At 74.8% G+C, this 54339-nt stretch carries 56 protein-coding genes and 2 pseudogenes (2 of these 58 cut by a window edge); 24 read left to right on the forward strand and 34 right to left on the reverse strand.

The window, feature by feature from the left end; genetic code table 11:
• The 3 genes from AB0E62_RS00615 to AB0E62_RS00625 form a co-directional block, all read right to left on the reverse strand.
• Positions 1-1759 carry the 5' portion of an excinuclease ABC subunit UvrA gene (locus AB0E62_RS00615; protein WP_362185879.1) on the reverse strand. Its footprint begins 572 nt before the window's first position, so only the first 1759 of its 2331 coding nucleotides appear in the window; its start codon is at positions 1757-1759; the stop codon falls past the left edge of the window.
• Positions 1760-1789: 30 nt separating this feature from the next.
• Positions 1790-1984 carry an antitoxin gene (locus tag AB0E62_RS00620; protein ID WP_362185882.1) on the reverse strand — a complete coding sequence of 65 codons (195 nt, stop codon included), beginning with the start codon at positions 1982-1984 and terminating at the stop codon, positions 1790-1792.
• A gap of 79 nt (positions 1985-2063) precedes the next feature.
• Complete coding sequence (locus AB0E62_RS00625; protein ID WP_362185885.1) at positions 2064-3071, reverse strand: LLM class flavin-dependent oxidoreductase; 1008 nt, start codon at positions 3069-3071, stop codon at positions 2064-2066.
• A 92-nt stretch (positions 3072-3163) separates the two neighbouring features.
• Here AB0E62_RS00625 and AB0E62_RS00630 point away from each other — a divergent pair, with 92 nt between their 5' ends.
• Positions 3164-3655, forward strand: coding sequence for a hypothetical protein (locus AB0E62_RS00630; protein ID WP_362185888.1), 492 nt, complete (start codon positions 3164-3166; stop codon positions 3653-3655).
• 16 nt (positions 3656-3671) lie between these two features.
• Here the strand turns inward: AB0E62_RS00630 and AB0E62_RS00635 are convergent, their stop codons facing one another.
• The gene (locus tag AB0E62_RS00635) at positions 3672-3887 is read right to left on the reverse strand and encodes a dodecin (RefSeq protein ID WP_362185891.1); all 216 of its coding nucleotides are present in this window, start codon (positions 3885-3887) and stop codon (positions 3672-3674) included.
• A gap of 283 nt (positions 3888-4170) precedes the next feature.
• Here AB0E62_RS00635 and AB0E62_RS00640 point away from each other — a divergent pair, with 283 nt between their 5' ends.
• A complete protein-coding gene (locus AB0E62_RS00640; RefSeq protein ID WP_362186904.1) occupies positions 4171-5370 on the forward strand; it encodes an extracellular solute-binding protein in 1200 nt (399 codons plus the stop codon).
• A 25-nt stretch (positions 5371-5395) separates the two neighbouring features.
• Here the strand turns inward: AB0E62_RS00640 and egtD are convergent, their stop codons facing one another.
• Genes egtD through egtA form a run of 4 tightly spaced genes read right to left on the reverse strand, consistent with a single transcriptional unit; the run spans position 5396 to position 9781 of the window.
• Positions 5396-6358 (reverse strand): L-histidine N(alpha)-methyltransferase, encoded by a 963-nt coding sequence (gene egtD, locus AB0E62_RS00645; RefSeq protein ID WP_362185894.1) that lies wholly within the window; start codon positions 6356-6358, stop codon positions 5396-5398.
• Entirely contained in the window at positions 6355-7134 is a 780-nt protein-coding gene (gene egtC, locus AB0E62_RS00650) for an ergothioneine biosynthesis protein EgtC (protein WP_362185897.1), read from the reverse strand. The genes egtD and egtC overlap by 4 nt, the downstream gene beginning before the upstream one ends.
• Positions 7134-8471, reverse strand: coding sequence for an ergothioneine biosynthesis protein EgtB (gene egtB / locus AB0E62_RS00655; RefSeq protein ID WP_362185900.1), 1338 nt, complete (start codon positions 8469-8471; stop codon positions 7134-7136). Before egtB ends, egtC begins: the two co-directional genes overlap by 1 nt.
• Positions 8468-9781 carry an ergothioneine biosynthesis glutamate--cysteine ligase EgtA gene (gene egtA / locus AB0E62_RS00660; protein ID WP_362185903.1) on the reverse strand — a complete coding sequence of 438 codons (1314 nt, stop codon included), beginning with the start codon at positions 9779-9781 and terminating at the stop codon, positions 8468-8470. Before egtA ends, egtB begins: the two co-directional genes overlap by 4 nt.
• 231 nt (positions 9782-10012) lie before the next feature.
• Between egtA and AB0E62_RS00665 the strand changes: the two genes are divergently transcribed.
• Complete coding sequence (locus AB0E62_RS00665) at positions 10013-10912, forward strand: TIGR02452 family protein (protein WP_362185905.1); 900 nt, start codon at positions 10013-10015, stop codon at positions 10910-10912.
• Between the two features lie 32 nt (positions 10913-10944).
• Here AB0E62_RS00665 and AB0E62_RS00670 read toward each other — a convergent pair whose 3' ends face one another.
• Positions 10945-11367 (reverse strand): hypothetical protein, encoded by a 423-nt coding sequence (locus AB0E62_RS00670; RefSeq protein WP_362185908.1) that lies wholly within the window; start codon positions 11365-11367, stop codon positions 10945-10947.
• 127 nt (positions 11368-11494) lie between these two features.
• On the opposite strand from AB0E62_RS00670, the gene AB0E62_RS00675 reads away from it, so the two are divergent.
• Together AB0E62_RS00675 and AB0E62_RS00680 are read left to right on the forward strand one after the other, a co-directional pair.
• Positions 11495-12163: a helix-turn-helix domain-containing protein gene (locus AB0E62_RS00675; RefSeq protein WP_362185911.1), complete on the forward strand. Its 669-nt coding sequence runs from the start codon at positions 11495-11497 to the stop codon at positions 12161-12163.
• A 99-nt stretch (positions 12164-12262) separates the two neighbouring features.
• The gene (locus AB0E62_RS00680) at positions 12263-12691 is read left to right on the forward strand and encodes a hypothetical protein (protein ID WP_362185914.1); all 429 of its coding nucleotides are present in this window, start codon (positions 12263-12265) and stop codon (positions 12689-12691) included.
• A gap of 53 nt (positions 12692-12744) precedes the next feature.
• Here AB0E62_RS00680 and AB0E62_RS00685 read toward each other — a convergent pair whose 3' ends face one another.
• Both AB0E62_RS00685 and AB0E62_RS00690 read right to left on the reverse strand, forming a co-directional pair.
• Positions 12745-13506: a cache domain-containing protein gene (locus AB0E62_RS00685; protein ID WP_362185917.1), complete on the reverse strand. Its 762-nt coding sequence runs from the start codon at positions 13504-13506 to the stop codon at positions 12745-12747.
• 37 nt (positions 13507-13543) lie between these two features.
• Entirely contained in the window at positions 13544-14284 is a 741-nt protein-coding gene (locus AB0E62_RS00690; RefSeq protein ID WP_362185921.1) for a GntR family transcriptional regulator, read from the reverse strand.
• 110 nt (positions 14285-14394) lie between these two features.
• Here AB0E62_RS00690 and AB0E62_RS00695 point away from each other — a divergent pair, with 110 nt between their 5' ends.
• From AB0E62_RS00695 to AB0E62_RS00710, 4 genes are read left to right on the forward strand one after another with little or no spacing between them, the layout of a single operon-like run.
• Complete coding sequence (locus tag AB0E62_RS00695) at positions 14395-15426, forward strand: ABC transporter ATP-binding protein (protein WP_362185924.1); 1032 nt, start codon at positions 14395-14397, stop codon at positions 15424-15426.
• A gap of 23 nt (positions 15427-15449) precedes the next feature.
• Complete coding sequence (locus AB0E62_RS00700; RefSeq protein ID WP_362185927.1) at positions 15450-16649, forward strand: ABC transporter substrate-binding protein; 1200 nt, start codon at positions 15450-15452, stop codon at positions 16647-16649.
• Positions 16650-16652: 3 nt separating this feature from the next.
• Positions 16653-17534: an ABC transporter permease gene (locus AB0E62_RS00705; protein WP_362185930.1), complete on the forward strand. Its 882-nt coding sequence runs from the start codon at positions 16653-16655 to the stop codon at positions 17532-17534.
• Positions 17535-17545: 11 nt separating this feature from the next.
• Positions 17546-18361, forward strand: coding sequence for an ABC transporter permease (locus AB0E62_RS00710; RefSeq protein WP_362185933.1), 816 nt, complete (start codon positions 17546-17548; stop codon positions 18359-18361).
• Positions 18362-18422: 61 nt separating this feature from the next.
• Here AB0E62_RS00710 and AB0E62_RS00715 read toward each other — a convergent pair whose 3' ends face one another.
• Positions 18423-18980 carry an NAD(P)H-dependent oxidoreductase gene (locus AB0E62_RS00715; RefSeq protein ID WP_362185936.1) on the reverse strand — a complete coding sequence of 186 codons (558 nt, stop codon included), beginning with the start codon at positions 18978-18980 and terminating at the stop codon, positions 18423-18425.
• Positions 18981-19079: 99 nt separating this feature from the next.
• Between AB0E62_RS00715 and AB0E62_RS00720 the strand changes: the two genes are divergently transcribed.
• Positions 19080-19760 (forward strand): helix-turn-helix domain-containing protein, encoded by a 681-nt coding sequence (locus AB0E62_RS00720; RefSeq protein WP_362185939.1) that lies wholly within the window; start codon positions 19080-19082, stop codon positions 19758-19760.
• 234 nt (positions 19761-19994) lie between these two features.
• On the opposite strand, the gene trxA is transcribed toward AB0E62_RS00720, so the two are convergent.
• Entirely contained in the window at positions 19995-20372 is a 378-nt protein-coding gene (gene trxA / locus AB0E62_RS00725; protein ID WP_362185941.1) for a thioredoxin, read from the reverse strand.
• 140 nt (positions 20373-20512) lie between these two features.
• Here trxA and AB0E62_RS00730 point away from each other — a divergent pair, with 140 nt between their 5' ends.
• Complete coding sequence (locus tag AB0E62_RS00730; protein WP_362185944.1) at positions 20513-21943, forward strand: NAD(P)/FAD-dependent oxidoreductase; 1431 nt, start codon at positions 20513-20515, stop codon at positions 21941-21943.
• A gap of 8 nt (positions 21944-21951) precedes the next feature.
• Here the strand turns inward: AB0E62_RS00730 and AB0E62_RS00735 are convergent, their stop codons facing one another.
• Positions 21952-22593: a peptide deformylase gene (locus AB0E62_RS00735; protein WP_362185946.1), complete on the reverse strand. Its 642-nt coding sequence runs from the start codon at positions 22591-22593 to the stop codon at positions 21952-21954.
• A gap of 139 nt (positions 22594-22732) precedes the next feature.
• Here AB0E62_RS00735 and AB0E62_RS00740 point away from each other — a divergent pair, with 139 nt between their 5' ends.
• Both AB0E62_RS00740 and AB0E62_RS00745 read left to right on the forward strand, forming a co-directional pair.
• Positions 22733-23131: a BlaI/MecI/CopY family transcriptional regulator gene (locus tag AB0E62_RS00740; protein ID WP_362185949.1), complete on the forward strand. Its 399-nt coding sequence runs from the start codon at positions 22733-22735 to the stop codon at positions 23129-23131.
• Positions 23132-23137: 6 nt separating this feature from the next.
• Complete coding sequence (locus AB0E62_RS00745) at positions 23138-24067, forward strand: M56 family metallopeptidase (protein WP_362185952.1); 930 nt, start codon at positions 23138-23140, stop codon at positions 24065-24067.
• A 305-nt stretch (positions 24068-24372) separates the two neighbouring features.
• Here the strand turns inward: AB0E62_RS00745 and AB0E62_RS00750 are convergent, their stop codons facing one another.
• Both AB0E62_RS00750 and AB0E62_RS00755 read right to left on the reverse strand, forming a co-directional pair.
• Entirely contained in the window at positions 24373-25191 is an 819-nt protein-coding gene (locus tag AB0E62_RS00750) for a cytochrome c oxidase assembly protein (protein WP_362185955.1), read from the reverse strand.
• Complete coding sequence (locus tag AB0E62_RS00755; protein WP_362185958.1) at positions 25191-25751, reverse strand: DUF2243 domain-containing protein; 561 nt, start codon at positions 25749-25751, stop codon at positions 25191-25193. The genes AB0E62_RS00750 and AB0E62_RS00755 overlap by 1 nt, the downstream gene beginning before the upstream one ends.
• Positions 25752-26028: 277 nt before the next feature.
• Between AB0E62_RS00755 and AB0E62_RS00760 the strand changes: the two genes are divergently transcribed.
• Positions 26029-26748, forward strand: a complete 720-nt coding sequence (locus AB0E62_RS00760; RefSeq protein WP_362185961.1) for a chaplin — start codon at positions 26029-26031, stop codon at positions 26746-26748.
• A gap of 67 nt (positions 26749-26815) precedes the next feature.
• Here AB0E62_RS00760 and AB0E62_RS00765 read toward each other — a convergent pair whose 3' ends face one another.
• The 3 genes from AB0E62_RS00765 to AB0E62_RS00775 all read right to left on the reverse strand — a co-directional run bounded on the left by AB0E62_RS00765 (position 26816) and on the right by AB0E62_RS00775 (position 30713).
• Entirely contained in the window at positions 26816-27733 is a 918-nt protein-coding gene (locus tag AB0E62_RS00765) for an RNA polymerase sigma-70 factor (RefSeq protein ID WP_362185963.1), read from the reverse strand.
• 109 nt (positions 27734-27842) lie between these two features.
• Entirely contained in the window at positions 27843-29057 is a 1215-nt protein-coding gene (locus AB0E62_RS00770; protein ID WP_362185966.1) for a cytochrome P450, read from the reverse strand.
• Between the two features lie 165 nt (positions 29058-29222).
• A complete protein-coding gene (locus tag AB0E62_RS00775) occupies positions 29223-30713 on the reverse strand; it encodes a DHA2 family efflux MFS transporter permease subunit (protein WP_362185969.1) in 1491 nt (496 codons plus the stop codon).
• A gap of 139 nt (positions 30714-30852) precedes the next feature.
• Between AB0E62_RS00775 and AB0E62_RS00780 the strand changes: the two genes are divergently transcribed.
• Entirely contained in the window at positions 30853-31284 is a 432-nt protein-coding gene (locus AB0E62_RS00780; RefSeq protein ID WP_362185972.1) for a MarR family transcriptional regulator, read from the forward strand.
• Between the two features lie 72 nt (positions 31285-31356).
• Here AB0E62_RS00780 and AB0E62_RS00785 read toward each other — a convergent pair whose 3' ends face one another.
• Positions 31357-32196, reverse strand: coding sequence for an NAD(P)H-binding protein (locus AB0E62_RS00785; RefSeq protein ID WP_362185975.1), 840 nt, complete (start codon positions 32194-32196; stop codon positions 31357-31359).
• An 80-nt stretch (positions 32197-32276) separates the two neighbouring features.
• Here AB0E62_RS00785 and AB0E62_RS00790 point away from each other — a divergent pair, with 80 nt between their 5' ends.
• A complete protein-coding gene (locus tag AB0E62_RS00790) occupies positions 32277-33236 on the forward strand; it encodes an AraC family transcriptional regulator (protein ID WP_362185978.1) in 960 nt (319 codons plus the stop codon).
• 30 nt (positions 33237-33266) lie between these two features.
• On the opposite strand, the gene AB0E62_RS00795 is transcribed toward AB0E62_RS00790, so the two are convergent.
• From AB0E62_RS00795 to AB0E62_RS00810, 4 genes are all read right to left on the reverse strand, one after another.
• Positions 33267-33776, reverse strand: coding sequence for a hypothetical protein (locus tag AB0E62_RS00795; protein ID WP_362185981.1), 510 nt, complete (start codon positions 33774-33776; stop codon positions 33267-33269).
• Positions 33777-33808: 32 nt separating this feature from the next.
• The gene (locus AB0E62_RS00800; protein WP_362185984.1) at positions 33809-34240 is read right to left on the reverse strand and encodes a hypothetical protein; all 432 of its coding nucleotides are present in this window, start codon (positions 34238-34240) and stop codon (positions 33809-33811) included.
• Complete coding sequence (locus tag AB0E62_RS00805) at positions 34237-34914, reverse strand: SigE family RNA polymerase sigma factor (protein ID WP_362185987.1); 678 nt, start codon at positions 34912-34914, stop codon at positions 34237-34239. The genes AB0E62_RS00800 and AB0E62_RS00805 overlap by 4 nt, the downstream gene beginning before the upstream one ends.
• A gap of 67 nt (positions 34915-34981) precedes the next feature.
• Positions 34982-35425, reverse strand: a complete 444-nt coding sequence (locus AB0E62_RS00810; RefSeq protein WP_362185990.1) for a hypothetical protein — start codon at positions 35423-35425, stop codon at positions 34982-34984.
• Between the two features lie 283 nt (positions 35426-35708).
• Between AB0E62_RS00810 and AB0E62_RS00815 the strand changes: the two genes are divergently transcribed.
• Entirely contained in the window at positions 35709-36083 is a 375-nt protein-coding gene (locus AB0E62_RS00815) for a cupin domain-containing protein (protein WP_362185993.1), read from the forward strand.
• A 15-nt stretch (positions 36084-36098) separates the two neighbouring features.
• Here the strand turns inward: AB0E62_RS00815 and AB0E62_RS00820 are convergent, their stop codons facing one another.
• From AB0E62_RS00820 to AB0E62_RS00830, 3 genes are all read right to left on the reverse strand, one after another.
• Positions 36099-37076 (reverse strand): pyridoxal-phosphate dependent enzyme, encoded by a 978-nt coding sequence (locus AB0E62_RS00820; RefSeq protein ID WP_362185996.1) that lies wholly within the window; start codon positions 37074-37076, stop codon positions 36099-36101.
• Between the two features lie 108 nt (positions 37077-37184).
• On the reverse strand, positions 37185-38549 hold the full coding sequence (locus tag AB0E62_RS00825; RefSeq protein ID WP_362185999.1) for a VWA domain-containing protein: 1365 nt from the start codon (positions 38547-38549) through the stop codon (positions 37185-37187).
• Positions 38546-39403 (reverse strand): MoxR family ATPase, encoded by an 858-nt coding sequence (locus tag AB0E62_RS00830; protein ID WP_362186002.1) that lies wholly within the window; start codon positions 39401-39403, stop codon positions 38546-38548. The genes AB0E62_RS00825 and AB0E62_RS00830 overlap by 4 nt, the downstream gene beginning before the upstream one ends.
• Before the next feature lie 223 nt (positions 39404-39626).
• On the opposite strand from AB0E62_RS00830, the gene AB0E62_RS00835 reads away from it, so the two are divergent.
• The 3 genes and pseudogenes from AB0E62_RS00835 to AB0E62_RS00845 form a co-directional block, all read left to right on the forward strand.
• Positions 39627-40307 carry an ABC transporter permease gene (locus AB0E62_RS00835; RefSeq protein WP_362186005.1) on the forward strand — a complete coding sequence of 227 codons (681 nt, stop codon included), beginning with the start codon at positions 39627-39629 and terminating at the stop codon, positions 40305-40307.
• Complete coding sequence (locus tag AB0E62_RS00840) at positions 40304-40978, forward strand: ABC transporter permease subunit (RefSeq protein WP_362186007.1); 675 nt, start codon at positions 40304-40306, stop codon at positions 40976-40978. The genes AB0E62_RS00835 and AB0E62_RS00840 overlap by 4 nt, the downstream gene beginning before the upstream one ends.
• 29 nt (positions 40979-41007) lie before the next feature.
• A pseudogene (locus AB0E62_RS00845) lies at positions 41008-41934 on the forward strand (ABC transporter substrate-binding protein); the annotation flags it as partial.
• Between the two features lie 11 nt (positions 41935-41945).
• On the opposite strand, the gene AB0E62_RS00850 reads toward AB0E62_RS00845, so the two are convergent.
• The 7 genes from AB0E62_RS00850 to rhaI all read right to left on the reverse strand — a co-directional run bounded on the left by AB0E62_RS00850 (position 41946) and on the right by rhaI (position 50909).
• Positions 41946-43100: a betaine/proline/choline family ABC transporter ATP-binding protein gene (locus AB0E62_RS00850; protein ID WP_362186010.1), complete on the reverse strand. Its 1155-nt coding sequence runs from the start codon at positions 43098-43100 to the stop codon at positions 41946-41948.
• Positions 43101-43177: 77 nt separating this feature from the next.
• On the reverse strand, positions 43178-43819 hold the full coding sequence (locus AB0E62_RS00855; RefSeq protein WP_362186013.1) for a lactate utilization protein C: 642 nt from the start codon (positions 43817-43819) through the stop codon (positions 43178-43180).
• Positions 43816-45294 (reverse strand): LutB/LldF family L-lactate oxidation iron-sulfur protein, encoded by a 1479-nt coding sequence (locus AB0E62_RS00860; RefSeq protein WP_362186015.1) that lies wholly within the window; start codon positions 45292-45294, stop codon positions 43816-43818. The genes AB0E62_RS00855 and AB0E62_RS00860 overlap by 4 nt, the downstream gene beginning before the upstream one ends.
• Positions 45291-46046, reverse strand: a complete 756-nt coding sequence (locus AB0E62_RS00865) for a (Fe-S)-binding protein (protein WP_362186018.1) — start codon at positions 46044-46046, stop codon at positions 45291-45293. The genes AB0E62_RS00860 and AB0E62_RS00865 overlap by 4 nt, the downstream gene beginning before the upstream one ends.
• 93 nt (positions 46047-46139) lie before the next feature.
• Complete coding sequence (locus AB0E62_RS00870) at positions 46140-47603, reverse strand: rhamnulokinase family protein (protein WP_362186021.1); 1464 nt, start codon at positions 47601-47603, stop codon at positions 46140-46142.
• Positions 47600-49639, reverse strand: a complete 2040-nt coding sequence (locus AB0E62_RS00875) for a bifunctional aldolase/short-chain dehydrogenase (RefSeq protein ID WP_362186024.1) — start codon at positions 49637-49639, stop codon at positions 47600-47602. Before AB0E62_RS00875 ends, AB0E62_RS00870 begins: the two co-directional genes overlap by 4 nt.
• A gap of 109 nt (positions 49640-49748) precedes the next feature.
• On the reverse strand, positions 49749-50909 hold the full coding sequence (gene rhaI / locus AB0E62_RS00880; protein WP_362186027.1) for an L-rhamnose isomerase: 1161 nt from the start codon (positions 50907-50909) through the stop codon (positions 49749-49751).
• A 278-nt stretch (positions 50910-51187) separates the two neighbouring features.
• Between rhaI and AB0E62_RS00885 the strand changes: the two genes are divergently transcribed.
• The 4 genes and pseudogenes from AB0E62_RS00885 to AB0E62_RS00900 all read left to right on the forward strand — a co-directional run.
• Positions 51188-51508 carry an L-rhamnose mutarotase gene (locus tag AB0E62_RS00885; protein WP_362186030.1) on the forward strand — a complete coding sequence of 107 codons (321 nt, stop codon included), beginning with the start codon at positions 51188-51190 and terminating at the stop codon, positions 51506-51508.
• Between the two features lie 13 nt (positions 51509-51521).
• Positions 51522-52837, forward strand: a pseudogene (locus AB0E62_RS00890) (BNR repeat-containing protein).
• Between the two features lie 54 nt (positions 52838-52891).
• Positions 52892-53911, forward strand: coding sequence for a LacI family DNA-binding transcriptional regulator (locus tag AB0E62_RS00895; RefSeq protein WP_362186033.1), 1020 nt, complete (start codon positions 52892-52894; stop codon positions 53909-53911).
• A 98-nt stretch (positions 53912-54009) separates the two neighbouring features.
• Positions 54010-54339: the start of an alpha/beta fold hydrolase gene (locus tag AB0E62_RS00900; RefSeq protein ID WP_362186036.1), read on the forward strand. 969 nt of this gene lie beyond the right edge of the window; only the first 330 of its 1299 coding nucleotides appear in the window; its start codon is at positions 54010-54012; its stop codon lies beyond the right edge, outside the window.

The following is a 54339-nucleotide window of genomic DNA, read 5'->3' on the forward strand; positions in this document are numbered from 1 at the left end:
CCACGCTGACGAACCCCTCGCCCTGGCAGGTCTCGCAGCGCCCGCCCGGAACGTTGAAGGAGAACCGGCCGACCCCGTACCCGCGCGCCCGTGCCTCCTCGGTGCCCGCGAACACCTTCCGTACCACGTCGAACAGGCCCGTGTAGGTGGCGAGGTTGGAGCGCGGGGTGCGTCCGATGGGCTTCTGGTCGACCCGGACCAGCCGCCCCACTCCCGGCAGCTCCGCCGTCAGCTCCCCGGCCAGCGTGGACTTCCCGGACCCGGAGACCCCGGTGACCGCGGTGAACGCGCCGAGCGGGACGCGGACCGTGACCGCGCGCAGGTTGTGCCGGGTCACCGGGCCCACCGTCAGCCAGCCGCGCGGCTCGCGGACCTCGCGCGCCGGGCCGGGCGACTCGTCGAAGAGATAGGCGGCCGTCGCCGACCCGGCCACCGACGCCAGTTCGGCCGGCGGCCCGCTGTAGAGCACCCGCCCGCCGTGCTCGCCCGCGCCGGGACCCACGTCCACCACCCAGTCGGCGCCGCGCACCACGTCCAGGTGGTGCTCCACCACGAACACCGAGTTCCCGGCCGCCTTGAGCCGCTCCAGGACGGTGAGCAGCGCCTCGGCGTCCGCCGGGTGCAGTCCGGCGGACGGCTCGTCCAGCACGTACACCACGCCGAACAGTCCGGAGCGCAACTGGGTGGCCAGGCGCAGGCGTTGCAGCTCGCCCGCGGAGAGCGTGGGCGCGGCCCGGTCCAGGCTGAGGTAGCCGAGGCCCAGTTCGACCACCGGCGCGATCCGGGACTTCAGGTCGGCCGTGAGGACCCGCGCCGTCTCGTCGCCGCCGTCGGGCAGTTCGGCGAGGCCGGTCAGCGGCAGTGCGGCGAGTTCGGCGATGGTCCGGCCGGCGTAGGTCACCGCGAGTGCCTCGGGCCGCAGCCGGCTCCCGCCGCAGGCGGCGCACGGGGTGCTGGTCAGGAACCGTTCCGCCTTGGCCCGCAGGGTGGCCGACTTGGTGTCGGAGAACGTCTTGAGCACATACCGCCGCGCGCTCATGTAGGTGCCCTGGTAGGGCCGTTGGATGCGGTCGGCGTCCCGCACCGGGTGGACGGTGACGACCGGCTGCTCGTCGGTGAACAGGATCCACTCGCGCTGCGCGGCGGGCAGTTCCCGCCAGGGCCGGTCCACGTCGTAGCCGAGCGTGTCCAGGATGTCCCGCAGGTTCTTGCCCTGCCAGGCGCCCGGCCAGGCCGCGATCGCCCCCTCGCGGACGGACAGCGAGGGGTCCGGGACCAGCAGCTCCTCGGTGGTGTCGTGCACCTGGCCGAGGCCGTGGCAGCGGGGGCAGGCGCCGGCAGCCGTGTTCGGGGAGAACGCGTCCGAGTCGAGGCGCTCGGCGCCCGGCGGATAGCTGCCGGCCCGCGAGAACAGCATCCGCAGCGAGTTGGAGAGGTTGGTGACCGTGCCCACCGAGGAGCGCGAGGTGGGCGTCGAGCGGCGCTGCTGGAGCGAGACCGCGGGCGGCAGCCCGGTGATCCCGCTCACCTTCGGGGCGCCGACCTGGTGGATCAGCCGGCGCGCGTACGGGGCGACCGACTCGAAGTACCGCCGCTGGGCCTCGGCGTAGACGGTGCCGAACGCCAGGGAGGACTTGCCCGAGCCGGAGACCCCGGTGAACACGGCCAGCACGTCCCGGGGGATGTCCACGTCCACGCCCTTGAGGTTGTGCTCGCGGGCGCCGCGGACGCGGACGTACGGGTCGTGAGGGGTGTGCATCGGGGGAACTCTATCCGCCCCCGCACCCCGCTACCGCGGCGGGTTGCCCGGGTCCTGCGGCCGGGTGCCGAACTCGTCCCTCAGCTTGTCCTGCCCGGTGTCGACCTGCGACTGGTACTTGCCGCCGGTGCGCTGGTCGATGTAGTCGCCGCCCTTGCCGATGCCCTTGTCGGCCTGGCTCTCGTGGCCCTTGATCATCTGCTTGATCTTGTCCAGCATGGACATGGCAGCCCTCCTCGTCGCTGACAGGCTTGCCCTCCCAGGGTCACCGGCCCGCGCCGGGATCGCATCTCGGGACGGGGGATCACCGGCCCGGCGCGAACAGCGCCGCCAGCCGCCGGTAGGAGTCCAGCAGGGCCGTACGGTCGTAGGTGCTGGTCGTGACGAGCACCTCCTCGGCGTCCGTCTCCTTCAGCACCGTCTCCAGCTCGTGCGCGACCTGCTCCGGCGTGCCCGCGATGTGCCCGGCGAGCGCGGACTCGTAGATGTCCCGCTGCTTGGCCGTCATCGTGCGGGCCTCCACCGACTCGGCGGGGGCGAGCGGCGGAAAGGTGCCGTGGGTGCGGGAGTACGCCAGCGACCAGGCCTCGGGGACCAGCAGCCGGCGCGCCTCGGCCTCGGTGCTGGCGACGGCGACCGTGCCGGAGATCACCACGTACGGCTCGGCCGCCCAGCGGGAGGGCCGGAACAGGGAGCGGTACCGGTCGATGCCGCGCAGCAGCTTCTCCCGGCCCCGCAGATCGCCGATGACCATGGGCAGGCCCGCGCGGGCGGCGATGCGCGCGCCCTCGCCCAGGGCCAGCACGAACGGCGGCACGGACAGCCCCTCCGCGGGGCGGGCCCGCACCCCGGTCGGCGAGCCGCCCGTGAACCAGTCCAGCAGCTCCCCGAGCTGGGCCGCGAAGTCCTCGGCGTCCTCCTTGTCCCGGCCGAGCGCCTTGCGCACCCCGTCCGTGAAGCCCACGGAGCGGCCGAGCCCCATGTCCACACGGCCCGGGAACAGCGACTCCAGCACCCCGAACTGCTCGGCGACGACCAGGGGCCGGTGGTTGGGCAGCATCACCCCGCCGGTGCCGACCCGGATGGTACGGGTGGCCGCGGCGACGGCGGCGGCGAGCACGGTCGGCGCGGACCCGGCGACCCCGGGCACGCCGTGGTGCTCGGACACCCAGAACCGGTGGTAGCCGAGCGCCTCCGCCTCCCGGGCCAGCGCCACGGTGTCCCGCAGCGCCTCGCCGGGCGGACGCCCCTCGCGGGTGCGGGAGCGGTCGAGGACGGAGAACCGGGTGCGGCTGATCACTGTGCTGCTCACACAGGGTTCAACGCCCGGACGCGCGCAGGATTCCCCGGGCCGCTCGCGGCGCGGGGGTCGCCGGGGACCGGCGGCTGGCCAGGGTGACCGGTGTGACCGACCGCGACAGGCCCCCGATCGCCGTGTTCGACCTCGACAACACGCTGGCCGGCACCGCCCACCGCCAGCACTTCCTGGAACGCCGGCCGCGTGACTGGGAGGGGTTCTTCGCCGCCGCGCCCGCGGACCCGCCGCTTCCCGAGGGCGTGGCGCTGGCCGTTCAGAGCGCCCGCGCCTGCGAGGTCGTCTATCTCACCGGCCGTCCCGAGCGGTACCGCCGGGACACGCTGGACTGGCTCGCCGCGCACGGACTGCCCGAGGGCCGGGTGTTCATGCGGGGCGGCGCCGACCGCAGACCGGCCCGCCGCACCAAACTGGAGATCCTGCGCCGGCTCGCCAGGGACCATGAGGTCCAAGTCCTCGTGGACGACGACGAGCTGGTCTGCGACGACGCCGAACGCGCCGGGTTCACCGTCGTACGGGCGCGCTGGGCGCAGAAGTCGGCCGCGGTCGAGGAGGCACAGGAGCGGGAAGGCCGAGCCTGACGCGTGCCGGGACGGCTCAGGCGGTGTCCTCGATGCGGAAGCCGACCTTCAGGCCCACCTGGTAGTGCTCGATCCGCCCGTTCTCGATCTGGCCGCGGACCTGGGTCACCTCGAACCAGTCCAGGTTGCGCAGCGTCTGGTCGGCGCGGGCGATGCCGTTGCGGATGGCCTGGTCGACACCCTCGTGCGAGGTGCCGACGATCTCGGTGACCCGGTAGGTGTGGTTCGTCATGCGGGTGCTCCTTACGTGTCACGGCGTACTCCACCGTGCACTATCCGCGCCCGCTCCGCACGGCGTCGCGCGGCGTACCGCCCGGTAGCGCTTGACCTGAGCATTGGTACATACCAAAATCCAGCACACCCCGTACGAGCCCCCTGCGCTCGGCCCCCCCACGTCGGGCCCCCACCCCTGTCCCAGCACCCTGCGGCACCCCGTGCCAGACAGAACAGGACCCTTCGTGAGACGTCTGCTCGCCCTCGTCTGTGTCACCGGCTCCCTCGTCAGCGGCTGCGGGATGCTCCCCGGCGACGACCAGGAGCGCACGACCGTCACCGTGTGGCTGATGAAGGACAGCGCCTCCAAGGAGTTCCTGCGCCGGTTCACCGAGGACTTCGAGCGCACCCACGACGATCTGCGCCTCGACATCCGCATCCAGGAATGGACCGGCATCGTGGAGAAGGTCCGCGGCGCGCTCAAGGAGCCCTCCGGGGACGGCCCGGACGTCATCGAGGTCGGCAACACCCAGGTGCCGCTGTACGCCGACGGCGGCCGGCTGGCCGACCTCACGCTGGAGTCGATGCGGGACTGGGGCAAGGAGACCTGGCTGCCCGGCCTCGCCCAGCCCGGCAAGGACGGCAACAAGCAGTACGGCATCCCCTGGTACGCGGCCAACCGGGTCGTCATCTACCGCAAGGACCTGTTCCGGCAGGCCGGTGTCGACGGTCCGCCCAAGACCCGCGACGAGTGGCTCGCCGCCACCGAGAAGCTCGACACCGGCGGGAACCAGGGCATTTACCTCGCGGGCCAGGACTGGTACACCCTCTCCGGGTTCATCTGGGACGAGGGCGGCGAACTCGCCGAGGAGAAGGACCACACCTGGCGGGGGACCCTGGACAGCCCGGCCGCGCTGCGCGGCATGGACTTCTACCGACGGCTCCAGGCACTGGGCGAAGGACCCGTGGACGCGGACGAGGAACACCCGCCCCAGGCCGGGGTGTTCGCCGGCGGCAAGGTGGCGCAGATCATCGCCGTGCCCGGACTCGTCCAGTCCATCGTCCGGCAGAACCCGGAACTGAAGGACAAGATCGGCTTCTTCCCCGTGCCCGGCCGCACCGCCGGCCGGCCCGGCACCGTCTTCACCGGCGGCTCCGACCTGGTCGTCCCGCGCAACACCGACGACCAGTTCGCCGCGACCACCGTCGTCGGCGCGCTCACCGGCGCCAAGTGGGACACCGAGCTGGCCCGCACCATGAACTACGTGCCCAACAAGACCACGCTGGCCGGCGCGGTCGCCGGCGCGGAGGGGGTCGCCGCCATGGCCGCGGGCGCGGCGCACGGCCGGGCGACCCCCACCACCCCTCAGTGGGCCGACGTCGAGGCCGACAACCCGATCAAGGAGTACATGACCCGGGTGCTCCAGGGCGGGGACCCGGCGACCGAGGCCCGCCGCGCCTCCCGGAAGATCACCGAGGCGCTCGCCCCCGACGTGGGCTGAGCCGCCGCGCCCCGCCCGCCGGGCCTCACCGGACCACGCTCAGCGACAGCGCGAAGCGGCCCGGGACGTCCGTCCACCAGTGCGTCAGCTCCAGCCCGGCGGCGGCGAGTTCGGCGGTGACGCCCTCCTTGCGGAACTTGGCCGACACCTCGGTGCGCAGCTCCTCGCCCGCCGCGAAGTCCACGGCGAGGTTCAGCGCGGGCACCTTCACGGTCTGGGCGGTGCGGGAGCGCAGCCGCATCTCGATCCACTCCCGCTCCGCGTCCCACAGGGCGACGTGGTCGAACGCCTCGGGATCGAAGTCGGCGCCCAGCTCACGGTCGATCACGGCCAGCACGTTCCGGTTGAACGCGGCCGTCACCCCGGCCGCGTCGTCGTACGCCCGGACCAGCACCCGCTCGTCCTTGACCAGGTCTGTGCCGAGCAGCAGCCCGTCGCCCGGGGCGAGCAGCGCGCGCACCGAGGCCAGGAACCGGGCGCGTTCGGCGGGCAGCAGATTGCCGACCGTGCCGCCGAGGAAGGCCACCAGCCGGGGTCCGGGCGTGGCGGGCAGGGCCAGCGGCGCGGTGAAGTCGGCGATCAGCGCGTGCACGTCGAGACCGGGACGCTCCTCGACGAGCGCCCGCCCGGCCTGGGTGAGCGCGCTCTCGCTGACGTCGACCGGGACGTACGCGGCGAGCCCGGGCAGCGCGTCGATGAGATGGCGGGTCTTCTCCGAGGAGCCCGAGCCCAGTTCGACCAGGGTGCGGGCACCGCTCGCGGCCGCGATCTCCCCGGACCGGGTGGCGAGGATCTCCCGCTCGGCCCGTGTCGGGTAGTACTCGGGCAGCTCGGTGATCCGCTCGAACAGCTCGCTGCCGCGGGCGTCGTAGAACCACTTCGGCGGCAGCCACTTCGGGGTCGCGGTGAGGCCGCGCAGGACGTCGGCGCGCAGCGCGGCCTCCGTCGCGTCCTCGGGGAGTGTGCGGGTGATGTGCAGGGGGCTCAACGGCAGGGCTCCTTCGGGGGTACGGCCGCCGGATCCTCCAGCGGGGCGAGCCGCACGGCGGTGCGGCTCGCGGTGAGCAGGGTGCGGTCGGGAACCTCCCGCCAGAGCGGATCGTCGTCGTACGGCTCGGAGGCGACGACCGTGCCGCAGCCGGGCTCCGTGCGGTACCACAGCGAGTCGCCCCAGGCGGTGGCGGTGATCGTGTCCCCGTCGGTCAGCAGCAGGTTCAGCCGGGAGGCCGGGGCCGCCCGGGCCAGGTCGCGCACCGGTTCGCCCAGCGCGCGTCCCGGTGGCTGTCCGGCCCGCAGCCGGTGCAGGACCAGCGCCCAGACGAACGCCGAGTCGGTGCGGGCCTGGAGCGACAGCAGCTCGACCGGCGGCAGCGCGGACACCAGCGGGGCCGCCGCGTCCGGCCAGCCCGCGATCAGGCCGTTGTGGCTGAACAGCCACCGGCCGGCCGCGAACGGCGCCGCCGCGGCCTCGGCGTCCGCTCCCGCGAGCGTCGCGTCCCGGACGGCGGCGAGCACGGCGCCCGAGCGCACCACCCGGGCCAGGTCGGCGAACGACAGGTCGGCCCAGACCGGCCCGGACCGCCGGTAGCGGGCCGGCGCCGGGTCACCCGGCGCGTACCAGCCGACCCCGAACCCGTCGGCGTTGACCGTCCCGTACCGCTGCCGGCGCGGCGCCCACGACTGCCGGTACAGCCCGTGCGGGGGCTCCACGATCAGCCGCCCGAGCGACTCCTCCGGCCCCAGGTAGGCGAGGTGACGGCACATCAGACGGCCTCCGGGCGGGCGGTGCGGAACCCGGCGAAGATCTGCCGGCGGACGGGATAGTCCCAGTTGCGGAACGTGCCCCGGCAGGCCACCGGGTCCACGGCGAACGAGCCGCCGCGCAGCACCTTGTACTCCGGGCCGAAGAAGACCTCCGAGTACTCCTTGTACGGGAACGCCCGGAACCCCGGGTACGGCAGGAAGTCGCTCGCCGTCCACTCCCACACGTCACCGATCAACTGCCGCACGCCCAGCGGCGACGCACCGGCCGGATAGCTTCCCGCCGGGGCGGGCCGCAGATGCCGCTGGCCGAGGTTGGCGTGCTCGGGCCCCGGGTCGGCGTCGCCCCACGGATAGCGCCGGGAGCGGCCGGTGACCGGGTCGTGGCGGGCGGCCTTCTCCCACTCCGCCTCGGTGGGCAGCCGGCGTCCGGCCCAGCGGGCGTAGGCGTCCGCCTCGTACCAGCACACGTGCAGCACCGGCTCGTCCGGCGGCACCGGTTCCGTGACCCCGAACCGGTGCCGCAGCCAGCGGTCGCCGTCCCGCCGCCAGAACAGCGGGGCGGTGATGCCGTGCCGCCTGATGTGCGCCCAGCCCTTCGGTGCCCACCAGCGCTCGGTGGTGTAGCCGCCGTCCGCGATGAACGCCTGGTAGGCCGCGTTCGTCACGGGGAGCGTGTCGATCCAGAACGGCGCCACCTCCCGGGGGTGCGCCGGGCGTTCGTTGTCCAGCGCCCAGGGCTCGCCGGAGGTGCCCATGGTGAACGGGCCGCCGGGCACGAGGACTTCGGCCGGCCCGGTGAACGGCGGTGCCGGTTCCGGGTCGGGCGCGGTCAGCGCCTGGGGGCCCGACCTGAGCTGATGGGTGATCAGCATGGTTTCGTCGTGCTGCTGTTCGTGCTGGGCGATCATCCCGAAGGCGAAGCCGGCCTCGGTCAGCCGGGTGCCGTGGAAGTCCGCCGACGCCAGCAGGTCGAGTGCCCGGCCGCGCACCTCGGCCGCGTACCGGCGGGCCTCGGCGGGCGGCAGCAACGGCAGCGAGGGGCGCTCGGCGCGCGGGTGCTCGAAGGCGTCGTAGAGGCTGTCTATCTCCGGCCGCATCGCCTCCCGTCCGCCGACCGCGCGCAGCAGCCACAGCTCCTCCTGGTTGCCGATGTGGGCGAGGTCCCACACCAGCGGGGACATCAGCGGGGAGTGCTGGGCGGTGAGGTCGGCTTCGTCGACACAGGTGGTCAGCAGCGTGGTGCGGTCCCGGGCGGTGGTGAGGCAGGCCAGCGCCCGCTCGCGCAGCGCCTCGGTGTCCGTCTCGGTGGTCGTGGTTGCGGTCTCCGGGGCGGTCATGTGCGGATGTCCTTCCTCCCGTGGGCGCGGGGGCCTCCGGGCGGTCCTTCGTCGAGCAGGTCGTCGGCCGGGCAGCGGCCCCGGGCGACATGGCGGTCGCGGAAAGCGGCCACGGCGTCGGTGACCCGGGTCGTGGCGCCGAGCCGGGGCAGCGCCTCCAGGGCCGCCGCGAAGCAGCCGTCGGCGGCCTCGCGCAGCTCCGGGTCGGCCAGGGCGTGCCGGGCCGCGTCGGCCCACAGCGGATTGTGCGGGGCGGGCCGGTCCAGGGCCCGCTCGGCGAGCGGCTTCACGGCCCGGTAGGCGGTCTCGGCGGCCTGCGGGTCGTCGAACAGCGCGGCCGTCACCGCCAGCGGCACGAGCCAGCCGTCCGCGCCGGGCTGCGCGTCGATCATCCGCAGCTCCAGATGGCCGCGCGGCCGGACCGGCGGGAACAGGGTGGTCAGGTGGTAGTCCAGGTCCGCCCGGGTGGGCGGCCGGGGCGACCGGGCGCGGATCCAGTCCCGGAACGTCAGGTTCTCGGGGACCTCCCAGGGGCCGTCGTCCCGGCGGACGCACATCACCGGCGCGTCCAGCGCGTGCCGGGCCCAGGCGGTCCGCGGCGCGCCGTCCAGCGGGGGAGCGCCGGCCCGGCCGGGCCCTATCCCCATCCACATCAGCTGGCGGGCGGACCGCCAGCCGGTGCGACGCAGGCCGACCAGCGGGGAGTTGGCGAACGCGGCCACCAGGACCGCGCCCAACTGGTGCGCCAGCCACCAGCGCCGGGCGTGCCCCAGCGGCCCCGGCTCCTCGTGCCCCGCGTCCACACACACCTGGACGGAGGCGGAGGAACACATCATGTGCCGGCCGGCCGGACCGGTGCGGTCCAGGCAGGTCTCCATGACGTCGTAGCGGGGCGCGCGCAGGAATCTGCGGGGCGGGTGCCAGGGGTCGTGACCGAGGCCGGTGAGCCCGAGACCGTCCTCGGCCAGTGCGGCCCGTACGGCGTCCAGGTCGGCGGAGACGGTGTCGACGCACTCCATCAGGGAGGCGGCGGGCGGCGAGCTCAGCTCCAGCTGGCCGCCGGGTTCCACGGTGAGCGCCGAGGCCAGGGGCAGGGTGCGCACCGTGGCGTGGGCCGCTTCGAGTCGTTCGGGTGTGACCGGGAGCTGGGGCAGCTCCAGCGAGTGGACGAGCCACTCGAGCTCGACACCGAGTGCGCGGGGCGGTCCGGTCTTGAAACAGATGCCCCGGACCAGGGCCTCCGCCTCGTCCTCGGTGACGGCGGTGCGCTGCTCCGTACAGTCGCCGCCGTCGCTCTGTATGTCGGACATGTCGGGATCCTCCTGAGGTTCCAGCATGCCATCGGCCCGTGGCGCGGGCCGGGCGGGCACTCGTCCCAGCCAAGACCCTTCGGCGGACGCGCACAAGAGGGCGTACCCGGATGTACCGGGCGCGTCGTCAATTCCGTTGCGCCGCATCACCAGCATCGCCCAGGATGCGTGCATGAGCACGACGGGGGAGACCGCGCGGGGCGCGGCCGCGGCGCCCACGGGGGTGGCGCCGTGAGCACGCGCCTGCGCGGGATCGCCGCGGAGACGGAACGGATCGTGGCCGAGGGCCGGTACCGGGCACCGGACGGCCGAGAGGTTCTGGTCGCGGCGGCGGTCGAGGCCGCGCGGGCGGGTACCCGGATGTTCGGTCCCGCGCCGGTGCCGGTGCCCGCGGCACCGGCACCGGGGAGCGGCACCCGGTTCGAGGTCACCGGGGAGAGCAGCCTGGAGGCGGCCCGCCGGCTGGCCGGCGCCCCCGTCGCCGTACTGAACTTCGCCTCGGCCCGCAACCCGGGCGGCGGTTACCTCAACGGCGCGCAGGCCCAGGAGGAGGCCTTGTGCCGCGCCTCCGCGCTGCACACCTGCCTGCTGACGGCCCGCGGCTTCTACGACCACCACAGCGCCGACCGCGACCCGTTCTACACCGACCGGGTGATCCACTCGCCGGGCGTCCCCGTCTTCCGTGACGACCGGGGCCGGCTGCTCACCGAGCCGTATCTCGCGGGCTTCCTGACGGCCGCCGCGCCCAACGCGGGCGTGATCCGGCGTACGGCGCCGGAGCGGGCCGCCGGACTGCCGGGCGCGCTGGCGGTACGGGCGGAGCGCGTGCTGGAGACGGCCGCGGCCCATGGCTACCGGCGGCTGGTGCTCGGCGCCTGGGGGTGCGGTGTGTTCCAGAACGATCCCGCGCAGGTCGCGGGGGCGTTCCGGGCGGCGTTGGGGCCCGGCGGCCGGTTCGCGCGCACGTTCGACCAGGTGGTGTTCGGCGTGCTGGACCGGACCCCGGGGGCGGTGGTCCGGGAAGCGTTCGCACGGACGTTCCCGGAGGCCCGGAGGAGCGAAGAGGGCATCCGGACGCGGCCGGACCCGGCGCCGGACGGCGCGGTGGACGCGCTCACGCCGGCCCCCTGACGGTCCTCCTCCCGTCGGCCTCCCCCTGCGTGTCAGGCGGTGGCCGCGTCGGGGCGCGGGCCGATCCGCATGCCGGGGCGGCGGTTGTGCACGGTCAGGTACGTCAGTCCGGCCGGGCCGGCGGTGATGCTGCGCGCGGCGCCGTGCGGCAGCCACAGCAGGGCGCCCTCGGCGAGCGGCTGCCCCGGGTCCGAGGAGCCGTCGCCGAGCAGACCGTCCCCGGCGACGACCATGACCAGCACGTCCAACTGCGCCTCGGTGTGGGCCGGCACCCGGCCGCCCGGGGCCAGCCGGACCACGTTCGCGTCGAGTTGGCGCCCGTCCTCGGCCAGCTTCCACAGCACCCCGGCGGGCACCGGCGGCGCCTCGGCCAGTGCGCGGGCCTCGCACAGGACGCGCGGCCGCGTCGCCGCGTGGGCGGCCGGTCCGGTGTCGGTCGCGGACGGCGATGTCATCTGCTGTTTCCCCTCGGCTCTCGCGTTCCCCCGCTCAGGCACTCCGGTCACTCTACAATTAATACATGTAGGATTCGTGAAAACCGGTCGCAGGTGAAACGCCGCAGGTGGAAAGGGGTGTCCGGACGTGAGTACGCGGGAGAACCCGCGCCGCAGAGCGCTGCTGGACGTGCTGCGCGCGGCGCCCGCGCCGCTCGGGGTCGCGCAGGCCGCCGAGCGGATGAGCCTCCACCCCAACACCGTGCGGTTCCATCTGGAGGCCCTGGTGGCCGACGGCCTGGTGGAGCGCCGGACCGAGGAACCCGCGGGACCCGGCCGGCCCCGTACCGTCTACACCGCGCGCCCCGGCATGGACCGCGGCGGCCCGCGCGACTACCGGCTGCTGGCCCGCATGCTGCTCAGCCGGTGGAGCGCCGCCGACCCGGCCGAGGCACGGGCGGAGGCCCGGGAGACGGGCCGGACCTGGGGCCGTTATCTCGCGGACCCGCCCGCGCCGGACGAGACGCCGACGCCCGAACGGTCGACGGCCGGGCTGCTCGCCCTGCTGGACGGCCTGGGTTTCGCGCCCCGGCCGGACGGCGACGGCGGGCCCGGCCGGTCCCCGGAACGGATCCGGCTGCGGCACTGCCCCTTCCTGGAACTCGCCGAGGAACAGGGCGGGCTGGTGTGCTCGCTCCATCTGGGCCTGATCCAGGGAGCGCTGGCCCGGATGGACGCGCCGCTGACGGCCACCGCGCTGGAGCCGTTCGCCGAACCGGACGCGTGTGTCGCGCACTTGACCGCCGCCGCGCCCTGACGCCTCCCGGCTCACCCGGGCGGCCAAGACCTCGCCCGCCCGCGTGCGCCGGCCCCCGGCAGCACCCACCGCCCCGTCGGAGAAAGGCCCGTACCCCCCATGAACGCCACCTCGGCCGCCACCGCCGGCGCGGTCACCTTCGTCTGGCTCGGGATGGTGCTGGCGATCTCCTTCCTGGAGGCGCCGCTGAAGTTCCGCGCCCCGGGCGTGACGATCCCCCTCGGGCTGGGCATCGGCCGGCTGGTGTTCCGGGCGCTGAACACGGTGGAGGCCGTCCTGGCGGCCGTCGTGATCGTCGCGGTCGCCGTGGGCGCCGCCCCGGCCCGAACCATCGCGCTGACCGCGACGGTGACGGCCCTCCTCGCCGTCCAGCTCGCCGCCGTCCGCCCCGCCCTCAACCGCAGATCGGACCGGGTGCTCGCGGGCGAGGACCTGCCCCGCTCCCGCGGCCACCTGTGGTACGTGGCGCTGGAGATCCTGAAGACCGCGACCCTGATCGCCCTGGGCATCACCCTGTCGGCGTCCTGATCCGTGCACCGGCCGCCGGTACCCGTGTGCTGCGGCCCGTCGGGCGGGTGGTGTCAGGTCAGGACCAGGACCAGGGGCACGCCCCGGCACGGAAGCAGGCGCAGGCCGTCGTGGGTGCCGGGGCGGGCGGTGGCGAGCAGTTCACCGAAGTCCGGGCCCCTGGTGAGGGAACCGGCCAGGTGGGCCGTGTCGGTGGACGCGGCGACCCGCCCGCGGGCGTTCACCAGGTGGGCCGGGCGGGCCAGGCCGCGCAGCAGCGGGAGCACGGCCGCCTCGAAGTGCCGCAGATACACGTCGGCCGCCGCCACACCGGCGAACCTCCCCTGGAGGCAGACCGGTTCGGACACGGTGAGGCTGTACTCGGCGGAGCAGAGGTAGTCCACGTACGGCCCGGCCACGGCCCGGCGCCCGGTGTCGCGGGGCAGCGCGAACCAGTCCCAGTGCGTGTAGTCGGAGTAGGCCGACCGGCCGGGGTCGAGATCGAGCAGCAGCGGCCGTACCGCACCGTCGGCGCCCGACTGCCACCACTCCAGCCAGGCCGGCGCGTCGGCCAGCAGCCCCGGGGCCGCGACGAACCCGGCACCGGAGACGATCGCCTCCCGGGCCAGCCGCGGGTGCAGCCCGGGGCGCAGCGCGGCGAGGTCGCGGCTGACGGGCCGGCGCCCCTCGGCGGCCACCCGGCGCAGCAGGGCCGTGGCGTCGGCGCGGGTGGCGGCGACCGTCTCGAAGACGGCCTCCAGCGCACCGCCCACCTGAGCGGCGACCCGTCTCTCCGGTTCCGTGGCGACGGCGGCGAGCCGGGACCTGACGCCCATGTGTCCTCCAGCGGACGGGAACCGTCGCGCGGCGCGGTCAGAGGGTGAGGCGCACGGCGACGAGCCGCGCCGTCGACTCCCTGACGCACCGCTCGGCCAGCGTGCCGGCCGTTTCGTCGGCCCCATCCTGCACGGCGGCGACGATCCGGCGGTGCCGGTCCGCAACTTCTTCACGATACGTGTCCGCGGCGAGGACGAGACAGGGCAGCGCGCCCACCTCGCTCTGCAGCGCGATCTGTTCGCGGGTGAGCCGGGCCGACTGGGCGGCCGCGGCGAGTTCCACGTGGAAGCGGCCGTACAGCCGGCCGCGCCCCGCCGCGTCCCCGGCCCCCGCCAGCTCCCGCGCCGTACGGCGCAGCGGCTCCAGGTCGGCGGGTCCGGTGCGCTCGGCGGCGAGCCGGGCGGCGGCGCCGGACAGGGCGGCCCAGTGGTCGCCGAGGTCGCGCAGTTCCTCGGTGCTCCAGGCGCGCAGCCGGTCCTTGAGCCGGTCGTCGGCGGGGACCTCGGGCAGCGCGACGAAACTGCCGCCGCCCCGGCCGCGCCGGGTGGTGACCAGCCCCCGCTGCCGCAGGGCCATGAGCGCCTCGCGCAGGGTGACCGTGGACACCCCGAGCAGCCCGGCCAGTTCGCTCTCGCCGGGAAGCTGCTCGCCCTCGGCGAGGAGGCCCAGCTCTATGGCGTCGCCGATGCGGCGGACGACCGCGTCGACGCGGGGCCGGGTGTCCACCGGGCTGAAGACGGCCCGGTGGGCGCGGCCGGCTGTCCCGGACCGGTTCACGGCCACCCCCTCGCTCGTTGACTGAAGATTTACCCTAAGGCCCTCTTGAGCCTTGACCTATGAGTTCATAGGTTTGCGGTCAACGATGAAGGCGGCAGAAAGGTTCCCGTATGGAGGGAAGGGCGATCCGGCTGCACGGTCTGCGGAAGTCGTTCGGGGAGACGGCCGCCGTGGCCGGTGTCGACCTGGAGATACGGGACGGCGAGTTCTTCTCGCTGCTCGGCCCGTCCGGCTCCGGGAAGACGACGCTCCTGAGGCTGATCGCCGGGTTCGAGACACCCGACCGGGGCCGGATCGAACTCGCGGGACAGGAGGTCACCGGCCTGGCCCCGTACGAGCGGGACGTGCACACCGTCTTCCAGGACTACGCCCTCTTCCCGCACATGACGGTCGAGCAGAACGTCGCCTACGGGCTGCGGGTGCGCGGGGTGCCGAAGGCCGAACGGCTGGCCCGCGCCCGCCGGGCGCTCGCCGAGGTCCGCCTCGAAGGCTACGGCCGGCGGCGGCCCGGCCGGCTCTCCGGCGGGCAGCGGCAGCGCGTCGCCCTGGCCCGCGCGCTCGTCGGCCGCCCCCGGGTGCTGCTGCTGGACGAGCCGCTCGGCGCCCTCGACCTGAAGCTGCGCGAGCAGATGCGGGACGAACTCAAGGCGCTCCAGCGGGAGGTGGGCATCACCTTCGTCCTCGTCACCCACGACCAGGAGGAGGCCCTGACCCTGAGCGACCGGATCGCCGTCGTCGACCGGGGCCGGATCGTCCAGACCGGCACGCCCGCGGAGATCTACGAGCGTCCGGCGACCGCGTTCGTCGCCTCCTTCGTGGGTGTCTCCAACCTCATCGACGGCGAGACGGCCCACCGGATCGCCGGGTCTCCGGGCACCTACAGCATCCGCCCCGAGAAGATCCGCGTCCTCGGCGGGTCAGCCGGACCGGACGAGCCGGAACACACCACCGCCACCGGCACCGTGGCCGAGGTCGTCTACCTCGGGGACGCCACCCGCTTCGTGGTCGACCTGGACGGCGGCGGCCGGCTCACCGCGCTCCAGCAGAACCTGGAGACCACCTCGGCGGACGTCGCCGCCTACCGCGGCACCCGGGTCCGCCTCCGCTGGCACCGCCGGCACACCGTCCGGCTCCCTTCCTGACCCCCCGGCCCCTGGAGGACGCCGTGCGTCTCATCCGTACCCCGCGCGCCGCGGCCCTGTGCGCCGCCGCGCTGCTGCTCACCGCCGCCTGCGGCTCCTCCGGCTCCGGCGGTCCGTCCGCCGCGGGCCTCCACCCGCCCGCCCTGAAGGCCCCGGAGAAACTGGGCCGCGGTGAGGGGCAGGTCGACCTGATCGCCTGGGCCGGCTATGTGGAGGACGGTTCCAATGATCCGCACGCCGACTGGGTCAGCGGCTTCGAGAAGCGGACGGGTTGCCAGGTCAGGTCGAAGGTCGCCGCCAGCTCGGACGAGATGGTCAAGCTGATGAAGACCGGTGCCTACGACGCCGTCTCCGCCTCCGGTGACGCCTCCCTGCGCCTGATCGCCTCCGGGGACGCGGCCCCCGTCAACACCGCCCTGGTCCCGAACTACAAGGACGTCTTCGACGGGCTGAAGAACGGCGCCTGGAACTCCGTGGGGGGCCGGATGTACGGCATCCCGCACGGCCGGGGCGCCAATCTGCTGATGTACAACACCGCGAAGGTGACACCGGCACCCACCTCCTGGTCGGCCGTCTTCGACGACGCCTCCCGCTACAAGGGGCACGTCACCGCCTACGACTCGCCGATCTACATCGCGGACGCGGCCCTGTATCTCAAGGCGCACCGCCCCGAGTTGGGAATCCAGAACCCGTACGCGCTCGACCGTGAGCAGTTCGACGCGGCCGTGGCCCTGCTGAAGCGGCAGAACGGCTACGTCGGCGAGTACTGGAACGACTACCTGAAGGAGGTCTCGGCCTTCAAGAGCGGGGACTCGGTGGTCGGCACGACCTGGCAGGTGATCGCCAACCTCGCCGCCTCCGAGGGCGCGAAGGTCAAGGCGCTGGTGCCGAAGGAGGGTTCGACCGGCTGGTCGGACACCTGGATGGTCTCCAGCAAGGCCGAGCACCCCAACTGCGCCTACAAATGGCTCGACTGGATCGTCTCACCGAAGGTCAACGCGCAGGTCGCCGAGTACTTCGGCGAGGCACCGGCCAACTCCCGGGCCTGCGCCGAGACCACCGACAAGAACTTCTGCGCGGCCTACCACGCCGCCGACGAGGACTACTGGAAGAAGATCGCCTTCTGGAACACGCCCATCGAGCAGTGCCTGGACGGCCGCCGGGACGTGACCTGCGTACCGTACGCCGAGTGGGTCCGCGCCTGGACCGGGATCAAGGGCTGAGCCGTGCCCACCGACGCCGGGCGGCGCCCGAGCCGGCGGCCCGCCGCGGTCCCGCGCCGCCGGCCCCGGCTCCGGCCGGCCCTGCTGCTCACCGCCCCGCTGCTCTGGCTGACCGTCCTCTACCTCGGCTCGCTGGCGGTCCTGTTCGTCTCCGCCTTCTGGACGACCGACTCCTTCACCTCCGAGGTGGTGAAGGTCTGGTCGACGGACAACTTCCACGCGCTGCTGACCACCCCCGTCTACCGCCAAGTGGCCCTGCGCAGCGTCGCGGTGGCCCTCGCGGTGACCGTGCTGTGCGCGGTGCTCGCCTTCCCCGTCGCCTTCTGCACCGCCCGGGTGGCCCCACCGCGCCGGCGCCCGCTGCTGGTGGCGGCGATCCTCACGCCGCTGTGGGCGAGTTACCTCGTCAAGGTGTACGCCTGGCGGCTGATCCTGTCCGAGGGCGGGCTCGCCGACTGGATGCTCGCCCCGTTCGGACTGCACGGCCCCGGCTACGGCCTGCCCGCCACGGTGCTCACCCTGACCTACCTGTGGCTGCCGTACATGATCCTGCCGCTGCACACCGCGCTCGAACAGGTCCCGGCCGGGCTGCTCGACGCGTCCGCCGACCTCGGGGCGCGGCCCGGCCGCACCTTCCGCTCGGTCGTACTGCCCCTGGTGCTGCCGTCCGCCGCCGCCGGTTCCGTCTTCACCTTCTCGCTCAGCCTCGGCGACTACATCACCGTGCAGATCGTGGGCGGCAGGACCCAGCTCATCGGCAACCTCGTGTACGCCCACATCGACCTCGACCTGCCCATGGCCGCCGCGCTCGGCACCGTGCCCGTGGCCGTGATCGTCCTGTACCTGCTGGCGATCCGCCGTACCGGTGCCCTCGACAACCTGTAGGAAGGAGTGCCATGCGTCTCGGCCGCACCGCGCGGTGGGCCCTGCGGGCCGGGGCCGGGATCGGCTTCGCGGTGATCTACGTCCCGCTGGTGCTGGTCCTGCTCAACTCCCTGAACCCCGACCGCAGCGCGGGCTGGCCACCCCCGGGACTGACCGGGCGCTGGTGGTCGGTGGCGGCGCACAACCCCGGTGTGCGGCAGGCGCTGTGGGTCTCGGTGAAGGCGGGGCTCGGGGCCACCGCCGTCGCGCTGGTGCTCGGCACGCTCCTGGCCTTCGCGGTGGCCCGGTACCGCTTCTTCGGCCGGGACACGGTGTCGTTCCTGGTGGTCCTGCCGATCGCGCTGCCCGGCATCGTCACGGGCATCGCGCTGAACTCCGCCTTCGGCACGGTGCTGGAGCCGCTCGGGGTGGGGCTCGGACTGTTCACCGTGATCGTCGGGCATGCCACGTTCTGTGTCGTCGTGGTCTTCAACAACGTGGTGGCCCGGCTGCGCCGTACGTCCTCCTCGTACGAGGAGGCGGCCATGGACCTCGGCGCGAGCGGCTTCCGGGCCTTCGTGGACGTCACGTTCCCGCTCGTGCGCTCCGCGCTGCTGGCGGGCGCCCTGCTCGCCTTCGCGCTGTCCTTCGACGAGATCGTGGTCACCACGTTCACGGCGGGCCCGGGGGTCCAGACCCTCCCGCTGTGGATCTACGACAACATGGCCCGGCCACGGCAGGCACCGGTGGTGAACGTCGTGGCCGCGGTCCTCGTCCTGCTGTCGGTGATCCCGGTCTACCTCGCCCAGCGCCTGTCCGCGGACACGGCGGCCTCCAGCCGCGTCTAGCCCGGGCCACGGCGCGGGGGCCGGAGCCGCGCGGGCTCCGGCCCCCAGGGGCGGGTACGGCTCAGGCGGCGGAGCCCACGGTGCCGTGCAGGCGGGCCACGACCTCGGTCAGCTGGGCGGCGACCTCGGCGTCGTCGGCCGGGTGGGTCTCGGCGAAGCGGGTGACGGAACCCGGGATGGACAGCTTGATCTCCTCGATCACCTTGCCGCCGGCGATGCCCGCGGCCTTGCGGGTGTCGTCCTGGGCCCACACGCCGCCGTACTGGCCGAAGGCGGTGCCGATCACGGCGACGGGCTTGCCGCCGAAGGCGCCGGCGCCGTACGGGCGGGACAGCCAGTCGATGGCGTTCTTCAGCACGGCCGGCATGGTGCCGTTGTACTCGGGGGAGAACAGCAGGAAGGCGTCGGCGGCCAGGGCGGCCTCCCGCAGCTTGACGGCGGCGGCCGGAACGCTGCCCTCCACGTCGATGTCCTCGTTGTAGAACGGGACCTCGGCCAGGCCCTCGAAGAGCTCGACCTCGGCGCCCTCCGGCGCGAGCTTCACGGCCGCCTCGGCGAGCTGGCGGTTGTGCGAACCGGCGCGCAGGCTGCCGACGAGCGCGAGGATGCGAACAGACATGGGAACTCCAAGGGGCTGAAAACCGCTGCAAACGATCCGGACCGAAGTCCGTTTAAAGGTGTACCACCTCAAACGGACCGCGGTCCAGTTCTGTTCCCGATGCTTTACGCTGTCGTCATGTCCAGCGCTCCGCCGCCCTTCCAGAAGCCTCGAGAGCCCGCCGAGACCCCTGCCCTGCTGGAGGTCGGCACGGCACCCGCCGAGCAGGGCCTGCGCGCCGACGCGGCCCGCAACCGGGCCCGGCTGCTGGAAGCCGCCGCCCGGCTGATCGCGGAGCACGGGGTGGCCGGGGTCACCATGGAGGCGGTCGCCGCGGCGGCCGACGTGGGCAAGGGCACCGTCTTCCGCCGCTTCGGCGACCGCACCGGGCTGCTGACGGCCCTCCTCGACCACTCGGCCCGCCGGCTCCAGGCCGACTTCCTGAGCGGGCCCCCGCCGCTCGGACCCGGCGCGCCACCCCTGGAGCGGCTGCGGGCCTTCGGCGTGGCGGTGCTGTACCGCACGGCCGAGCAGCTGGATCTGCAACTGGCCGCCCAGCCGGAGCCGACCCGACGGTTCGCCCACCCGGTGGCCGGGGCGCTGCGCGCGCACCTCACGATGCTGCTGCGGCAGACCGTGTCGGACGGCGACTGCGAGCTGCTCGCCCACACCCTGCTGGCCTCCCTGGACCCCGCGCTGATCCATCACCTCAACCGGCAGCGCGGGGTGCCCATGGAGCGCCTGGAGAACGCCTGGCTCGACCTGGTCGCCCGCGTGACCCGCACGGACCCGCCGGACTGACCCGAGGCGTCCCGCGTGGCCCGCCGGGACCGTCGTGACGACGGGAGACCGGGCCGCCCGGTCTCCCGGTTCAGTCACCCCGGCCGGTGAAGAACATCTCCACCAGCCCCCGCGGGCGTCGGCGGCGAACAGCAGCTCCTGACCGCGCGCGGACTCCGCCGCCGACGCCTCGGCGCGGGCAACCGTGCGGCGCGGGTCCGCCCGATCCGCGCCGCACCCGGAACCCGGAGGGCCCTACTGCCGGGCCTGGCCCTGCTGGTCGGCGATGCTCTTGCGGACCTCGTCCATGTCCAGCGCGCGGGCCTGCTTGATCAGGTCCTCGAGGGCCGGCGCGGGCAGGGCGCCCGGCTGGGCGTAGACCGCGACCTGATCGCGGACGATCATCAGCGTCGGGATCGACTGGATCTCGAAGGCCGCGGCCAGCTCCGGCTGGGCCTCGGTGTCCACCTTGCCGAACACCAGGTCGGGGTTCTCCTCGGCCGCCTTCTCGTACACGGGCGCGAACTGCCGGCACGGTCCGCACCAGGACGCCCAGAAGTCGATGAGAACGAACCCGTTCCCGGAGACCGTCTCGTCGAAGTTCTCCTTGGTCAGTTCCACGGTGCTGGTCATGGCGTGATTCCCTCTTCCTGGTGTGGGGTGTGCCGACGGCGCCAACACGGCCGCCGGGCCGCCTATTCCACGCGCGCACGCCGGTGTTCCGCGCGCGTACCCATGTGGCCGCGGCGCACACCACCCACCAGACTGACCCCATGACGGAAACGGAATCGAACACGTACGACGTCGTGGTGATCGGGGCGGGCCCGGTGGGCGAGAACGTCGCCGACCGGACCCGGGCGGCCGGCCTGAGCACCGCCGTCGTGGAGAGCGAACTGCTCGGCGGCGAGTGCTCGTACTGGGCCTGCATGCCCAGCAAGGCCCTGCTCAGGCCGGTCATCGCCCAGGCCGACGCCCGCCGCCTGCCCGGCCTCGCCCAGGCCGTGCGCGGCCCGCTCGACACCCCGGCCGTGCTGGCCCGCCGGGACGAGTACACCTCCCACTGGCGCGACGACGGCCAGGTGTCCTGGCTCACGGGCACCGGCGCCGTCCTGTACCGCGGTCACGGCCGCCTCGCCGGTCCGCGCACGGTCACCGTCACCGGCCCCGACGGCACCGGGACCACGCTCACCGCCCGGCACGCCGTCGCCGTCGCCACCGGCACCCGCGCCCAACTGCCCGACCTGCCCGGGCTCGCCGGCGTCGGGCCCTGGACCAGCCGCGAGGCCACCAGCGCCAAGGCGGCCCCCGGGCGGCTGATCGTGGTCGGCGGCGGGGTCGTCGCCACCGAGATGGCCACCGCCTGGCAGGCCCTCGGCTCCCGGGTCACCCTGCTGGTGCGCGGCAAGGGACTGCTGAACCGGATGGAGCCGTTCGCCGGGGAACTGGTCGCCGAGGCCCTCACCGAGGCGGGCGCCGACATCCGCACCGGCACCTCCGTGGAGTCCGTCCGCCGCGAGAACGGCACCGTCGTGGCGGTCACCTCCGCCGGCGACCGGATCGAGGCCGACGAGATCCTCTTCGCCACCGGACGCGCCCCGCGCACCGACGACCTCGGCCTGGAGACCGTCGGCCTGGAACCCGGCTCCTGGCTCGACACCGACGACAGCCTCCGCGTCACCGGCACCGACTGGCTGTACGCGGTCGGCGACGTCAACCACCGTGCCCTCCTCACCCACCAGGGCAAGTACCAGGCCCGGATCGCCGGCGCCGCGATCGCCGCCCGCGCCGCCGGCGACACCCTCCTGGAGGAGCCCTGGGGCGCCCACGCGGCGACGGCCGACCACCACGCCGTACCCCAGGTCGTCTTCACCGACCCCGAGGCCGCCGCCGTCGGCCTCTCCCTCGCCGAGGCCGAACAGGCGGGTCACCGGGTGCGCGCCGTGGACGTCGAGTTCTCCTCCGTGGCGGGCGCCGGACTGTACGGCGAGGGGTACAAGGGCCGCGCCCGCATGATCGTCGACCTGGAGGACGAGATCGTGCGCGGAGTCACCTTCGTCGGCCCCGGCGTCGGCGAACTGATCCACTCGGCCACCGTCGCGATCACCGGCCGCGTCCCGGTCGGCCGCCTGTGGCACGCGGTCCCGTCCTACCCGACCCTCAGCGAGGTGTGGCTGCGGCTGCTGGAGGCGTACCGGGACAACTGACCTACGCGCTACGGCAGCCGGAACCCCAGCGCCTCCGCCGCCGGGTGCGGGGTCGGGTGGGACCACAGGGACGCCACCGCCTCGTTGGTCGACAGCGAGCGGGGCTCCGCCCGGTCCAGGTACAGGGTGCCGTCGAGGTGGTCCGTCTCGTGCTGGACGATCCGGGCCGGCCAGCCGGTGAACACCTCGTCCAGCGGGCGGCCCCGCTCGTCCGCGCCGCGCAGCCGCACCTCGGCGTACCGGGCCACCACCGCCTGCCAGCCCGGCACGCTCAGACAGCCCTCGAAGAACGCGGCCCGGGCGGTGCCCACCGGCTCGTACACCGGGTTGACCAGCACCCGGAACGGCTGCGGGACCCGGCCCCGGGCCGCCGCCACCTCCGGCGGCACCGGCGCCGGGTCCTCGATGACCGCGATCCGCAGCGGGATGCCGACCTGCGGGGCGGCCAGGCCCACACCGGGCGCCGCGTGCATAGTGGCGCGCAGGGCCTCGACGAACCGGGCCAGCAGCGCCGGGCCGAGCTGACCGTCGTACGGCTCGGTGCCGCGCCGCAGCACCGGCCGGCCGGCCGCGACGATGGGCAAGGGACCGCCGGCGGCGAGGAGTTCCTCGACCCGCTCGGCGAGCGGTGTGTCATCACGGGGTGCCATCGCGTCAGCATGCCACGCCCCGCCCCGCACCCGGCCGCACCCCGGGGCGGCACCGCGGCGGCGTCGCGCTGTCAGTGGCGTCGAGTAGCGTGGGACGGGTCGGTGACAGGCGCGGTGGGAGACGGGGAGGGGACCGGAGATGACAGGGCGGGACGGCCGGGCCCGGCGGCGCGGCCAGGGCGAACTCGAGGGCCAGGTGCTCGGCGCGCTCCGCGAGGCGGACGGGCCGGTCAGCGCCGCCTGGGTGCAGCAGCGGCTCGGCGGCGACCTCGCCTACACCACCGTGGTGACCATCCTGACCCGGCTGCTCGCCAAGGACGTCGTCTCCCGGGAGCGGCACGGCCGGTCCTTCCTGTGGACGCCCACGGCCGACGTCGCCCGGCTGGCCGCCCTGCGGATGCGCCGCCTGCTGGACGGCGAACGGGACCGCGAGGCGGTCCTGGCCAGCTTCGTCACCGCCCTGCCGCCCGGCGACGAACAGGTGCTGCGGGCCCTGCTCGACATCCCGGCCCCGGAGGCCGGCGGCCCGGAGGACTGAGCGCCGATGGGAGTCTTCGTCTTCCTGCCGCTGGTGCTGCCGCTGTCCGCCTGGCCGGTCGCCCGGCTCGCCGAGACCCGGCTGCACCCGCGCACCGCCACCCGGCTGCTGACCGCGGTCGCCGTCGTCATGGCCGTGTGCAGCACGCTGTGCCTGGCCCTGCTCATGGTGGTCGGCACCGCGCAGCTGCCCGGCAACCCGCTGCCCGACGGCTGGTCCGACCCCGAGGTGCGGGCCGCCGTCCCGCACGACGAGGTGGCCGGCCGGGCCGCGATACCGGCGCTCGCCGCGGTCGCCGCCGCCTGCGCCCGCACCCTGTGGCGGCACCGCCGGGTCACCCGCCGCGCCCGCCGGGCCCTGGCCCAGGTGCCGGGCCCCACGGTGGCCGTCCTGCCCGACAGCACGCCGTACGCGTACGCGCTGCCCGGCGGCCGGGGCCGGATCGTCGTCAGCACCGCCCTGCTGGCCGGACTCGCCCCGGCCGAGCGGCGCGCCCTGTTCGCCCATGAACGCGCCCACCTGACCGCCCGCCACCACCGGCATCTGCTCGCCGCGCACCTGGCCGCCCGCGCCAACCCGTTCCTGCGTCCGCTGCGCACCGCCGTCGTCTACACGGCCGAGCGGTGGGCGGACGAGGAGGCGGCCCGCGCGGTCGGCGACCGGCGCACCGTCGCCCGCGCCATCGGCAAGGCGGCCCTGCTGTCCCCGCGCACTCCGGCGCCCACCCTGGCCGCGCTCGCCGCGACCGGGCCCGTGCCCCGCCGGGTGGCCGCGCTGCTGGCGCCCGCACCGGCGGTCCGCACCTGGCCGTCGGCGTTCACCGCGGTCGGCCTGGCCGCCTGGGGCGCCGCCGCCGGGGCGCTGGCCTCCGCGATGTCCTCGGCGAACTCGGCCGTCACCCTGGTGCTGATCCTGCGCGCGGCCACCCCTTTGTGAACCGGAGGCACCCAGGGCGTCCACGGCACGGGGAGAAGGAACGCCGGGTGCGCGAGGACAGGGCGCACGCGGCGCCGGTGCACGGGGCCCGGACCGCGCCGGCTGGTGCCGGTCCGGCTCGCCCGCCGAACTGCCCCGGATCGAGCACCGCCGCGCCCGCGAGACCGCCGCCCCGGCCCTGCCGGACCGGCGGATCACCTGCTTCTCGTCCACCGCGCCCACCGGCGTGACCGGCGCAGCGCTCGACGGCGCCCTGCAGCCGGGGCTTCCGGCGTACCCGGAGGCTGGACACGGACCACTGGGTGTCACCCGGACGGTCGCGCCCGCGGCCTGAGGGAGACGGGCCGGGCGAACGGGCGGCGGCCGGGGCGCCAGGTGGCGACCAGGGCCCCCGCCAGCAGCAGTTCGGCGATGTCACCGCCGTAGTACATGATCTCCGCGCCGCCCCGGACCTCGGAGGCGGGCGCGTGGACGGCCACCAGGAAGCCGCCGTACATCAGTTGCGCGGCGACCGCGTGCACGGCGATCGCGCAGCCCAGCCAGGCCAGCCGCGCGGGCACCCCGGGACGGGCCGGGGCGGGGTCGGGCCCGGCCAGGGCGTGCGCGAACAGGCAGCCCGACAGCAGGAAGTGCGCGTGCACCGCCCAGTGCCCGGCCGGGTGCGCCATGGCGGTGTCGTACAGCGGGGTGAAGTACAGCGCCGGCAGGCTGCCGGCGGACAGCAGCAGGGCGGCCGGCGGACGGGTCAGCAGGCGCGCCGCACCGCTGTGCAGCACCGCGGTGAGCCGGCGTGCGCGCGGCGCGGAAACGGCGCGCAGCACCAGCGTGACCGGAGCGCCCAGGACCAGGGCGAGCGGGGCGTACATCCCGATGAGCAGGTGCTGGACCATGTGGCCGCGGAAGTCCCGGTGCGCGAGGGGCGGCAGCAGCGCCACCGCCAGCAGCACCACCCCGGAGCAGAACGCGGCGGTCCGCCAGGCGCTCCAGCCCCGCACCGGATTGCGCCGGCGCGCCCGGGAGGCCAGCAGCAGATAGCCGCCTGCGCACACCAGCAGGGCCACGACCGGCAGGACGACGTCCAGCGCGTCACCGCTCGCCGACCGGGAGGTGTGGTGGTGGTCCATCAGGCGGGGCGCCCCTCACGAACCGCGCCGGGAGCCGCCGGGCCGAGGGGCCGGCCGCCCCGCCGCAGCAGCAGTCCGCCGGCCACCAGCAGCGCCCCGAGGACCAGGAACGCCACGTCCCACCACACCTGGTGGGTTCCGCCGCGCACATGGTGGATCCCGAGGACCTGGTGGTCCAGCAGGCCCTCCACCAGGTTGAACAGGCCCCAGCCGACCAGGACCCAGCCCCACAGCACCCGCGAGGTCCACACCCGCCGCCGGCCGCTGGTCACCCGGGCGTACAGCACGGCGAGCCCGGACAGGACGGCCAGCCAGCACACCGTGTGGAAGACGCCGTCCCACACGGTGTTCATCTCCAGCCCGGAGACGCTGTCCGGGTCGTAGTACTTCACACCGATGCGGTCGTGGTCGGTGCTGGTCAGCATGTGGTGCCACTGGAGGAGCTGGTGCAGCAGGATCCCGTCGACGAACCCGCCGAGCCCCACCCCCAGCAGGATGCCGGGCAGGCGCAGACTGGCGGGCGCGGTCTCGTTCCTGGTGTCTCGTGCGGTCGTCGCCATCGCTCCTCGTCTCGGTCGGTTCCCGGGTGGATCGCATCCGGCTGAGGTGCTCCCACGACAGCTATCAGTTCCCGGGCGCCCGCGCTGCGGCAGGCTCGGCCATCTGCGGGCCCGGCGGAACGGCCGGCTTGTGACGGCCCGGGGACGCCCGCCGGGCGCACGCACGCGTCCCTGGTACCCGGCGAAAGATGGACAAGCCATAACTTGCGTGCTTTCACCTGCGTTTCACCGGGTGCGGGCGAGTGCCCGCGACCGTATCTGGAAGGACAGGGAACCGATGAAACGGGTTACCCGAAACAGTGTCATCGCCGTCGCCGCCGCCTCGGGCGCGATGGCAGTGGCCGGGCCGGCGCACGCCGACTCCGCCGCGGCCGGTCACGCGGGCGGTTCGCCCGGGCTGATCTCCGGCAACGGCATCCAGTTGCCGGTACACGTCCCGGTGAACGCGTGCGGGAACACCGTGAACGTGGTCGGGCTGCTCAACCCCGCCATGGGCAACCGCTGCGCCAACCAGGGTGACCGGACCGGGGGCAAGGAGGGGGCGGCGACGTCGGGCGGCGCCACGGCCGTGGGCAAGGAGCAGGGCTCGCCCGGGGTGATCTCCGGCAACGGCGTCCAGCTCCCGGTCGATCTGCCGGTGAACGTCAGCGGCAACACCGTCGACGTGGTCGGGATCGGCAATCCCGTCTTCGGCAACACGTCCGTGAACACCTCGGGCACCCGCCCCCACACGCCCGGCCGGTCCACCCCGCCCGCGCCGCGGCCGCCCGTGCGGACCACCCCGCCGGCGCACCACCGGCCGGACACCCCGCCGCACCACCCGGCCACCACCCGCCCGGAGCCGAAGCCGTCCTCCAGCGTCGTACGGCAGCGCACGCCCGGCACCCTCGCCCGCACCGGAGCGGACGGCACCTGGACGGCCGCCGCCGCGGGCCTGGCCTCGCTGATGGGCGGGACGGTGCTGTACCGCCGCTTCCGGCCGCGGACCGAGCGCTGATCCCGGCCGCCCCCTCCGGTGCCGGGAGGGGGCGGCCGCCTCGTTCGCCGGCCGCGCCGGGGCGGGGTCAGCGGCGCAGCTCGACCTCGTGCTCCATGCGGGACAGCTTCCCGGGGTTGCGCACGGCGTACAGGCCGGCGATCCGGCCGTCGGCGATGTGCAGGGCGAGGACGGTGTCGACCCTGCCGTCGAGCCGCAGGACCAGCGCCGGGCAGCCGTTGACCTGGGCCGGCCGCAGCGCCGCCGCGCCGAACCTGCGCAGCCCGGCGGCCAGCGGGGCGACCCGCTCGGCCCCCACGACCGGCTCCGGCGCGGCCCGCGCGACCCCGCCGCCGTCGCCCAGGAGGACGACGTCCGGCGCCAGGATGTCGAGCAGGCCGCGCAGGTCACCCGTGTCGACGGCCCGCCGGAACGCCTCCAGCGCGGCCCGGGTCTCGGCGGCGGAGACCGCTCCGCGTGGCCGGCGCGCGGCGACATGGGCGCGGGCCCGGTGGGTGATCTGACGGACCGCGGCCAGGCTCTTGCCGACGGTCTCGGCTATCTCGCCGTACTCCACCCCGAACACCTCGCGCAGCACGAACACCGCCCGCTCGGTGGGGGTGAGCGTCTCCAGCACCAGCAGCATCGCCATCGAGACGCTGTCGGCCAGCTCGACGTCCTCCGCCACGTCCGGCGCGGTCAGCAGCGGTTCGGGCAGCCAGGGGCCGACGTAGGACTCCCGGCGCCGGGCGAGCGTCCGCAGCCGGGCCAGTGCCTGGCGGGTGGTGATCCGGACCAGGTACGCCCGCGGGTTGCGCACGGTCCCCGGATCGACGTCCGCCCAGCGCAGCCAGGTCTCCTGGAGGACGTCCTCGGCGTCGGCGGCCGAGCCCAGCATCTCGTAGGCGACGGTGAACAACAGGCCCCGGTGGGCGACGAACGTCCCGGTGGCGTCCTCCGCCCGCGCCCCCCGGGGTCGCGCCGTGTCCGTGCCCCGCTCGTCCATGTCCGCTCCCGCCTGTCCGCCCGCCGGCCCTGTCATCCACGAGAGGCCGGCGGGCGGCGCCGTGTGACCTCCACGGCGGGTGACGTGTGTCACGCGGGGGCGGGCGGCCTCACCAGGTGACGGGCAGCCGCACCGGGAAGCGGCGGATGGTGCCGGTGTCCCACTCGATGTCCTCGGGGGCCACGGCCAGCCGCAGCGAGGGGAAGCGGGTCAGCAGCCCGGTGAGCGCGCTGTCCAGCTCCGCCCGCGCGAGCGGCGCCGCCAGGCAGTGGTGTCCGCCCCAGCCGAACGTCATGTGCGGGCGCACCGGCCGCTGAAGGTCCAGCCGGTGCGGGTCGGGGAAGACGGCCGGGTCCCGGTTGGCCGCCAGGTACGACACGTGGACGTAGTCTCCGGCGCTGATCAGGGTGCCCTCGATCTCCGCGTCCTCCAGGGCGATCCGGGGGATGCCCACGCCCTTGCGGAACGGGATGAACCGCAGCAGTTCCTCCAGCGCGCCGGGGAACCGGCCGGGGTCGCGGGCGAGCGCCTCCCGCTGCTCGGGGTGGGTCAGCAGCACATAGGCGATGTCGCTGATCTGGCAGGTCGCGGTGTCGTTGCCGCTGAGGATGAGCGTCACGGCCAGCACCGCCAGCTCGTCGTCGCTCAGCGGCTCCTCGCCCTCCGGCACCGGGGCCGTGGCCAGCGTGCTGAGCAGGTCCTCGCCCGGCGCCCGCCGCCGCTGGGGGACCAGCCCGGCGAAGTACGCCCGCAGGGACGCCTTGGCCTCGGCCGCGGTCTGCCGGGCGTCGGCGGAGGTGGCCAGCAGCCGCATGGTGCGGTCCCGCAGCTCGTCGCGGTCGGCCTCGGGCACGGCGAGCAGCTCGCAGATCGTCAGGTGCGGCAGCGGCACCGACAGATGGGTCACCAGGTCGGCGGGCGGTCCCGTCTCGGCCATCGCCGTGAGCAGCCCGGCCACCACCCGGTCCACGGCCGGCCGCATCGCCGCCACCCGGTCGCGGGTGAACGCCTGGGCCGCCACGTGCCGCAGCCGGGTGGCGTGCGGAGGGTCCGTCACGTTGATGGATTCCGGCGACACGATGGGCTCGGGCGTCATCCTCGGGTAGTCGCGCCCGACGATCGCCGCCCGGCTGAACCGCGGATCGCACGTCACCTGACGCACGCCGGCGAAGCTGGTCACGAGCCACGCCTCGGCCTCGCCGTAGGGCAGCCGGATCCGGCTCACCGGGCCGCGTCGTGCCAGCGCGTCCAGCTCCGGGTCGAACTCCAGCGCCTCAGCGAAGTCGAAGGGGCATTCCAGCACTGCCGGTTCCTGGAAGGACATCACAGCCTCCTTTGCGCGCCGCCGGGCGCGCTCGTCGGTGCCCGGCCGGGCACCTCCGCCCGTGCGGGCGCCGGGGTGCCCGGGCCGGGCCCCAAGAGTCACTTCCCCAATATGCGGGAGCTCGACGGGGTTCGCACGACAGGGGCGAGCGCGGCCCGGCGGGGCTCAGGCGCCGACCCGGTCCCGCCGGCGCCGGAGGAAGGAGGACCGGCCGGACGCCTCGGCACCGCCGCGGGCACCGCCGTGGGCGGCGGCGCGGGCGGCGCCGTCGGGCATCGTGAAGGCGAAGACGGCCGTGGCCGCCGCGAGCGCGGCGAGGGCGAGGAAGGCGTGCTGGTACGCGGCGACCGGCGGGGCGCCGGCGGCGCCCGCCGGGGTGCCGAGGACGAGGGCCGTGGTCACGGCCGCCGGCGCGAGCGCGCCACCCGTCTGGCGTACGACGGTGTTCAGCATCGTGGCCTGGGCGAGGTCGGCCCGGTCGACGGTGGCCAGCGAGGCGACCGTCGTCGGGATGAAGAAGCAGCCGATGGCGGCGCCGAACAGGAACATGTAGCAGCGGACGGTCCACAGGCCGGTGTGCGCGTCGCAGCCGGCGAGCAGCAGCAGGGTCACCGTGACCCCGGCCAGCCCGCAGCCGACGATCAGGCGCGGACCGACCCGGGCGTAGAGAACGCCGGTGAGCTGGACGGTCAGCAGGACGCCGAACGCCTCGGGGAAGGTGGTCAGGCCGGACTCCAGCGCCGTGCGGCCCTGGGCCTGCTGGAGGAAGAGGGGCCCCAGGTACAGGGCGCCCATGATGGGTATCAGGCCGACCAGATTGATCAGGTTGGTGTCCCGGAAGAGGCGGTCGGTGAACAGGCGCAGCCGCAGGAGGGGGTGGGCCGTGCGCAGTTCGACGGCGACGGCGGCGGCCAGCAGCACCGCGCCGAGGACCAGGCAGCCGAGGACGGCGGGGGAGGACCAGCCGCGGTTGGGTCCCTCGCAGACGCCGAACATGACGGTGCCCAGGGCCCCCGCGCTCAGCAGCAGTCCGGGCAGGTCGAACCGGCCGGGCCGGCCGCCGCGGCCGCCGGCCAGGAACAGGGCGCCGAACAGCACGGCCGGCAGCCCCACCGGCAGGTTGACGTAGAACACCCACCGCCAGGACAGCTGGTCCACCAGCAGTCCGCCCAGGACGGGGGCCGCGGCCGGGGCGATCTGCTGCGGAATGATCATGTAGCGGGAGATGCGGACCTGTTCGGCGGGGGTGAAGGTGCCGAACAGCAGCGCGGCGGAGGCCGGGAAGAGAACGCCGGCCGACAGCCCCTGCACGGCTCGGTAGGCGACCAGCTGACCGAGCCCGGCCGCCGCCCCGCACAGCAGGGACGAGCCGAGGAAGCCGGCCAGGGCGGTCAGCAGGACGCGTTTGCCGCCGAACCGCTCGACCAGCCAGGCGGAGGCCGGGATGGCCATGGCGAGACAGACCGGGTAGGCGACGACCGCGCCGTCCAGCGCGGCGGTCGTCACCTGGAACTGACGGGCGATCGAGGGCAGGGCCACGGTGGTGATCGCCCCGTCGACGATCGCGATGAACGTCACGCTGACGCAGATGACGGGGACGACCAGACGCTGGCTGAGGGACGGCAGGGCGAACGGCGCGGAGGGACGAGGACGCATATGCTGAGCATACGCACTATGTTGTTGCTCAGGACATGGTTTTTGGCGCGCACGGCACGGGACAGGTCCTGACGGGCCGTCATGGGGCGGGCCGGGGCTCGATGGCCCCGGCCGCGCGGAACAGGAGAGACTGGGCGCCATGGCAGTGCACGGCAGCAGCGACATCCTCATCGACGAACTGTTCGAGACGACCAACCGGCTACGGCAGTTCGTGGAGGCCCGGTTGCGGGAGAAGGGGGCGTCGGTGGCCCGGCTGCGCGCCCTGCGCATGCTGGCCCGGGCACCGGAACCGCTGCGGATGCGGGACCTCGGCGAACTGGCCGGGATCGCGGCCCGCACCACCACCACGATCGTGGACAGCCTGGAACGCGACGGCCTGGTGGAGCGGGTACGGCACCCCACGGACCGGCGCGCGTTCCTGCTGCGCCTCACCGAGGACGGGCTGCGCTGTCACCGCGAGGCGGAGGAGACCGACCGCCTCGCCCTCGCCGAGGCCACGGCGACGCTGGACGCGGCCGAGCGCGCGCAGTTGCGGGCGCTGCTGGCCCGCATCCGGCAGAACACGGGGTGAGGGGCCCGCCGGGCGCCGGGCGGCGCGCCCGTGCGCGGGGGCGGACCTCCCCGCGCCCCTCCAGGGCCCCGCTCAGGCGCGCCACGCGCTGACGGACGCCCGTACGTAGTCGGTGAAGTCGCGCGGCCGGCGGCCGAGGGCCCGCCGGACCCCGTCGGAGAGGTGCTCGTCCAGGCCGCGCCGGATCGGGCTCACCGCCTCCGCGTAGTCCTCCGCCGCGGCGGCCGGCCAGCCCCGCGCGGTGAGTCCGGCCACGAACTCCCCGGGGGGCACCGGGACGTAGCGCACGGCACGGCCGGTCGCCGCGGCGATCTCGGCGACGGCCTCGGTGAGGGTCAGCGCCCGGGGCCCGGAGAGCTCGTAGGTCCGCCCCGCGTGGCCGTCCTCGGTGAGGGCCGCCACCGCGACCGCGGCGATGTCCTCGGCGTCGACGAAGGACACGGCGCCGTCCCCCGCCGGCAGCCTCAGCTCACCGGCGAGGACGGCGTCCCGGAAGACGCCCTCGCTGAAGTTCTGCGCGAACCAGGCGGGCCGCAGGATCGTCCACGCGACACCGCTGTCCCGCACGGCGCTCTCCCCGTCCACGTGGGTGGCGCCCGCGCTGTTGGCCTCGCCGGAGTATCCCGGCACGTCCACGCCGCGCCCCGACAGCAGCACGACGCGTTCCACCCCGAGCCGGACGGCACGCTCGACGAAGGGGCGGGTGAGGAGGTGCCCGTCGAGGGGGACGAGGTACACCGCCCGCACGCCGTCCAGCGCGCGGTCCCAGGTGGTGCGGTCCAGCCAGTCGAACCGCGGTTCGCCGTGGCGCGACGCCACCCGCACCGGGGCCCCCTGCGCGCGCAGCAGGGACACGACCCGGCCGCCGGTCGTGCCCGTGCCGCCGGTGACCAGAAAAGGATGCTCAGTCATACGAGCAGTCAATCCCCCGCGCGGAAGACGGCCCATGGCCGAGAGGCTCGCTCCGATGTCCGCGCGTCTACGCTGCGGGGATGGATGTGCTCTCCGAACTGCTGGACGGTGTGCGGGCCCGGGGCGCCCTGGTCCGGCGCACCGCCATCGGCCGGCCGTGGTCCCTGCGCTTCGCCGCCGGCGCGCCGCTGACGCTGGCGACCATGGTGCGGGGCCGCGCCTGGATCGTCCCCGCCGACGGCGAACCGGTGCCGGTCCGGACGGGAGACATCGCGGTCATCCGGGGCCGGGCGCCGTACACGGTCGCGGACGATCCGGCCACGCCGCCCCCGCGGACCGTGATCGACAGCGCCGACTACTGCCTGCGGGGCGGCTGCGCGGGGGAGACCGGCGAGGACGGGGCCGGCGACGTCAGCGGTACGGGCGGCGGCGGGGCCGACGACTCGGCCGTCCTCCTCAGCGGGGCGTACACCGGCCGCGGCGAGATCAGCGAGCGGCTGCTGCACGCGCTGCCCGAGGTGCTGGTGGTCCCCGACGCCGCATGCCACCGTGAACTGCGGGACCTGGTGGCCGAGGAGGCCGGCGGGGACAGACCCGGGCAGCGGGTGATGCGCGACCGGCTGCTGGACCTGCTGCTCCTGTCCACGCTGCGGAGCTGGTTCGACCGGTCCGCCGCGCACGCGCCGCCCTGGTACCGCGCCCTGGACGACCCGGCGGTGGGCCGCGCGCTGGAACTGCTCCACGAGGAACCCGCCCGCCCCTGGACCGTGGCGGCCCTGGCGGCGGAGACGGGACTGTCCCGGGCCGCCCTCGCCCGCCGCTTCACCGCGCGGGTCGGCGTGCCGCCGATGGCCTACCTCGCCTCCTGGCGCGTCGACCTGGCGGCCGACCTGCTGCGCGAGACGGACGCCACGGTCGGCTCGATCGCCCGGAAGGTCGGTTACGCCGACACCTTCGCGCTCAGCACCGCCTTCAAACGCCTGCGCGGTGTCACTCCGACCGGACACCGCGCCAAAGCACTCACGGACGACGCCGGATGAAGGGAACGCGGCCGGGCCGTCCGCCGGGCGTCACCGTCCGGCGTCGATCCGCCAGGCGATCATCCCGCTCGCCCGGCTGCCGGCCCGGACGTCGATGCGCAGGGCCTCGTCGCCCGAGAAGCGCTCGGAGACCACGGAACGGTCGCAGGGGACGGCCCGCTTCGCCGCCGCCCCGCCCGGGGAGAAGACGATCTCCGCCGTTCCCTCGCCGGCACAGGCCACCGCCAACCGGTAAGGGCGCCCGGTGGACAGCAGCGGCTGGGTGTGCACCCCGTCCACGACGCGTTCCACTCCCGACTCCACCAGGGAACCGTCCTGTCCGGCGACGGCGTCGAGCGCCGCCCGCGCCTGCGCGGTGAGCTTGCGCTCATGAACGGCGTCCACGCCCGCGGGGCGAGATGCCGCCGCCGTGCGCTCCGGCGCGGTGCCCCGGCCGGACGTGCATGCCGTCAGGCCCAGGCACACCACCGATGCCAGCGCGGCCCCGAGCAGCCCTCCGAAGACCGGTCCCGGGACGGCCCGGCGCACCACGAGACGCATACGAATTCCCCCTGTCGGATTCCCCGTCCCGGTCACCCTAGGGGATGCCTGGGCTCGGGGTGCGTCGTCCCCGGGACGGGCGTGACAGGGGACGGGTTCGACGGGGTCGCGCTCGGGGGCGAGGACGGAGGTGAGGACGGGGACGGAGTCGGGGACGGGGTGCCGGTCGGCGGGTGCGGGGAGTGCGCCGGAGGGACCGGGGCCGGGTGCTCGTCGCGTGCCGTGAGGAACGCCGGGGTGAGGAAGACCAGCGCCGCCACGGCGGCCAGGACCAGCGCGCCCACCACCGCCCGGCGCACCGGCGTGCGCCGCGACCGCACCGGGCCGGCGGGCGGGGCCAGCGGCCGCAGGTCGGCCGGGCCGACGGCGTGCGCCCGCGCGGCCAGCGCGGCCCGCAGGCGCTCCTCCACCGGCGTCGCCCCGCCCTCGTGCCGGACGTACCCGGATGTACCGGACTCGTTCATCGCAACCCCTCCAGCCGACGCCCCAGAGCGTCCAGGGCCCTGCTGGCCGTGGACTTGACGGCACCGCGCGACAGGCCGAGCGTCGCCGCGATCTCGGCCTCGGTCAGATGCGACCAGTAGCGCAGCACCAGTACCTCCCGCTGCCGCCGGGTCAGCGTGCGCAGCGCCGCCAGCACCTCCCGGTGGTCCTCGTGCAGCAGCACGTCCTCCTCCGGGGCGGGCGCGTGCCCCTCGGGCGCGGGAACGTGCGCCCGTACGGTCCTGCGGCGGCGCAGCACGGAGCGGGCCGCGTTGACGACGCTGGTCCGCAGATACGCCTCCGGGTCGTCCAGCGCGGACAGCCGGTGGCCGTGCCGCCGGAACAGCGCGGTGAACGCGTCCTGCACGACGTCCTCGGCGGTGGGCACATCGTCCACCAGCAGCACCGCGAGGCGCACCAGGGACAGCCGGCGGTGGTGGTACAACTCCTCGATCCCCGGCGGGGACCCGGCCGCGACGGCGCGGGCCGGGGCGGCGCCGGCACGGGCCGCGGCCGGTGCCGTACCCGTGCGGACCCGGGCGAGGACGCGGGCCCGTACCGCGTGGGCGAACCGCCGCGGCCAGGACGCGGAGGGCTTCGGGGTGCCGGCGCGTTCCCAGGGCAGGACCGTGGCCGGTGGTGTCGCTGTCGTCATGGATCTCCCGGTGCGGGATTCCGGTGCGGGGAGCCGCCGCGCGACGGCTCCCCGCACCGGACCCGCCTCAGTGCTGCTGCGGAACCGGCGCCGGAGTGGCCGGGCGGTGGTGGGGGCGCGGTGCGGGTGCCGGACGGGCCGACCCCGGAGCCGGGGAGGGGGTCGCCGTCGGCGGCACGGGGGCGGGCGAGGGGGTCGCCGTGGCCGGCACGGGCGAGGGAACTGCCGTGGGCGGCAGGGACGGGACGGCCGTGGGCGGCAGGGAGGGAACGGCCGTGGGCGGCACGGACGGGACGGGCGTGGGCGGTACGGGGGAGGGGGTCGCGGTGGGGGACGACGGCACCGGGGACGGAGTGGCCGACCGGTGGGGTGCCGGGGCGGGGTCGCCGTCCTGGGCCGCCTGCGCGGTCATGGTGCCGGCGACGGTCAGGGCCGCGCCTGCGGCGGAGAGCCCCAGGACGGCGCGCAGCCGGTGCGTACGGTTCGGGCGCGGGGCACGGTGTGCGGACATGTGTTCCTTCGGTCGCTCGGGTCGGACATGTGGTCGAAGTGGAGGCCTCCACCCCGACAGACGTCCGACCCCGGGCGGGGTTGCAGGTCGTGGCCGACGAATTTTCCGCGGCGGGCACGGCTCGGTGCCGCCGTCCCCCCGCCTGGTTGGCGGGACGGGGGCGCGGGGCCGACGATGGTCCCATGGGGTACGGCCGCCGCCGCAGCGCCGGTGCCGTCCGAGGCCGCCGGGGGACGGAGGCCGGCCCCGGCCGCGGTGAGCGGCCGGAAGGGAGGACACCGTCATGCTGGAAGTGAGGACGGTCGGCGAGCCGGACGAACGGCGCGACTTCCCCCGCGGCCACCTCGAAGCGCTCCACCTGACCGGACTGGACTTCGCGGTGGGCACCTTCGAACCGGGCTGGCGCTGGTCGGAGTCCGTGGCACCGATCGCGGAGACCGGAAGCTGCATGGTCCACCACAACGGCTACGTGGTGCGCGGGCGGCTGCGCATCCGGATGGACGACGGCGCGGAGGGCGAGGTCGGCCCGGGCGACGTCTTCGTGTGCACACCCGGCCACGACGCCTGGGTGGTCGGTGACGAGCCGGTCGTGGTCCTCGACTTCGCGGGCACCATGGCCAACGAGTACGCGAAGGAGCGGCGGAACGAGCCGGCATAGACCGACGCCCGGGCGTCACGCGCCGAAAGGTGCCGCCCCTTCCTCCGCGAAGGCCACCGCGGCCGGATGGCCGAACAGGCCCGGCAGGCCGCCGGTGTGGAGGAAGACGGTCCGCTCGCCCGGGCGGATGTCACCGTCCCGGACGGCCGCGCGCAGGCCGGCCAGGGCCCGGCCCGTGTAGACCGGGTCCAGGACCAGGCCCTCGGTGCGTGCGGCGAGCCGGAGCGCCTCGGACGCCGGGCCGGTCAGGGCCGCGTACCCGGCGCCCACCTGGTCCCGGCGCACCCGCAGCGCTTCGGGCGTGACCTCCTCGTCGGTGAGCGGCGCCGCGCACTCGGCGACCGCGGCGGCCGGGTCGGGCAGCGCGCCCACGTCGACACCGAGCACCGAGCCGCTGCCCAGGGCCGCGACCAGCCCCGCCATCGTGCCGCCCGAGCCGAGCGCGACCACCGTCGTGCGCAGGTGGGGGACCTGCTCGCGCAGTTCCGCGCCGCAGACCGCGTACCCCCTCGCCGCCAGGGCGCTGGAACCGCCGAACGGGATCGGCGCCGGACGGGCGCCGGCGGCCCGCAGCCGCGCGCGCACCTCGGCGGCCGCCGCGTCCAGCCCGGCCCGGTCCGCCTCGCCGGCCCAGACGAGCCGCGCCCCGAACAGTCCGTCCAGGGCGAGGTTGCCGGAGCGCGAGCCGCCCGGGGAGCCGCGCAGCACGAGGACGACGTCCAGCCCCAGCCGGGCGCCCGCGGCGGCGGTCAGCCGGGCGTGGTTGCTCTGCGGGGCACCGGTCGTCACGAGGGTGTCCGCCCCCTCGGCGAGCGCCGCGCCCACCGTCCACTCCAGTTTGCGGACCTTGTTGCCGCCGCCGCCCAGGCCGGTCAGGTCGTCCCGCTTCACCCACAGGTCGTCCGGGTCCAGCCCGAGCGCGGCGGCCAGCCGGGGCGCCGGTTCGACGGGGGTGGGGAAGGTGCCCAGCGGCACGGGCGGGTGCTGGTTCATCGCGCTGTCCTCGGGTCGGTGACCGGCGGGCGGGGGCGCCGCCGCGACCAGTCGATCATGCTGGGCGGCCCGCCGTCACCCCGTCGGCGGGCGCGCCCCCGACTCGCCTCACACCGGCAGCAACCGGGAGACCAGCGCGCCGAGTTGCCGGGCCGTGCGGCACTCGTGCATGTCCACCAGGCCGGCGTAGGCGGGCGCCGCCGAGTCGCCGGTGCCCCAGCGGTCGCGGGGCTCGGGGTTCAGCCAGTGCACGCGCCGGGCCCGCCGGGCGATGTCCCGCACGGCCGGGAGGTTCGGGTCGCTCATGTTCGTCCGGGCGTCACCGAGGACGAACACCGTCGTGCGCGGGCCGACCGCGCCGCCGTACCGCTCGGCGAACTCGCCCAGCGCCATGCCGTAGTCGCTGCTGCCGTGCCAGCCGGTGAGCGTGGCCTCGGCGCGGATGCGGGCGCCGAGTCCGTCGGGGTCGGCCCGGCCGCGGTCGAGCAGGCCGGTGACCTCGTCCAGCCGGTTGACGAAGGCGAACACGCGCACCTTGGCGAACTCCTCGTGCAGCGCCTGGACGAGGAGCATGGTGAAGTCGGAGAACCCGGACACCGAGCCGGACACGTCGCACAGCAGCACCAGTTCGGGGCGGACCGGGCGGCGCCGGCGCAGCACCGGCCGCATCGGCACCCCGCCCGTGGACAGCGAGGAGCGCAGGGTGCGGCGCAGGTCGATCGTGCCGCGCGCGGCCCGGCGGCGGCGTGCGGCGAGCCGGGTGGCCAGCTTGCGCGCCAGCGGCTGGACGGTCCTGCGCAGTTCGGCGAGCTGGTCCCGGCCGGCGTACAGGAAGTCGACCCGGTCCGCGGCCGGCCTGACGCCCCGCCGGGCGATCTCGTCCCGTCCGCGCCGCTCCGCCACCCGGCGCCGCGCCTCCGCCCCGACCATCCGCCGGAACTCCTCGATGCGGCGCCGGATCTCGTCGTCGAGCAGCCGGTCCGCGAAGTTGGCCGCACGGCCCGCCCCGCTGCCGCCCCGGCCTCGGACGTCGGCCCGCACCCGGGCCAACAGGGTCTGCGGGCGCAGCCGTTCGAGGGTCTGATACGCCGACCAGCCGTCCGAGGCGGGGGAACTCCCGTATCCGCCCAGCCCGTCGACCGCCTCGGCCGCCAACCGGGCCAGCAGCGCCCGGTCGTCGGCGGCCAGCGCCTCGGCGAGCCGGTCGCGCAGGTCGTCCCGGTCCCCGGAAGCGCCGTGCGGACCGCCGACGCCGCGCGGGAAGTACAGGTCGAAGACCGCGTCGAACACGGCCCGTTGGCCCGGGCCGTGCAGCAGCGTCGCGGCCAGGCCCTCGCGCAGCAGCTCCCGGTCCGAGAGCCCCAGGACCTCCGCCGCGCGGGCCGCGTCCACCGTCTCCGCGGTGCCGATCCGCACCCCGTGCGCGCGCAGTGCCCCGGCCAGGCCGGCGATCCGGTCGGCGACGGCGGTCACAGCGCGTCCAGGTCCAGCTTGGCCGCCGCCTTCTGGATGTCGTCCTGGTGCTTGAGGATCACCCCGAGGGTGTCCCGTACGACGTCCTCGTCCAGGGTGCCGGCGCCCAGGGCCAGCAGGGTGCGCGCCCAGTCGACGGTCTCGGCGACGGAGGGCGCCTTGCGCAGGTCCATCGCGCGCAGCGCCCCGGCCACCCGCACCACCGACTCGGTCAGCGCGGCGCCGAGGCCCGGCACCTTCAGCCGTACGATCCGCCGCTCCAGCTCCTCCTCCGGGAACCCGATGTGCAGGAACAGGCAGCGGCGGCGCAGCGCCTCGGACAGCTCCCGGCCGGCGTTGGAGGTGAGGACGACGAACGGGCGGCGGGTGGCGGTGACCGTGCCCAGTTCGGGAACCGTGATCTGGAAGTCGCTGAGCACCTCCAGCAGCAGCCCCTCCATCTCGATGTCGGCCTTGTCGGTCTCGTCGATGAGCAGCACCGTGGGCTCGTCACCGCGGATGGCGGTCAGCAGCGGGCGGGGGAGCAGGAACTCCTCGCTGAAGATGTCGGTACGGGTCTCGTCCCAGCTCTCGTCGCGGCCCGCGCTGATGCGCAGCAGCTGCTTGGCGTGGTTCCACTCGTACAGCGCCCGGGACTCGTCCACGCCCTCGTAGCACTGGAGCCGCACCAGCCGGGCGCCGGCCACCTGGGCGACGGCCTTGGCCAGCTCCGTCTTGCCGACCCCGGCGGGCCCCTCCACCAGCAGCGGCTTGCCCAGCCGGGCGGCGAGGAACACGGTCGTGGCGACGGCGGGCGAGGCGAGATAGCCGGCCTCGGCGAGGCGGGCGGAGACGTCGTCGACGGACGTGAACAACGGGGGCCTCCGGCGGGTCAGCGGCAGCAGGCCCTGGGAGCAGACCCCAGGGAAACGTTCCGGCTTCTATCTAAGCGCTTGTTCAGCTCCCGCGCCACGGTCCACGACGATCAGCCGCCTCCACCGGGCCCCCGACGGGCCCGCCCCCACCCAGCACGCACCCATCCCCCCATCCAGCCCACCCCGACGCGCCCCCGCCCGCCCCGCCCGCTGCAATGGACCCGTGACACCGCTCCCCGACGACTGCCTGACGCGCAACGAGTGGGTCTGCGGGATCTATCTGAGCACCCGTCGGCAGCTCCTGCTCGACGCGGTCGTCCAGCACCTCCAGCTGACCTTCCTGTCGGTGCTGGCCGGACTGGCCGTCGCGGTGCCGCTCGCGGTGCTGGCCCGCCGCCGGCGCCGGGCGGCCGGCCCGGTCCTGGCCGTGACGACGATCCTCTACACCATCCCCTCGCTGGCCATGTACTCCCTCCTCCTGCCCCTGTACGGCCTGTCGGCGACCCTCGTCGTCGCCGGGCTGGCGCTGTACTCGCTCACCGTGCTCGTGCGCAACATCCTCGCGGGCCTGCGCGCCGTCCCGGAGGACACCCGGCAGGCCGCGCGCGGCCTCGGCTACGGCCCCGTCCGCCTGCTGTTCGCCGTGGAGCTGCCGCTCGCGCTGCCCGCCGCGATGGCGGGCCTGCGCATCGCCACCGTCTCGGCGGTCTCCCTGGCGACGGTCGGCGCGATCGTCGGCTACGGCGGCCTCGGCAACCTCATCTACGCGGGCATGAACAGCTACTTCAAAGCTCAGGTGCTCACCGCGTCCGTGCTGTGCGTGCTGATCGCCGTCGCCGCCGACCTGCTCCTGCTGGGCGTGCAGCGGCTGCTCACCCCCTGGACCAGGGCAGCGCGCGCGTGAGCACCCTCGCCGCCGCCTGGGACTGGCTCACCGACCCCGCGCACTGGCCGGGCGAGGACGGCATCCGGCACCGGCTGCTCCAGCACCTGGCGCTCACCGTCGTCTGCCTCCTGCTGAGCTGTGCCGTCGCCCTGCCCGTCGCGCTGGTCCTCGGCCACCTCGGCAGGGGCGGCGCGCTCGCCGTCAACCTCGCCAACGCCGGCCGGGCCGTGCCCACCTTCGCCGTCCTGGTCCTGCTGCTGCTCACCCCGGTCGGACGCTGGAGCGAGGGGCCCACCGTGGCCGCCCTCGTCCTGTTCGCCGTGCCGCCGCTGCTCACCAACGCCTACGTCGGCATGCGCGAGGTCGACCGCGGTGTCGTCCAGGCCGCCCGGGGCATGGGGATGACCGGCCGCCAGCTCCTGTTCCGCGTGGAACTGCCCCTCGCGCTCCCGCTGCTGCTGAGCGGGGTCCGGCTCGCCGCGGTGCAGCTCGTCGCCACCGCGACCATCGCCGCGCTCGCGGGCGGCGGCGGCCTCGGCCGGATCATCACGGCCGGCTTCAACCTGGCCAGTACGCCCCAGGTGGTCGCGGGCGCGTTCCTCGTCGCCGTCTTCGCCCTCCTGGTGGAGGCCGTCTTCGCCCTCGCCGAGCGCCTGGCGCCGGTCCGGACGAGGGGCGGCCGCCCGTGAGAGGCCGGCGGACACCCTCACCGCTCACCGTGCTCGCCCGCGCGGCCGCCGCGTTGCTCCTGCTCGGCTCCTGCGCCACCGGCCCGGCCCTGGAGGACCGCGGCCGGGTCACCGCCGCGCCCGGGGACAGCCGCCGTCTGACCATCGGCTCGGCCGGCTTCACCGAGAGCGACCTGCTCGCCCAGCTGTACGCCCGGCTGCTCGGCGACGCCGGATACCGGACCTCCCTCCTCACCGTCGCCAACCGGGAACTGTACGAACCGGCCCTGGAATCCGGCCGGATCGACGTCGTACCCGAGTACGCGGCCACCTTCGCCGACTGGCTGAACGCCAAGACGCACGGGCCCGACGCGGCCCCGGTGGGCTCGCCCGACCTCGGCGCCACGATGAGGGCCCTGCGCGCCCTCGCCGCGCCCCGCGGCCTGACCGTCCTCGCACCGGGCCGCGCCGTCGACCAGAACGCCTTCGCGGTGAGCGCCGCCTACGCCCGCCGGCACCGCCTGAAGACCCTCGGCGACCTCGGAGCCAGGAAGCTTCCGGTACGGCTCGCCGCGGGCGACGAGTGCGTACGGCGGCCCTACTGCGCCCCGGGCCTGCGGAAGGTCTACGGCATCCACATCACCGGTATCGACCCCAAGGGCGTCGGCACCACCCAGGCCAAACGGGCCGTGCAGCAGGGCCGGGACCAACTGGTGCTGACCACGACGACCGACGCCACCCTCGACGCCTTCGGCCTGGTCCTGCTCGCCGACGACAGACGGCTGCAGAACGCCGACCACGTCGTCCCGGTCGTCAACCGCGCCCGCGCGGGCGGCGCACGGGTGGCGAAGACCCTCGGCCGGCTCGACGCCGTACTCACCACCGCCGACCTCGCCGCCATGAACCGGCAGGTCGACAGCGCGCGCCGGCTGCCCGCCGACGTGGCCCGCGCCTATCTGGAGGACAAGGGGCTGGTGGACCGGCCCGCTCAGGCGTCCGCCACCGAGTCGAACGGCACCTGTCCCCGCGCCACCCCGCGCGCGTCCGCGTCCACCGAGCGGCGCAGCGCCTCGTGCAGCTTCGCCGGGGTCAGCACGCCGAGGAACCGCGCCCCGTCCAGCACGGCCACCCACCCGGCGTCGTGCTGGAGCATCACCCCGAACGCCTGCTTCAGCGGCGCCCCGACCGGCACCCAGGCGGTCATCCGGTGGGCCAGGTCCCCGACCGTGCCGCCCGCCGCCAGCTCCCCGGCGCCGACCCAGCCGTGCAGACCGCCGTCCGCGTCCAGGACCACCGCCCACCGGGCGCCCTCGGCGCGCAGCCGCTCCCGGGCCCGGGCCGCGGGCTCCGCCGGGCGGGCCACCGGGGGCTGCTCCAGGTCGTCCGGTTCGACCGGGGTGACGGAGAGCCGCTTCAGCCCGCGGTCGGCGCCCACGAAGGAGGCGACGTACGGCGTGGCGGGCGCCCCGAGGACCGCGCCGGGCGTGTCGAACTGCTCGATGCGGCCCTGCCCGTACACGGCGATGCGGTCGCCGAGCCGGACCGCCTCCTCGATGTCGTGCGTGACCAGCAGCACCGTCTTGCGCACCGCGGACCGCATGCGCAGGAACTCGTCCTGCAACTGCTCGCGCACCACCGGGTCGACCGCGCCGAACGGCTCGTCCATCAGCAGCACCGGCGGGTCGGCGGCCAGCGCGCGGGCCACGCCGACCCGCTGCCGCTGCCCGCCGGACAGCTGGTGGGGGTAGCGCGGCCCGTACATCTTCGGGTCCAGGCCCACCAGGTCCAGCAGCTCGGCCGCCCGGGCCCGGGCCCGCGCCCGTTTCCAGCCGAGCAGCGCGGGCACGGTCGCGGTGTTGTCCAGGACGGTGCGGTGCGGGAAGAGGCCCACCTGCTGGATGACGTACCCGATGCGGCGGCGCAGCCGTACCGGGTCGACGGACGCGATGTCCCGGCCCTCGACGAGGATCCGGCCCGAGGTCGGCTCGATGAGCCGGTTCACCATCATCATGGTGGTCGTCTTGCCGCACCCGGACGGCCCCACGAGGGTCACCAGTTCGCCCTCGGCCACCTCGAAGGAGAGGCCGTCCACGGCCGTCGTCCCGTCCGGATACCGCTTGGTGACCTGCTCGAACCGGATCATTCCCCCACGCTACGGCAGCCGGCCCGGCCCTTCATCCCGCCGTGCCCCGACCGGCGGATCCCGCGTACCGCGGGCGGTCAGCCGAGCAGGATCACCTCCAGGGTGCGGGGGCCGTGCACGCCCTCCACCCGGTCCAGTTCGATGTCGCTGGTGGCCGACGGGCCCGAGATCCAGGTCAAGGGACGGGCCGGGTCGAGGCGTTCGAGGGCCTGGGGGACGGAGGAGACGACCTGGTCCGGGACGCGGACGACACAGATGTGGTGGTCCGGGATCAGCGAGACGCGGCGCCGGCCCTGGTCGGGGGAGCCGTCGAGCACGAGGGTGCCGGTCTCGGCGATCGCCACGGCGCAGCCGGTCACCACGCTGTCCACCCGGTCCAGCCGCCGCGGGGTGGAGTCCGCCCGGTCGTGGATCCGCGCGGGACCGTCCGCGGCCAGCCACCCCGGCGGCAGGCCCGGCGGGACCAGCACCTCCTGGGAGCCGCGCTCGGCGAGCAGCCGCATGACGAGCGCCGGCAGCTCCCCGGCGTCGGCGCGGTGCACGATCGCCCGGTAGTCCGCCAGGTTCTCCGCCAGCAGCTCCACCGTCTCCTCGGCGGTCCGCTCCCCGTGCGCGCGCAGGTAGTCCCGGGGCACGGCCTCCTCGTACGGCCGCTCGTCGGGGGTGACATCCGCGAGGGCCCGCCGCACCCGGCCCAGGATCCGCTCCCTGCTGTTCACTCGCCGCCGTCCTTTCCGCCGCGCGTGCGCTGCCACCAGTCCCGGAACGGCTCCGGCGGCACCGCCGGCAGATCCCGCGCCCCGCTCCACGCCCGGCCCGGACCCGGCAGGGTGCGCGGGTGCAGCCGGCGCGTCCGGGAGGCCAGCCGCTGGCCCGCGCGCAGCACGCCGGGGCGGGCGAACGCCCAGCGCGCCGCCCGCATCGCCGCCCGCTCGGCCGCGTGCCCCTTCGCCGGCCTCAGCAGCACCTTGTCGCCCCGGCGCACGGCCGGACCGCCTTCCACCACCCGCTCCCGCAGGTGCACCAGCACCTCGGGGATGTCGATGGCGACCGGGCACACCTCGTAGCAGGCCCCGCACAGCGACGAGGCGTACGGCAGGGAGGCGTCGATCTCGCTCGCCGTGCCGCGCAGCTGGGGGCTGAGGATGGCGCCGATGGGACCCGGATAGACCGAGCCGTAGGCGTGCCCGCCCGCCCGCTCGTACACCGGGCACACGTTCAGGCAGGCCGAGCAGCGGATGCAGCGCAGCGCCTGGCGGCCGACGGTGTCGGCGAGGGCGTCGGTGCGGCCGTTGTCGAGCAGCACCAGATGGAAGGAGCGCGGGCCGTCCTCGTCCGTGGTGCCGGTCCACATGCTGGTGTACGGGTTCATGCGCTCGGCGGTCGAGGAGCGGGGCAGGGTCTGCAGGAACACCTCCAGGTCCCGCCAGGTGGGCACGGTCTTCTCGATGCCGACGACCGAGATCAGCGTCTCGGGCAGGGTCAGACACATCCGGCCGTTGCCCTCGGACTCCACGACCACGAGGGTGCCGGTCTCGGCGACCATGAAGTTGGCGCCGGAGATGCCGACCTTGGCCCGCAGGAACTTCTCCCGCAGGTGCAGCCGGGCCGCCTCGGCGAGGTCGGCGGGCGTGTCCGTCAGGTCCGCGGGCGCCGGCCGCCCCCACGCGCCCATCTCCCGCGCGAAGATGTCCCGGATCTCGCCCCGGTTGCGGTGGATGGCGGGGACGAGGATGTGCGAGGGGCGGTCCTTGCCCAACTGCACGATCAGCTCGGCGAGATCGGTCTCGTAGGCGCGGATGCCCGCCGCCGCGAGCGCCTCGTTCAGCTCGATCTCCTGCGTGGCCATCGACTTGACCTTGACGACCTCGGACTCGCCGGTCGCCTTGACCAGGCCGGTGACGATCCGGTTGGCCTCCTCGGCGTCGGCCGCCCAGTGCACCGTACCGCCGGCCGCGGTGACCGACTCCTCCAACTGCTCCAGGTAGCGGTCGAGATGGCGCAGGGTGTGGTCCTTGATCCGCCGGCCCGCCTCGCGCAGCTCGGCCCAGTCGGACAACTCGCCGACGGCCCGGGCCCGTTTGGCGCGGATGGTGTGCGTGGCGTGGCGCAGATTGCCGCGCAGGGTGGGGTTGCGGACGGCGTCCCGCGCGCCCTCCGGAAAGGCCGGCATGCCGACGAACGTGCCGCTCACAGCGCCGGTTCCTCCTCCGTGCTCGCCAGGATCTCCGCGAGGTGCACCGGCCGCATGCCGCTGCCCAGCCGGCTCATCGTGCCGCCGATGTGCATGAGACAGGAGTTGTCGGCCGCGCACAGCACCCGGGCGCCCGTCGACTCCGCGTTGCGCACCTTGTCGACGCCCATCGCCGCCGACACCTCCGCGTTCTTCACCGCGAACGTGCCGCCGAACCCGCAGCACTCCTCGGCCCCCGGCAGCTCCACCAGCTCCAGCCCCTTCACCGCATCGAGCAGCCGGCGCGGCCGGTCCCCGAGCCCGAGGCTCCGCAGTCCGTGGCAGGTCGGGTGATAGGTGACCTTGTGCGGGTACCAGGCGCCCACGTTTGTCACCCCGAGCACATCCACCAGGAACTCCGTCAGCTCGTACGTCCTCGGCACCACCGGCGCCAGCGTCCGGGCGAGCCCGTCCCCGCGCCCCTCGGCCCGGGCCCGTTCGCCCAGCCGGGGATACAGCTCCCGCACCATCGCCCCGCACGACCCGGACGGGGTCACGATGGCCTCGTAGCCGCCGAAGACATCGGAGAAGTGCCGGGCCAGCGGCTCGGCCTCATGACGGTAGCCGGTGTTGTAGTGCGCCTGCCCGCAGCACGTCTGGCCCATCGGGAAGTCGACGTCGACACCCAGTCTGGTCAGCAGCTTCACCACGGCCCGCCCGGTGTCCGGATAGAGCGTGTCGTTGACACAGGTCAGGAACAGGGCGACACGCATCGCGGCTCCTCGGTGTCGGTCGTCGAACGGGAAAACGGATCATCGGACGGGTGCAGGGTAGTCGGCGGGGCCCGGGCGCGGGCAGAGCGCGGCTCACCGCGCGCCGAGCCGCGCCTCGGCCGCCCGCCACCGGCCGGTGCCGCCCCGGGGCGTGTACCGGGTGAGCGGCTGGGTCCGGGTGAGCAGCCGGCGCAGCGCGGGCAGATCGCCGGCGAGGCCCTGCGCGCGGGCCTGCACCAGCACATTGCCCAGGGCCGCCGCCTCGGTCGCTCCCGCCACCACCGGCAGCCCGCAGGCGTCGGCCGTCAGCTGGCACAGCAGCGCGTTGCGGGTGCCGCCGCCGACGAGGTACACCACGTCCACCGGCTGGTCGGCCAGCCGGGCCGCGTCCAGCACGGCCCGCCGGTGGGCGAGGGCCAGCGAGTCCAGGATGCACCGGGTCACCTCGGCCCGGCTCACCGGCACCGGCTGCCCCGACGCCCGGCACGCCTCGGCGATCCGCTCCGGCATCCGCCCCGGCGCGAGGAACGCCGCGTCCCCGGCGTCCACCACCGACCGCAGCGTGGGCACGGCCGCCGCCTGACGCAGCAGCAGCCCCAGATCCGGCTCCCCCCAGGCCCGTACGCACTCCTGGAGCAGCCACAGCCCCATGATGTTGCGCAGATAGCGGACCGTGCCGTCCAGCCCCAGCTCGTTGGTGAAGTTCGCCGCCCGGCTCTCCTCGGTGAGCACCGGCGCGGACAGCTCCAGGCCGGCCAGGGACCAGGTGCCGGTGCAGATGTAGGCGAACCGCTCCCCGGTCGCCGGGACCGCCACCACCGCCGACGCGGTGTCGTGCGAGCCGACCGCCGTCACCGGCACCGGGCCGCGCAGCCCGGTCTCCGCCAGCACCCCGGGCCGCAGGGTCCCGGCCGGATCGCCCGGCTGCCGCAGCGGCGCGAACAGCCCGAGATCGATGCCCAGCCGGCCGGCGACCCCGTGCGCCCAGGTCCGGGTGCGGGGGTCGACGAGCTGGGTGGTGGAGGCGTTGGTCAGCTCGGTGCCCTGCTCGCCGGTGAGCCAGTACGTCAGCAGGTCCGGGACGAGCAGCACCCGTGCCGCGTGCGCGAACCGGGCGGTCGAGCGGTCCGCCGTGAGCTGGTACAGCGTGTTGAACGGCGCGTACTGGATGCCCGTCGCCGCGTACAGCTCCGCCGCCGGCACGGTCGCCCACACCTTCTCCGCGACCCCCTCGGTGCGGGCGTCGCGGTAGTGGACCGGGTTGCCGAGCAGGGCCCCGTCGGCGTCCAGCAGGCCGTAGTCGACCGCCCAGCTGTCGATGCCGGCGGAGGCGAGCCGGCCCCCGCTGCGGGCGCCCGCCGCCCGCAGCCCGTCCAGGACACCGCCGTACAGCGCGAGGATGTCCCAGCACAGCCCCTCCGGAAGCCGCACCGGCCGGTTCGGGAACCGGTGGGCCTCGGTCAGCTCCACCGAGTCCGGGCCCACCCGGCCCACCATGACCCGCCCGCTGGACGCGCCGAGATCGACGGCCGCGTACGCCTTCACCCCCGGGCTCATCGCAGGAACGCGGCCGCCACACCCGCGTCGACCGGGATGTGCAGTCCGGTGGTGTGCGTGAGGTCCCCGCCGGTCAGCGCGAACACCGCGTTGGCCACGTGCTCGGGCAGCACCTCGCGCTTGAGGAGGGTCCGCCGCGCGTAGAACTCGCCCAGCTTCTCCTCCGGCACCCCGTACACGGCGGCCCGCTGCGCGCCCCAGCCCCCGGCGAAGATGCCGGAGCCGCGCACCACACCGTCCGGGTTGACGCCGTTCACGCGGATGCCGTGCTCACCCAACTCGGCTGCCAGCAACCGCACCTGGTGGGCCTGGTCGGCCTTGGTGGCGGAGTAGGCGATGTTGTCCGGCCCGGCGAAGACGCTGTTCTTGGAGACGATGTACACGAGGTCGCCCCCGAGTCCCTGCGCCGTCATCACCCGGGCCGCCTCCCGGGACACCAGGAACGAGCCGCGGGCCATGATGTCGTGCTGGAGGTCCCAGTCCCGGGCGGTGGTCTCCAGCAGCGGCCTGGACAGGGAGATCCCGGCGTTGTTGACGACCAGGTCGACCCCGCCGAACGCGAGCGCCGCCGACCGGAACGCGGCGGCGATCTGCTCCTCCGAGGTGACGTCCACGGTGACGGCGACGGCCTTGTCCGGCCCGCCCAGCTCCTCGGCGACCCGCGCCGCGCCCCCGGCGTCCAGATCGGCGACGACGACACAGGCCCCCTCGGCGGCCAGCCGGTGCGCGATGGCCCTCCCGATCCCGCTGCCCGCCCCCGTCACCAGGGCCACGCGCGTGGCGAGCGGCCTGGGCGCCGGCATCCGCCGCAGCTTGGCCTCCTCCAGCGCCCAGTACTCGATGCGGAACTTCTCCGCCTCCTCGATGGGCGCGTACGACGAGACCGCCTCGGCGCCCCGCATCACGTTGATGGCGTTGACGTAGAACTCACCGGCCACCCGGGCGGTCTGCTTGTCCTTGCCGAAGCTGAACATGCCGACCCCGGGGACCAGCACGACGGCCGGATCGGCGCCGCGCATGGCGGGGGAGCCGGGCCGGGCGTGCCGCCGGTAGTAGGCGGCGTATTCCTCCCGGTAGGCGGTGTGCAGCTCCCTCAGCCGGGCGACGGCGTCCTCCAACGGCGCGGTGGGCGGCAGGTCCAGCACCAGCGGCCGCACCTTGGTGCGCAGGAAGTGGTCGGGGCAGGAGGTGCCGAGCGCGGCCAGCCGGGGGTGCTCCGCACGGGCCAGGAAGTCCAGGACGACGTCGGAGTCGGTGAAGTGCCCCACCTGCGCCCGGTCCTGGGACGCCAGGCCCCTGAGGTACGGCGCGAGCGCGGCGGCCCGCTCCCTGCGCTCGGCCCCGGGCAGCGCCTCGTACCCCGCGACGACCGGCCCGAACGGCTCCGCCCGGCCCCGCTCGGCGAGGAACGCCTCGGCGGTCCGGATGATGTACAGCGAGTTGCGCTCGCACTCCTCGGACGAGTCGCCCCAGGCGGTGATCCCGTGCCCGCCGAGGACGCAGCCGACGGCCCGCGGGTGTGCCCGCTTGACCGCGGCGATGTCCAGGCCCAGCTGGAACCCGGGCCGCCGCCACGGCACCCAGACCACGCGGTCCCCGAAACACTCGGCGGTCAGCTTCTCCCCGTCGGCCGCGCAGGCGAGCGCGATACCGGAGTCCGGGTGCAGATGGTCCACGTGCGGGGCGTCCACCAGGGCGTGCATGGCGGTGTCGATGGAGGGCGCGGCGCCGCCCCTGCCGTGCAGGCAGTAGTCGAAGGCGCCGGCCATCTCGTCCTCGCGCTCCACCCCGGGGTACACGTCCGCCAGGGCCCGCAGCCGGTCCAGCCGCAGCACGGCCAGTCCGTCCTCGGCGAGCGTCCCGAGGTCCCCGCCGGACCCCTTCACCCACATCAGCTCCACCTCGCCCCCGGTCACGGGATCGGCGGCGGTGCCTTTCGCGGAGGCGTTCCCGCCGGCGTAGTTGGTGTTGCGCGGGTCGGAGCCGAGGCGGTGCGAGCGGGAGAGGAGAGCGGCGACCGAGGGGTGGGCGGCCATGGCTATCGGTTCCTTCCAGGAGAGGGGACGTGACGAAGGGGCGCGGGGAACTGCGCGACCAGCCGGGGACGGCCCGCACCCCGCGACGGAACAGGAACCCGGCGGACGCTCACGCCCCCCAGCCGGCCTGCTCCCCGCCGACCCGCTCGGCGACGGTCTTCTCGGCCCACCCGGACCGGGCGTACGCGGCCATCGGGTCGGGGTCCAGCCCCATCTCCTCCCGCACCTCGCGGAGCAACGGCCGCACATCCGTGTCGTACGCGTCCATCAGCACCGCGTTGGCCCCCAGCACATCCCCCGAGGCCTGCGCCTCGGCCAACGCGCCCCTGTCCACCAGCAGCGCCTTCGCCGTGGCCTCCTGGACGTTCATCACGGACCGGATGACCGCCGGGATCTTCGGCTCGATGTTGTGGCACTGGTCGAGCATGAACGCGACCTCGGAGGTGAGCCCCCCGCCCCGCACCACCTCGTACATGATCCGGAACAGCTGGAAGGGATCGGCCGCCCCCACCATCAGGTCGTCGTCGGCGTAGAACCGCGAGTTGAAGTCGAATCCGCCGAGCCTCCCCTTCCGCAGCAGCGTGGCGACGATGAACTCGATGTTGGTGCCCGGCGCGTGGTGCCCGGTGTCCACCACCACCCGCGCCCGGTCGCCCAGTTCGAGGCAGTGGGCGTAGGCGGTTCCCCAGTCCGGCACGTCCGTCGTGTAGAACGCCGGCTCGAACAACTTGTACTCCAGCAGCATCCGCTGGCCCTGACCGAGCCGCGCGTACACCTCGGCGAGTCCCTCGGCAAGCCGGTCCTGGCGGGCCGCCACATCATCCTGCCCGGGGTAGTTGGTGCCGTCCGCGAACCACAGCTTCAGATCGCGGGACCCGGTGGCGTCCATGATGTCGACGCAGCGCAGCAGATGGTCCACCGCCTTGCGCCGCACCGCCGCGTCCGGATGACAGATGCTGCCCAGCTTGTAGTCGTCGTCCTGGAAGGTGTTGGAGTTGACCGCGCCCAGCCGCACCCCCCGCTCCTCGGCGTACCGCGCGAGCGCGGCGTAGTCCTCCACGGTGTCCCAGGGGATGTGCAGGGCGACCGACGGCGCCACCCCGGTGAACGCGTGCACCTGCGCCGCGTCCTGGAGCTTCTCCCACGGCGAGCGCGGCACCCCGGCCTGCGCGAACACCTTGAACCGGGTGCCCGAGTTCCCGTACGCCCACGACGGCGTCTCGACGGCCTGGGACTTGAGCGCGGCCTTCACCGCGGCGAGGTCGGTCACTTCAGGGCTCCTGTGGATGTCGGGCGGTACGACGGACCGAGCGTATGAAACGATTCAGAACGGCAAGCTAGGGGCCACCACCAGGGGTGTCAAGCGCTCCGGCAGACCCGGCGCCGCGACCGCTGAAAACACCCCGCTCGCCCGAAACTTTTTCGGTCCGGCCCCCATTGACGGGACCTGGACGCGGTGCCTACGGTCCCGGAAATCCACTTGAAACCTTTTAGACCGAGACCTGCCGGTCCGGTCCGGGAAGACCTCCGAGAGAACGGGGACGGTTCATGCGGCGCGTGTGCTTCCTGCTGAAGGTCAGGGCGGACCGGCTCGACGAGTACCGGGCGCGGCACACGGCCGTCTGGCCGGAGATGCTCGACGCCCTGCGGGCGGCCGGCTGGCACAACTACTCGTTGTTCCTGCGCGAGGACGGCCTGCTCGTCGGCTGTCTGGAGACCGAGGACTTCGCCGCCGCCCAGGCCGCCATGGCCGCCACCGAGGTCAACGCCCGCTGGCAGCGGGAGATGGCACCCTTCTTCGAGTCCCTGGACGGCGCCCGGCCGGACGAGGCCATGCGACCGCTCACCGAAGTGTTCCACCTGGACTGACCGGGAGCCGCGGATGAGACCCTCGCTGACCGGACCGGCCGTCACCCGACTCGACGCCCGCGCCCTGTACTTCGTCTCCCACGACGGCCCGGTCAACACCAACTCCTTCCAGAAGCACGGCCTGCTGACCCACGGCGGCCACCAGTACGCCGTCTGGTACACGGCGAGCCGCGAGGCGGTCGTGGCCCGGCGCCGCCACCTGGCCGGCCGTCACCCTGCCCCACCGGCTCAAGGCCGACGACTCCCACAACGTCATCCGCATGGGCGTCTCCCCGGCGGACGGCCGCCTGCACCTGAACCTGGACTCCCACAGCGACGGCTTCCACCACGTCACGTCCGTCGCCGGCCTCCTGTCCGACCCCTCGGGCACCGCCTGGGGCCCGTCCGCCTTCGGAGCCGTACGGACCACCCTGGACGGGCTGCCGCTCACCGACCGGTTCACCTGCCCGCAGTTCCTCACCACGCCCGAGGGCCGGCTCCAGCTCGGCTACCGGGCCGGCGTCTCCGGCAACGGCCGCAACGCCCGCGCGGAGTACGACGGTTCACGGTGGACCGCGCCGGGGGAGTGGTCCGGCGCGACCGGCACGTACACCACCCCGCACGGGACCGGCACCGCCCGCAGCATGTATCTGCACGGCCTCGACTACGACCGGCGCGCCCGGCTGCACGCCCTGTTCACCCGGCGGGAGCGGGACCCGGCCGTCCTCGCCCGCCGCGGCGGACTGACCAACCACGACACCGGCTACGTCTACTCCGACGACCGCGGCCGGACCTGGCACGACGGCACGGGCACCAAGGCGGGCACGACCGGCGGGCCCGGCCGGGTCCGCGTCACCGACGCCGGCCTGACCGTCGACCCGCTGGGCCCGGACCACTGCCTGATGAACCAGGAGAGCCAGTGCGTCGATTCGGCCGGCCGGCCGCACGCGGTCATCAGCCATCTCCCCGTCCGCCTCGGCCCGGCGACCACCGGTCACCCCGCCGCCCGCACCGCCCGCGCCCACCATCTGCGCAAGACCGCCTCCGGCGCCTGGCTGAAGACCGAGATCCCCGTCCCGCTCCGCTCGAGCCAGCGCACCCGGCTGGTCCTGGACCGTCACGACAACGCCTACGCGGTGCTGCCCCACGGCCGGATCGCCGCCGCCTCGGCGGCCTCCGGGTACACCGACTGGGCGCTGCTGTCCGACGGCGCCGGGCTGAACGCGTTCGGTGGTGGTGGACGAGACCCGGAGCGCGGCGGACGGCGTCCTGTCGTTCATGTACCAGGAGAGGTCCGCCGGCACGATCCCCTCGCCGCTGCACGTGGCCGACTTCGCCCCGCCGGCGTGACGGTAATGTGAAGCTCGCCCCGCCGCATCCCGTCCCCTGGAGGTCCGAAGTCCGATGGCCCAGTCGGTGGGTATCAAGGACGTCGCCCGCGCCGCCGGAGTGTCGGTGGGCACGGTGTCCAATGTCATCAACCGCCCGGACACCGTCGCGAGCGAGACCCGGGCCCGGGTGCTGTCCGCGATCGACCGGCTCGGCTACGTCCGCAGCGAGTCGGCGCGCCAGTTGCGCGCCGGCCGCAGCCGGATCATGGGGCTGCTGGTGCTCGACATGGGCAACCCGTTCTTCGTGGACGTGGCCCGCGGCGCCGAACGGGCCGCCCGCCGGGCCGGGCTCGGCGTGATGGTGTGCAACAGCGCCCAGGACACCGGCGAGGAGGCCGAGTACCTGTCGCTCTTCGCCGAACAGCGGGTGCGCGGTGTGCTGCTCACCCCGGCAGACGCCAGCGGCCGCAACATCGCCGCGTTCCGCCGGCACGGCATCCCGTTCGTGCTGGTCGACCGGGTCGCCGAGGGCGCCGCCGAGTGCTCGGTCTCGGTGGACGACGTCGCGGGCGGCGCGCTCGCGGTGCGCCACCTGGTGGACGCCGGGCACCGCTCGATCGCCTACGTCAGCGGGCCGCCCGGGCTCAACCAGGTCCGCGACCGGCGCACCGGCGCGCTGTCCGCCCTCGCCGAGGCCGGGCTCGGCCCCGAGGCGCTGCGCGAACTGCCCACCGAACGCCTCGACGTGGCCGCGGGCCGGGACGCGGGCGCCCGTCTGCTGGGCCTCGCCGACCGTCCCACCGCCGTCTTCTGCGCCAACGACCTGCTCGCCCTCGGCCTGCTCCAGGCCATGTACGCGGCGGGCGTCACCGTCCCCGACGACCTGGCGATCGTCGGCTATGACGACATCGAGTTCGCCGCCGCGGCGGCCGTCCCGCTCACCTCCGTACGCCAGCCCGCCGTCACCCTGGGCGCCCTCGCCGCCGAACTGCTGCTGGAGGAGACCGAGCAGGGCGAGCGGGCCCACGAGCACCGCAGGGTGGTGCTCCAGCCGGAGCTGGTGGTGCGCCGCTCCAGCCTGGTCGCGCGCTGACGGCCGGGTCCCGCGCCCACCGTGGTCCCGGGCCCGGCGCGCCCGCGCCGATGTGCTGAACTGGGACGCGTCCGCATCCGCCCGCCCCGGGAGACCCGTTGCGCCTCAGCTACCGCCAGCCCGGCGTCGTCCTCACCGACCACCACTTCACCGTGCCCCTCGACCACGCCGACCCCGGGGGCGAGACCATCGAGCTGTACGCCCGCGAGGCGGTGGCGAGCGACAAGGCCGGGCAGGACCTGCCCTGGCTGCTGTACCTCACGGGTGGCCCCGGCTTCGGGGCGAACCGTTTCGTCGGACGTCAGTCCTGGCTCGACCGCGCCCTGAAGGAGTACCGCGTCCTGCTCCTCGACCAGCGCGGCACCGGCCGCTCCACCCCCGCCACCCGGCAGACGCTGCCGCTGCGCGGCGGCCCCGCCGCCCAGGCC

The organism is Streptomyces sp. NPDC038707 (genome assembly GCF_040636485.1).
Lineage (GTDB): Bacteria > Actinomycetota > Actinomycetes > Streptomycetales > Streptomycetaceae > Streptomyces.

What these genes read in the sequence shown, in the direction of transcription:
- AB0E62_RS00620 (WP_362185882.1), bottom strand. Translation starts at nt 1,984, where the DNA reads ATGTCCATGCTGGACAAGATCAAGCAGATGATCAAGGGCCACGAGAGC.
- AB0E62_RS00635 (WP_362185891.1), bottom strand. Translation starts at nt 3,887, where the DNA reads ATGACGAACCACACCTACCGGGTCACCGAGATCGTCGGCACCTCGCAC.
- AB0E62_RS00640 (WP_362186904.1), top strand. Translation starts at nt 4,171, where the DNA reads ATGCTCCCCGGCGACGACCAGGAGCGCACGACCGTCACCGTGTGGCTG.
- egtC (WP_362185897.1), bottom strand. Translation starts at nt 7,134, where the DNA reads ATGTGCCGTCACCTCGCCTACCTGGGGCCGGAGGAGTCGCTCGGGCGG.
- egtB (WP_362185900.1), bottom strand. Translation starts at nt 8,471, where the DNA reads ATGACCGCCCCGGAGACCGCAACCACGACCACCGAGACGGACACCGAG.
- egtA (WP_362185903.1), bottom strand. Translation starts at nt 9,781, where the DNA reads ATGTCCGACATACAGAGCGACGGCGGCGACTGTACGGAGCAGCGCACC.
- AB0E62_RS00670 (WP_362185908.1), bottom strand. Translation starts at nt 11,367, where the DNA reads ATGACATCGCCGTCCGCGACCGACACCGGACCGGCCGCCCACGCGGCG.
- AB0E62_RS00680 (WP_362185914.1), top strand. Translation starts at nt 12,263, where the DNA reads ATGAACGCCACCTCGGCCGCCACCGCCGGCGCGGTCACCTTCGTCTGG.
- AB0E62_RS00685 (WP_362185917.1), bottom strand. Translation starts at nt 13,506, where the DNA reads ATGGGCGTCAGGTCCCGGCTCGCCGCCGTCGCCACGGAACCGGAGAGA.
- AB0E62_RS00695 (WP_362185924.1), top strand. Translation starts at nt 14,395, where the DNA reads ATGGAGGGAAGGGCGATCCGGCTGCACGGTCTGCGGAAGTCGTTCGGG.
- AB0E62_RS00710 (WP_362185933.1), top strand. Translation starts at nt 17,546, where the DNA reads ATGCGTCTCGGCCGCACCGCGCGGTGGGCCCTGCGGGCCGGGGCCGGG.
- AB0E62_RS00715 (WP_362185936.1), bottom strand. Translation starts at nt 18,980, where the DNA reads ATGTCTGTTCGCATCCTCGCGCTCGTCGGCAGCCTGCGCGCCGGTTCG.
- AB0E62_RS00720 (WP_362185939.1), top strand. Translation starts at nt 19,080, where the DNA reads ATGCTTTACGCTGTCGTCATGTCCAGCGCTCCGCCGCCCTTCCAGAAG.
- trxA (WP_362185941.1), bottom strand. Translation starts at nt 20,372, where the DNA reads ATGACCAGCACCGTGGAACTGACCAAGGAGAACTTCGACGAGACGGTC.
- AB0E62_RS00730 (WP_362185944.1), top strand. Translation starts at nt 20,513, where the DNA reads ATGACGGAAACGGAATCGAACACGTACGACGTCGTGGTGATCGGGGCG.
- AB0E62_RS00735 (WP_362185946.1), bottom strand. Translation starts at nt 22,593, where the DNA reads ATGGCACCCCGTGATGACACACCGCTCGCCGAGCGGGTCGAGGAACTC.
- AB0E62_RS00740 (WP_362185949.1), top strand. Translation starts at nt 22,733, where the DNA reads ATGACAGGGCGGGACGGCCGGGCCCGGCGGCGCGGCCAGGGCGAACTC.
- AB0E62_RS00745 (WP_362185952.1), top strand. Translation starts at nt 23,138, where the DNA reads ATGGGAGTCTTCGTCTTCCTGCCGCTGGTGCTGCCGCTGTCCGCCTGG.
- AB0E62_RS00750 (WP_362185955.1), bottom strand. Translation starts at nt 25,191, where the DNA reads ATGGACCACCACCACACCTCCCGGTCGGCGAGCGGTGACGCGCTGGAC.
- AB0E62_RS00755 (WP_362185958.1), bottom strand. Translation starts at nt 25,751, where the DNA reads ATGGCGACGACCGCACGAGACACCAGGAACGAGACCGCGCCCGCCAGT.
- AB0E62_RS00760 (WP_362185961.1), top strand. Translation starts at nt 26,029, where the DNA reads ATGAAACGGGTTACCCGAAACAGTGTCATCGCCGTCGCCGCCGCCTCG.
- AB0E62_RS00765 (WP_362185963.1), bottom strand. Translation starts at nt 27,733, where the DNA reads ATGGACGAGCGGGGCACGGACACGGCGCGACCCCGGGGGGCGCGGGCG.
- AB0E62_RS00770 (WP_362185966.1), bottom strand. Translation starts at nt 29,057, where the DNA reads ATGTCCTTCCAGGAACCGGCAGTGCTGGAATGCCCCTTCGACTTCGCT.
- AB0E62_RS00775 (WP_362185969.1), bottom strand. Translation starts at nt 30,713, where the DNA reads ATGCGTCCTCGTCCCTCCGCGCCGTTCGCCCTGCCGTCCCTCAGCCAG.
- AB0E62_RS00780 (WP_362185972.1), top strand. Translation starts at nt 30,853, where the DNA reads ATGGCAGTGCACGGCAGCAGCGACATCCTCATCGACGAACTGTTCGAG.
- AB0E62_RS00785 (WP_362185975.1), bottom strand. Translation starts at nt 32,196, where the DNA reads ATGACTGAGCATCCTTTTCTGGTCACCGGCGGCACGGGCACGACCGGC.
- AB0E62_RS00790 (WP_362185978.1), top strand. Translation starts at nt 32,277, where the DNA reads ATGGATGTGCTCTCCGAACTGCTGGACGGTGTGCGGGCCCGGGGCGCC.
- AB0E62_RS00795 (WP_362185981.1), bottom strand. Translation starts at nt 33,776, where the DNA reads ATGCGTCTCGTGGTGCGCCGGGCCGTCCCGGGACCGGTCTTCGGAGGG.
- AB0E62_RS00800 (WP_362185984.1), bottom strand. Translation starts at nt 34,240, where the DNA reads ATGAACGAGTCCGGTACATCCGGGTACGTCCGGCACGAGGGCGGGGCG.
- AB0E62_RS00805 (WP_362185987.1), bottom strand. Translation starts at nt 34,914, where the DNA reads ATGACGACAGCGACACCACCGGCCACGGTCCTGCCCTGGGAACGCGCC.
- AB0E62_RS00810 (WP_362185990.1), bottom strand. Translation starts at nt 35,425, where the DNA reads ATGTCCGCACACCGTGCCCCGCGCCCGAACCGTACGCACCGGCTGCGC.
- AB0E62_RS00815 (WP_362185993.1), top strand. Translation starts at nt 35,709, where the DNA reads ATGCTGGAAGTGAGGACGGTCGGCGAGCCGGACGAACGGCGCGACTTC.
- AB0E62_RS00820 (WP_362185996.1), bottom strand. Translation starts at nt 37,076, where the DNA reads ATGAACCAGCACCCGCCCGTGCCGCTGGGCACCTTCCCCACCCCCGTC.
- AB0E62_RS00850 (WP_362186010.1), bottom strand. Translation starts at nt 43,100, where the DNA reads ATGATCCGGTTCGAGCAGGTCACCAAGCGGTATCCGGACGGGACGACG.
- AB0E62_RS00865 (WP_362186018.1), bottom strand. Translation starts at nt 46,046, where the DNA reads ATGCGTGTCGCCCTGTTCCTGACCTGTGTCAACGACACGCTCTATCCG.
- AB0E62_RS00870 (WP_362186021.1), bottom strand. Translation starts at nt 47,603, where the DNA reads ATGAGCCCGGGGGTGAAGGCGTACGCGGCCGTCGATCTCGGCGCGTCC.
- AB0E62_RS00875 (WP_362186024.1), bottom strand. Translation starts at nt 49,639, where the DNA reads ATGGCCGCCCACCCCTCGGTCGCCGCTCTCCTCTCCCGCTCGCACCGC.
- AB0E62_RS00885 (WP_362186030.1), top strand. Translation starts at nt 51,188, where the DNA reads ATGCGGCGCGTGTGCTTCCTGCTGAAGGTCAGGGCGGACCGGCTCGAC.
- AB0E62_RS00895 (WP_362186033.1), top strand. Translation starts at nt 52,892, where the DNA reads ATGGCCCAGTCGGTGGGTATCAAGGACGTCGCCCGCGCCGCCGGAGTG.